Annotated in this window: 48 protein-coding genes (1 of these 48 only partly in view); 33 read left to right on the top strand and 15 right to left on the bottom strand. The window is 66.8% G+C overall.

The genetic code is table 11. The annotated features are described in order from the left end of the window. The 3 genes from ZRA01_RS05450 to ZRA01_RS05440 all read right to left on the bottom strand — a co-directional run. Nucleotides 1-687, bottom strand: the start of a protein-coding gene (locus ZRA01_RS05450; RefSeq protein WP_246093287.1) for a PhoX family protein. 1494 nt of this gene lie to the left of the window's left edge; 687 of the gene's 2181 nt are visible here — the first part of the coding sequence; it begins with the start codon at nt 685-687; the stop codon falls past the left edge of the window. 183 nt (nt 688-870) lie between these two features. After that, nucleotides 871-1374: a phasin family protein gene (locus tag ZRA01_RS05445; RefSeq protein ID WP_141350069.1), complete on the bottom strand. Its 504-nt coding sequence runs from the start codon at nt 1372-1374 to the stop codon at nt 871-873. Between the two features lie 206 nt (nt 1375-1580). Then, the gene (locus ZRA01_RS05440) at nt 1581-3254 is read right to left on the bottom strand and encodes a sigma-54-dependent Fis family transcriptional regulator (RefSeq protein ID WP_141350067.1); all 1674 of its coding nucleotides are present in this window, start codon (nt 3252-3254) and stop codon (nt 1581-1583) included. A 258-nt stretch (nt 3255-3512) separates the two neighbouring features. Between ZRA01_RS05440 and ZRA01_RS05435 the strand changes: the two genes are divergently transcribed. The 8 genes from ZRA01_RS05435 to ZRA01_RS05400 all read left to right on the top strand — a co-directional run bounded on the left by ZRA01_RS05435 (nt 3513) and on the right by ZRA01_RS05400 (nt 10383). Beyond that, nucleotides 3513-3857, top strand: coding sequence for a 2Fe-2S iron-sulfur cluster-binding protein (locus ZRA01_RS05435; protein WP_141350065.1), 345 nt, complete (start codon nt 3513-3515; stop codon nt 3855-3857). Between the two features lie 608 nt (nt 3858-4465). Next, nucleotides 4466-4729, top strand: coding sequence for a phenol hydroxylase subunit (locus tag ZRA01_RS05430; protein ID WP_141350064.1), 264 nt, complete (start codon nt 4466-4468; stop codon nt 4727-4729). A 47-nt stretch (nt 4730-4776) separates the two neighbouring features. Then, nucleotides 4777-5772 (top strand): aromatic/alkene monooxygenase hydroxylase subunit beta, encoded by a 996-nt coding sequence (locus tag ZRA01_RS05425; protein ID WP_141350062.1) that lies wholly within the window; start codon nt 4777-4779, stop codon nt 5770-5772. Between the two features lie 10 nt (nt 5773-5782). Beyond that, nucleotides 5783-6052 carry an MmoB/DmpM family protein gene (locus ZRA01_RS05420; RefSeq protein ID WP_141350060.1) on the top strand — a complete coding sequence of 90 codons (270 nt, stop codon included), beginning with the start codon at nt 5783-5785 and terminating at the stop codon, nt 6050-6052. A gap of 22 nt (nt 6053-6074) precedes the next feature. Then, entirely contained in the window at nt 6075-7628 is a 1554-nt protein-coding gene (locus ZRA01_RS05415; protein WP_141350058.1) for an aromatic/alkene/methane monooxygenase hydroxylase/oxygenase subunit alpha, read from the top strand. 62 nt (nt 7629-7690) lie between these two features. Next, nucleotides 7691-8050 carry a phenol hydroxylase subunit P4 gene (locus tag ZRA01_RS05410; RefSeq protein ID WP_141350056.1) on the top strand — a complete coding sequence of 120 codons (360 nt, stop codon included), beginning with the start codon at nt 7691-7693 and terminating at the stop codon, nt 8048-8050. Nucleotides 8051-8134: 84 nt separating this feature from the next. Further along, nucleotides 8135-9190 carry an NADH:ubiquinone reductase (Na(+)-transporting) subunit F gene (locus ZRA01_RS05405; protein ID WP_141350054.1) on the top strand — a complete coding sequence of 352 codons (1056 nt, stop codon included), beginning with the start codon at nt 8135-8137 and terminating at the stop codon, nt 9188-9190. A 263-nt stretch (nt 9191-9453) separates the two neighbouring features. Continuing rightward, the gene (locus tag ZRA01_RS05400) at nt 9454-10383 is read left to right on the top strand and encodes a catechol 2,3-dioxygenase (protein WP_141350052.1); all 930 of its coding nucleotides are present in this window, start codon (nt 9454-9456) and stop codon (nt 10381-10383) included. A 107-nt stretch (nt 10384-10490) separates the two neighbouring features. On the opposite strand, the gene ZRA01_RS05395 is transcribed toward ZRA01_RS05400, so the two are convergent. After that, entirely contained in the window at nt 10491-11204 is a 714-nt protein-coding gene (locus ZRA01_RS05395; RefSeq protein WP_141350050.1) for an FCD domain-containing protein, read from the bottom strand. A 179-nt stretch (nt 11205-11383) separates the two neighbouring features. On the opposite strand from ZRA01_RS05395, the gene ZRA01_RS05390 reads away from it, so the two are divergent. The 7 genes from ZRA01_RS05390 (at nt 11384) to ZRA01_RS05355 (ending at nt 17470) form a co-directional block, all read left to right on the top strand. Continuing rightward, on the top strand, nt 11384-11827 hold the full coding sequence (locus tag ZRA01_RS05390; RefSeq protein ID WP_141350048.1) for a GlcG/HbpS family heme-binding protein: 444 nt from the start codon (nt 11384-11386) through the stop codon (nt 11825-11827). A 29-nt stretch (nt 11828-11856) separates the two neighbouring features. Further along, nucleotides 11857-12651 (top strand): SDR family NAD(P)-dependent oxidoreductase, encoded by a 795-nt coding sequence (locus tag ZRA01_RS05385; protein WP_141350046.1) that lies wholly within the window; start codon nt 11857-11859, stop codon nt 12649-12651. A gap of 32 nt (nt 12652-12683) precedes the next feature. Further along, on the top strand, nt 12684-13598 hold the full coding sequence (locus ZRA01_RS05380; RefSeq protein ID WP_141350044.1) for an acetaldehyde dehydrogenase (acetylating): 915 nt from the start codon (nt 12684-12686) through the stop codon (nt 13596-13598). A 10-nt stretch (nt 13599-13608) separates the two neighbouring features. Next, nucleotides 13609-14640 (top strand): 4-hydroxy-2-oxovalerate aldolase, encoded by a 1032-nt coding sequence (gene dmpG, locus ZRA01_RS05375; protein WP_141350042.1) that lies wholly within the window; start codon nt 13609-13611, stop codon nt 14638-14640. A gap of 44 nt (nt 14641-14684) precedes the next feature. Beyond that, a complete protein-coding gene (thmT, locus tag ZRA01_RS20945; protein ID WP_307724338.1) occupies nt 14685-15104 on the top strand; it encodes a 2-hydroxymuconate tautomerase in 420 nt (139 codons plus the stop codon). A 100-nt stretch (nt 15105-15204) separates the two neighbouring features. Next, on the top strand, nt 15205-16107 hold the full coding sequence (locus ZRA01_RS05360; RefSeq protein WP_141350040.1) for a SphA family protein: 903 nt from the start codon (nt 15205-15207) through the stop codon (nt 16105-16107). Nucleotides 16108-16219: 112 nt separating this feature from the next. Beyond that, nucleotides 16220-17470: an MFS transporter gene (locus ZRA01_RS05355; RefSeq protein WP_141350039.1), complete on the top strand. Its 1251-nt coding sequence runs from the start codon at nt 16220-16222 to the stop codon at nt 17468-17470. 250 nt (nt 17471-17720) lie between these two features. Here the strand turns inward: ZRA01_RS05355 and ZRA01_RS05350 are convergent, their stop codons facing one another. Further along, nucleotides 17721-18425, bottom strand: a complete 705-nt coding sequence (locus tag ZRA01_RS05350) for a fumarylacetoacetate hydrolase family protein (protein ID WP_141350037.1) — start codon at nt 18423-18425, stop codon at nt 17721-17723. A gap of 188 nt (nt 18426-18613) precedes the next feature. Between ZRA01_RS05350 and ZRA01_RS05345 the strand changes: the two genes are divergently transcribed. Both ZRA01_RS05345 and ZRA01_RS05340 read left to right on the top strand, forming a co-directional pair. Beyond that, nucleotides 18614-19795, top strand: a complete 1182-nt coding sequence (locus ZRA01_RS05345) for an acetylornithine transaminase (RefSeq protein WP_141350035.1) — start codon at nt 18614-18616, stop codon at nt 19793-19795. Nucleotides 19796-19957: 162 nt separating this feature from the next. Next, a complete protein-coding gene (locus tag ZRA01_RS05340; RefSeq protein WP_141350033.1) occupies nt 19958-21679 on the top strand; it encodes a sensor histidine kinase in 1722 nt (573 codons plus the stop codon). 21 nt (nt 21680-21700) lie between these two features. On the opposite strand, the gene ZRA01_RS05335 is transcribed toward ZRA01_RS05340, so the two are convergent. The 3 genes from ZRA01_RS05335 to ZRA01_RS05325 form a co-directional block, all read right to left on the bottom strand. Next, entirely contained in the window at nt 21701-24571 is a 2871-nt protein-coding gene (locus ZRA01_RS05335; RefSeq protein ID WP_141350031.1) for a bifunctional diguanylate cyclase/phosphodiesterase, read from the bottom strand. A gap of 383 nt (nt 24572-24954) precedes the next feature. Continuing rightward, nucleotides 24955-27315: a DNA topoisomerase IV subunit A gene (parC, locus tag ZRA01_RS05330; protein WP_141350029.1), complete on the bottom strand. Its 2361-nt coding sequence runs from the start codon at nt 27313-27315 to the stop codon at nt 24955-24957. A 233-nt stretch (nt 27316-27548) separates the two neighbouring features. Next, complete coding sequence (locus ZRA01_RS05325; RefSeq protein ID WP_170182909.1) at nt 27549-28448, bottom strand: LysR family transcriptional regulator; 900 nt, start codon at nt 28446-28448, stop codon at nt 27549-27551. Between the two features lie 77 nt (nt 28449-28525). Here ZRA01_RS05325 and ZRA01_RS05320 point away from each other — a divergent pair, with 77 nt between their 5' ends. After that, nucleotides 28526-29128, top strand: a complete 603-nt coding sequence (locus ZRA01_RS05320; protein WP_141350025.1) for a cysteine hydrolase family protein — start codon at nt 28526-28528, stop codon at nt 29126-29128. A gap of 136 nt (nt 29129-29264) precedes the next feature. Here ZRA01_RS05320 and ZRA01_RS05315 read toward each other — a convergent pair whose 3' ends face one another. The 7 genes from ZRA01_RS05315 to ZRA01_RS05285 form a co-directional block, all read right to left on the bottom strand. Beyond that, nucleotides 29265-30308, bottom strand: a complete 1044-nt coding sequence (locus ZRA01_RS05315) for a CobW family GTP-binding protein (RefSeq protein WP_141350023.1) — start codon at nt 30306-30308, stop codon at nt 29265-29267. Between the two features lie 132 nt (nt 30309-30440). Further along, nucleotides 30441-31166, bottom strand: a complete 726-nt coding sequence (locus ZRA01_RS05310; protein WP_246093285.1) for an SDR family NAD(P)-dependent oxidoreductase — start codon at nt 31164-31166, stop codon at nt 30441-30443. Nucleotides 31167-31258: 92 nt separating this feature from the next. After that, entirely contained in the window at nt 31259-31462 is a 204-nt protein-coding gene (locus ZRA01_RS05305) for a YbdD/YjiX family protein (protein WP_141350021.1), read from the bottom strand. 10 nt (nt 31463-31472) lie between these two features. Then, the gene (locus ZRA01_RS05300) at nt 31473-33533 is read right to left on the bottom strand and encodes a carbon starvation CstA family protein (protein WP_141350019.1); all 2061 of its coding nucleotides are present in this window, start codon (nt 33531-33533) and stop codon (nt 31473-31475) included. Between the two features lie 250 nt (nt 33534-33783). After that, nucleotides 33784-35742, bottom strand: a complete 1959-nt coding sequence (gene parE / locus ZRA01_RS05295; RefSeq protein WP_141350018.1) for a DNA topoisomerase IV subunit B — start codon at nt 35740-35742, stop codon at nt 33784-33786. Between the two features lie 570 nt (nt 35743-36312). Continuing rightward, a complete protein-coding gene (locus tag ZRA01_RS05290; RefSeq protein ID WP_141350016.1) occupies nt 36313-37032 on the bottom strand; it encodes a response regulator transcription factor in 720 nt (239 codons plus the stop codon). Nucleotides 37033-37061: 29 nt separating this feature from the next. Further along, a complete protein-coding gene (locus ZRA01_RS05285; RefSeq protein WP_141350014.1) occupies nt 37062-39131 on the bottom strand; it encodes a PAS-domain containing protein in 2070 nt (689 codons plus the stop codon). A 56-nt stretch (nt 39132-39187) separates the two neighbouring features. Between ZRA01_RS05285 and ZRA01_RS05280 the strand changes: the two genes are divergently transcribed. The 15 genes from ZRA01_RS05280 to ZRA01_RS05210 all read left to right on the top strand — a co-directional run bounded on the left by ZRA01_RS05280 (nt 39188) and on the right by ZRA01_RS05210 (nt 56994). Next, nucleotides 39188-39601 carry a hypothetical protein gene (locus ZRA01_RS05280; protein ID WP_141350012.1) on the top strand — a complete coding sequence of 138 codons (414 nt, stop codon included), beginning with the start codon at nt 39188-39190 and terminating at the stop codon, nt 39599-39601. Between the two features lie 21 nt (nt 39602-39622). Then, nucleotides 39623-40372, top strand: a complete 750-nt coding sequence (locus tag ZRA01_RS05275) for an electron transfer flavoprotein subunit beta/FixA family protein (RefSeq protein ID WP_141350011.1) — start codon at nt 39623-39625, stop codon at nt 40370-40372. 84 nt (nt 40373-40456) lie between these two features. Further along, nucleotides 40457-41392 carry an electron transfer flavoprotein subunit alpha/FixB family protein gene (locus tag ZRA01_RS05270; RefSeq protein WP_141350009.1) on the top strand — a complete coding sequence of 312 codons (936 nt, stop codon included), beginning with the start codon at nt 40457-40459 and terminating at the stop codon, nt 41390-41392. A 96-nt stretch (nt 41393-41488) separates the two neighbouring features. Beyond that, entirely contained in the window at nt 41489-43279 is a 1791-nt protein-coding gene (locus ZRA01_RS05265) for an acyl-CoA dehydrogenase C-terminal domain-containing protein (protein WP_141350007.1), read from the top strand. A 174-nt stretch (nt 43280-43453) separates the two neighbouring features. Beyond that, the gene (locus tag ZRA01_RS05260) at nt 43454-45097 is read left to right on the top strand and encodes an electron transfer flavoprotein-ubiquinone oxidoreductase (protein ID WP_141350005.1); all 1644 of its coding nucleotides are present in this window, start codon (nt 43454-43456) and stop codon (nt 45095-45097) included. A 120-nt stretch (nt 45098-45217) separates the two neighbouring features. Continuing rightward, nucleotides 45218-45532 (top strand): DUF485 domain-containing protein, encoded by a 315-nt coding sequence (locus tag ZRA01_RS05255; RefSeq protein ID WP_141350003.1) that lies wholly within the window; start codon nt 45218-45220, stop codon nt 45530-45532. Next, the gene (locus ZRA01_RS05250; protein WP_141350001.1) at nt 45529-47202 is read left to right on the top strand and encodes a cation acetate symporter; all 1674 of its coding nucleotides are present in this window, start codon (nt 45529-45531) and stop codon (nt 47200-47202) included. Before ZRA01_RS05255 ends, ZRA01_RS05250 begins: the two co-directional genes overlap by 4 nt. Nucleotides 47203-47318: 116 nt before the next feature. Next, the gene (locus tag ZRA01_RS05245; protein ID WP_141349999.1) at nt 47319-48356 is read left to right on the top strand and encodes a PAS domain-containing sensor histidine kinase; all 1038 of its coding nucleotides are present in this window, start codon (nt 47319-47321) and stop codon (nt 48354-48356) included. Then, nucleotides 48353-48985 (top strand): response regulator, encoded by a 633-nt coding sequence (locus ZRA01_RS05240; RefSeq protein WP_141349997.1) that lies wholly within the window; start codon nt 48353-48355, stop codon nt 48983-48985. Before ZRA01_RS05245 ends, ZRA01_RS05240 begins: the two co-directional genes overlap by 4 nt. A gap of 107 nt (nt 48986-49092) precedes the next feature. Beyond that, nucleotides 49093-50733 carry a fatty acid--CoA ligase gene (locus ZRA01_RS05235; RefSeq protein ID WP_141349996.1) on the top strand — a complete coding sequence of 547 codons (1641 nt, stop codon included), beginning with the start codon at nt 49093-49095 and terminating at the stop codon, nt 50731-50733. 23 nt (nt 50734-50756) lie between these two features. Next, complete coding sequence (locus ZRA01_RS05230) at nt 50757-53153, top strand: 3-hydroxyacyl-CoA dehydrogenase/enoyl-CoA hydratase family protein (protein ID WP_141349994.1); 2397 nt, start codon at nt 50757-50759, stop codon at nt 53151-53153. A gap of 16 nt (nt 53154-53169) precedes the next feature. Next, nucleotides 53170-54369 (top strand): acetyl-CoA C-acyltransferase, encoded by a 1200-nt coding sequence (locus ZRA01_RS05225; protein ID WP_141349992.1) that lies wholly within the window; start codon nt 53170-53172, stop codon nt 54367-54369. Nucleotides 54370-54540: 171 nt separating this feature from the next. Beyond that, the gene (pyrF, locus tag ZRA01_RS05220; protein ID WP_141349990.1) at nt 54541-55359 is read left to right on the top strand and encodes an orotidine-5'-phosphate decarboxylase; all 819 of its coding nucleotides are present in this window, start codon (nt 54541-54543) and stop codon (nt 55357-55359) included. A 163-nt stretch (nt 55360-55522) separates the two neighbouring features. After that, a complete protein-coding gene (locus ZRA01_RS05215; protein WP_141349988.1) occupies nt 55523-56428 on the top strand; it encodes a transglutaminase-like domain-containing protein in 906 nt (301 codons plus the stop codon). Between the two features lie 41 nt (nt 56429-56469). Next, nucleotides 56470-56994 (top strand): hypothetical protein, encoded by a 525-nt coding sequence (locus tag ZRA01_RS05210; RefSeq protein ID WP_141349986.1) that lies wholly within the window; start codon nt 56470-56472, stop codon nt 56992-56994. The last annotated feature ends 69 nt before the right edge of the window (nt 56995-57063 follow it).

Genomic DNA, 57063 nt, shown 5'->3' with positions numbered 1-57063 from the left:
GAAGGCCATCGGGGTGGCGGAGGTGATGCGGCGGTTGTAGGTGGAGCCGCGCACCATGCTCATCGCGGTGCCGCTGGCGCCGCGGCGGATCTCGGCGACGCTGACGCCGTGGGCGTTGATTTCCTTGTCGACCTCGGCGGCCACGGTGCGGACGTTGTTCACCACGGTGCGGCCGGCGGGGTGCAGCGCGAAGGGGCCGACGACGTATTCGTGGTTCACGCAGATCAGGCCGCGGTCGGAGCGGTTGGCCTGGAAGGCGCCGGCATCGGACATGCCGAAGAAGTGCATGCCGTCGTGGCCATCGCCGATGCGGTTGTTGTAGGAGTCGGCGGATTCGCTGCCGTTATCGGCCCAGACGGCGTCGGTGCTGGTGAGCGGGTCACCGAGGGCGTGGAGGATGCTGACCTCGTAGCCGGCCGGCACGGTGACGATGTCGTTCTTGTTCTTGGCGACGGCGTCGAAGTTGAGGGCGAGGGCGCTGTCCTTGGTGCTGGAGCTGCCGCCACAGGCGCTGAGGCTGCCGCCGAGGAGGGTGGTGGCGGTGACGGCGATGCCGCCCTTCAGCACGCCACGGCGGCTCATGCGCACGGCGATGATGTCGTCGATGTGGGGGTTGGCGGACGGGTTGGTGCTGTCGCCGTCGTTCATGGGCGAGGTGTTCTCGACGGCATTGGACGTCATGGTCATGCTGCAGATCTCCGGTGGGCTTCGAATGGGGCGCGATGATGGGGGCTGCAGGTGACGGTTTGATTAAGGCTGGCGCTCGGTGGACGCCCGTCGAGATCGATTTACCGAGCTGGCATGGCGCACGGCACGGACCAAAAAAAACGGCGCCCGAAGGCGCCGTCTTGAAGCAGCGGTGAAACCCGATTACTTCTTGCCACCCATCTTGGTGAAGGCCTGGAAGGCTTCGGTGGAGGCCTTGGTCATCTGCTCGTAGGCAGCGCGGGCGGTGTCCATGGCGCCCTGGATGGTGCCGAGGGCGTTGTGGTCGCCGACGGGCATGCCCTTGAACATCTTCTGGATCGATTCGAACATGTCGGCGCCGCCGCCGGTGAGCTGCTCGCTGACCATCTTGCCGACTTCGGCCTGGGTCTTGGCGGTGATCTCGGCGATCTCGCGGGCACAGGACAGCATCTTCTCGGTGGTGCTCTGGGCGTAGGCGGTGCGCAGGTTCATGGCTTCGGCCGGGTCCTTGACGGAGGAGAGGGCCTTGGCGTTGGCGACGCCCTCTTCAAACAGGGACTTGGCGGTGCCAACCTGCAGTTCCATGATGCGCTGGGAGTTCTCGATGGAGAGCTGGGCCAGACGCATGGCGGCTTCGAGGTTCTTCTTCTGGATTTCGTTGAGTTGCTGTTCGTTCTTGGTTGCCATATATCCGTTCCTCCGCACTTGGGTCTTAGAAGTTTGTTTAGAGATGACGTCGATCAGCGACTCATCGATATCTCACCTCAAAAAGATAGCACACCGCTTTGGTGCATGAAGCATTGCAGATCAAAAATTTGACGTGTGCAATACGAATTGTTGCGCTGCAGCAACAGTCGCCCGGGCCCGCAATCAGCCCTTGCCGCCGAGTGGATTCATTGGCCGCTGCTTTGCTTCTTGAGACGGTAGTTGAGCTGGGGTCGGGTGATGCGCAGGAGGCGCGCCGCGCGCGACAGGTTGCCACCGGATTCGCGCACCGCATGCTGGATCAGGGCTTCCTCGAGGGCGTCGAGACCGACCCCGGACTCGATCACCCGGGAGCACAGATTGCCGAGCACGACCTCGGCGTCGGCCAGGCTGCCGGCGGCATCGACGAAGTGCTCGGCGTCGTCGTTGTCATAGCTCTCGGCGAAGAGGTGTTCGATTTCTATCCAGTCGTTCTGGGGGGTGAGGATGATCCCCCGTTCGATGATGTTCTCGAGTTCGCGGATGTTGCCCGGCCAGGCGTAAGACTTGAGGGCGCGCATGGCCTTGTCGGTGACGCCGGCGACATGTTTGTCGTGGAGTGCGCTGAAGCGGTGCAGCATCGCCTCGACCATCGGCGGGATGTCGGTGAGGCGCTCGCGCAGGGGCGGGATGGTGACCGGGTAAACGTTGAGCCGGTAGAACAGGTCGCTGCGGAAACGCCCGGCCTTGACGGCGGCCTGCAGGTCGACGTTGGTGGCAGCGACGAGGCGCACATTGATCTTGCGGACCCGTTCGTCACCGAGGCGCTCGATCTCGCCCTCCTGCAAAACGCGCAGCAGCTTGGCCTGGGCGGAGAGGGGGAGCTCGCCGACTTCGTCGAGGAAGAGGGTGCCGCCCTCGGCCCGCTCGAACTTGCCCATCCGCGACGCGTGGGCGCCAGTGAAGGCGCCTTTCTCGACGCCGAAGAGCTCGGATTCGATCAGCTCGTGGGGCAGGGCGGCGCAGTTGACGGCGACGAAGGGGTTTGCCGAGCGTCGGCTCATGTCGTGGAGGGCGCGCGCGAAACGCTCCTTGCCGACGCCGGTCTCTCCCAGCAGCAGGACGGTGACCTGGGTTACCGCGGCCTTGTCGATCAGCGAATAGGCGCGGCGAAAGCCCGGCGATGAGCCGATGAGGTTCTGGGGTTGCCGGCTACCTTCGATGGAGGCGCGCAAGGCGTCCACCTGGCCGCGCAATTCGAGCATGTGGTTGAGGATGGAGTCGGCTTCGTAGTAGGGGGTTAGTTCGTGGGCGTCGGGCCACTCTTCGACCGGCTTGCCGACGATGCGGCACTGGTTGCGCCCGGTGGCGGCGCACTCGACTTCCTTGAACAGGATGAAGCGCCCCATGAAGGCCGAGGTGTAACCCGAGGCGTAGCCGATCTGCATCCAGCAGACGGAGTCGTGGGTCTGGCCGTATTCGCGGACGTGGACTTCGGCTTCGTAGGAGTTGTCCCACAGGAATTCGCCACTGAAATGCCCGCTCGGCACATCCATCTCGATCTTGACCGGGGTGACGATCACGCTGCCTTCGAGCATGTGCAGCTGGGGGCCGGCGACGAAGGCATCCTGCTCGCTGCGCCCGAACCTCACCTTTTTGGCGAGTTCCGCGTCACGGGTGCCCGAGGCGTAGCCCATCCGGGTGAGTATGCGGCGGGCCTGATCGATGCCTACCGAGTCGATGAGCTCCTTGCGCAGGGCCGACAGGGCGGCGGTGTGCATCAGGAGCATGCGGTTTTCGTCGAGCCAGATCAGCCCCTTGTCGGCGCAAAAGCGAACGAGATTGCGCAGGTCGCTATCCGGCGGGTATCGGGTGGTGCTCACGTTCTCTCCTCCGGTCTTCTCCGCTGCTCGGTAGAAGTTGTGATGACCGGCAAGATCGGCCGGGGCAGCGGTTGTGTGCTTTTATACCACGCGCACCGACCCGCTTCGAAGGGCTCAGTGCATAGCCTCGGCTTATGAATAAATAAGCTTGTGTTATTGCTTAACTACGATAATAATACAAAATCTCGAGAAAACGGTGAAGAAATCTCGACCTTGCAGGTTCACCGACAAGAGTGTCCGCATGGGGGGAGGGGAGAAATGGCAGAAAAATTTTTGGTTCATATCGAAAACAGCGCTGAAACCTACCTCTGCGCCTCCGATCAGGATTTGTTGCGGGGCATGGAGGCCCTGGGCCGGCGGGGCATTCCGGTCGGCTGCCGTGGTGGTGGCTGCGGGGTGTGCAAGGTGCAGATCATTTCCGGCGAGTACGAGGCGCGCAAGATGAGCCGCTCCTATGTGAGCGCCGAAGAGATCGCCCAGGGCATCGTGCTGGCCTGCCGGGTCTATCCGCGCAGCGAGATCCGGCTGGAAGTCCAGGGCAAGATGATCAAGGCCTTCGGAGGTGTGACCGGGCCGTGTCCGGAGAAGTTGCCCAAGCCGTGAGTGGTTTTTTGTAGCGCAGTTCGGGTTTTTAGTTTTTGCGACCGGGAGCATCAAGCTGGCAGATCCCTCCCTCCTGTCAGGCTCCCCGGTTTTTTTGGCCGCCACGTTTTCGTGGCGGCCTTTTTTTGTGCGCCCGGCTTGGGCGCCCGTCTCCCGGAGCCAATATCTGGCGGGGAAAGCCCCGTCTCTCCCGCCGCTCCAGGGATGTCGGGGTGACTTGTGGCAACGGCGGGGCGTCGGTGCCCGTCGGCCAGGCCGGTGGTCGCGCAGGCGGCAGGTATGAAATATGCGTAGTACGAGCGGTGGGGCGATGGAGCAGGTGACGGGGTGTGCATCGATGCGGAGCGCGAACCGCTGCGCAGGCCTTGTCTCTGGCGGTCCGTGCTGTTCAAGGGCGGATTCGGTGGGGCTAAATTCTACTTATGAGCCTATTAACCAGAACATCAAGTTGCATTGCAGCAATTCATCAATTGGTTGAGCCCGCATCAGGGTTTTTCTCGAAAATTTTTATCGGAAAATAAATTTTTGTTCTAAATCAATTTCTTGTCGAACCTGGCACGTCGCTTGATATAGGAAAGGTGCAGTTCCCCGACCAGACAGAGGAAGTAATGAGCGAGCCGACAGAGAAACCGGTAGACATGAATCGCAAGTATGTCCGACTCGTTGAAAGGCGACCGGACGGGTTGGTGGAGTTCGAGTTTTCCATTTCCGATCCGACGATCTTCGTTGAGATGCTGCTGCCCGAGGCCGCCTACGAAGACTTTTGCCGGATGAACCGGGTGGTCCTTCTGGAAGGCACGCGCCCGGATGAAGAGGGGGATGGAGACTTCAACTGGACGCTGCACGAGGCGACCCACCAGCGCTTTCGCTGACAACTCCGGCGCAAGCCCGGATTCGACACAACAAGGAGGAGAAATAGATGCAAATCGACCTGCAAACCATCGCCATCAAGCCGCTGCGGCACACCTTCGACAACATCGCCCGCCGTATCGGCGCGGACAAGCCTGCCACGCGTTACCAGGAAGGCACCCTGGACATGCAGCAGGAAGCCAACTACCACTATCGGCCGACCTGGGATCCTGATCACCTGATCTACGACCGTGCACGCACGGTCATCAAGATGGCCGACTGGTATTCCTTCAAGGATCCGCGCCAGTTCTACTACGGCGCCTACACGATGGCCCGGGCCAAGCAGCAGGACACCGCCGAGGCCAACTTCGACTTCGTCGAGAGCCGCGGCCTCGCTGCCAACCTGCCCGAAGAGGTGCGTGACACCGTGCTGAAGCTGCTGGTGCCGCTGCGTCACGTGGCCTGGGGCTCCAACATGAACAACGCGGCAGTCTGCGCGTACGGCTACGGCACGGGTTTCTCGCAGCCGCACATCTACCACTCGATGGACCAGCTGGGCATCGCCCAGTACCTCACCCGCGTCGGCCTGCTGCTGGGTGGTGTCGATGTGCTCGACGAGGCCAAGACGGCCTGGATGGAAGACGACACCTGGCAGGGCCTGCGCCGTTTCGTCGAAGACAGCATGGTGCTCAAGGACCCGTTCGAGCTGTTCGTCGTCCAGAACGTCGTGCTTGACGGCCTGCTCTACCCGCTGGTGTACGAAACCATCATCGACGATGTGCTCTCGGCCAAGGGCGGCACCTCGGTGGCCATGCTCACCCAGTTCATGACCGACTGGTTCGCCGAAACCAAGAAGTGGGCCGACGCGACCGTCAAGACGGCCGCCGCCGAGTCCGACGAAAACAAGGCCATCCTGACCAAGTGGATCACCGAGTGGCGTGACCGCGCCGCTGCCGCGCTGGTGCCGGTGGCCCGCATCGCCCTGGGCGATCGTACCGATGAGCTGGTGGGTGAAGTCGTCCAGCAATTTAACGCCCGCATGGCCAAGGCCGGCGTGGCTCTGTAAGGGAATCCTGATGTCCACCGTATTCATCGCACTGCAGACCAACGAAGATACCCGTCAGATCGTCGACGCCATCCTCCAGGACAACCCCCATGCCGTCGCCAACGAGCAGCCGGCCATGGTCAAGATCGACGCCGAAGGCAAGCTGGTCGTGCGTCGCGAAACCATCGAAGAGCTGATCGGCCGCCCCTACGATCTGCAGGAAATGCAGATCCACATGATCACCATGTCTGGCAACCTCGACCAGACCGATGACGAAATGACCCTTTTCTGGAACGCCTGAGAGCCCCAAAGGAGACAAAAAAATGGACATGCAAGTCGCCAAGAAAAAACTCGGCCTGAAAGAGCGCTACGCGGTGATGACGCGCGGCCTCGACTGGAAGCCGTCTTACCAGAAGATGGAAGACATCTACCCGTACATCGCCTACGAGGGGATCAAGATCCACGACTGGGACAAGTGGGAAGACCCGTTCCGCCTGACCATGGACGCCTACTGGAAGTACCAGTCCGAGAAGGAGCGCAAGCTCTACTCGGTGCTCGACGCCTACGTCCAGAGCAACGGCCACCTCAACGTCACCGACGCCCGCTACCTGAACACCGTCAAGCTGTTCATCAGCGGCATCAGCCCGCTCGAATATGTGGCGCACCGCGGCTTCGCCCACGCCGGCCGCCAGTTCCCCGGCCCCGGCCCGCGCGTCGCCTGCCTGATGCAGTCCCTCGACGAGATCCGTCACGCCCAGACCCAGGTCCACGCCGTCTCGAACTACAACAAGTACTACAACGGCATGCATGACTTCCATCATGCCCACGACCGCGTGTGGTTCCTGTCGGTGCCGAAGAGCTTCTTCGACGACGCCATCACCGCCGGCCCGTTCGAGTTCATGGTGTCGATCGGCTTCTCGTTCGAGTACGTGCTGACCAACCTGCTGTTCGTGCCCTTCGTTTCCGGCGCGGCCTACAACGGCGACATGGGCACCATGACCTTCGGTTTCTCGGCCCAGTCCGACGAAGCCCGCCACATGACCCTGGGCCTCGAAGTCATCAAGTTCATCCTGCAGCAAGACCCGGCCAACGTGCCCATCGTGCAGCGCTGGATCGACAAGTGGACCTGGCGCGGCTACCGCGTGCTGACCCTCGTCGCGATGATGATGGACTACATGCTGCCCAAGCGCACGATGAGCTGGAAGGAGGCCTGGGAGGTTTACTTCGAGCAGAACGGTGGCGCGCTGTTCAAGGATCTGGCCCGCTACGGCATCAAGATGCCCGACTGTGCCGCCCAGATCGCCCTCGAAAAAGACCACCTGTCGCACCAGGCCTGGAGCACCTTCTACAACTACGGTGCCGCCACCAACTTCCACAGCTGGATGCCGGACGAGGACGAAATGGCCTGGCTGTCGGCGAAGTACCCGAACAGCTTCGACAAGCACTACCGCCCGCGCTACGAGTTCTGGCGCGAGCAAGCCGCCAAGGGCAACCGCTTCTATAACAAGACGCTGCCCATGCTGTGCCAGACCTGCCAGATCCCGCTGGTGTTCACCGAGCCGGGTGACCCCACCAAGATCTGCTACCGCGAAGTCGACTACAAGGAAGACAAGTACCACTTCTGTTCGGATCACTGCAAAAAGATCTTCGAAGACGAGCCCGAGAAGTACGTCCAGGCCTGGCTGCCGGTGCACCAGATCTACCAGGGCAACTGCTTCCCCGAGGGCACCGATCCGACGGTCGAGGGCTTCGACCCGCTGGCTGCGGTGCTGAAGTACTACCACCTCGAGCACGGCCGCGACAACCTCGATTTCGAAGGTTCGGAAGACCAGAAGAACTTCGAAGCCTGGCACGGTCAGGCCACCAAGAACATCTGATGCCCTCGGCCGCGGGCCCATCACCGGCCCGCGGTTCGTGCGCCAATAACTGGAGACAAGACATGGCTGTAGCTGCCGTCAAGGAATACCAATTTGCCCCCGCAGACTCCGTGGACAAGTTCCACGGCAACCAACTGCTCTACATCGGCTGGGAAGACCATCTGCTGTTCTGCGCCCCCTTCGCCTTCCCGTTCCCGCCGGCGATGCGCTTCGGCGACATCATCGCCGGCGTGCTGCCGGGCGTCTTCGGCTACCACCCGGATTTCGCCCAGATCGACTGGTCGAAGGTCGAGTGGCTGAAGTCGGGCCAGCCCTGGCAGCCGGACGTGGAGAAGTCCCTGGCCGAGAACGGTCTGAAGCACAAGGACGTGATCCGCTTACGCACGCCGGGCCTGACCGGCATCAAGGGTTCCTTCAGCTGAACCCGTTGTAAACGGGCGGCCCGCCGTGGCGGGCCGCCCTGCGCCGAGCCAGTAGTTCGCCAGACCGAGAACGGATAACAAAGCATGACCTACGAACTGACCATTGAACCGATCGGCCAGACGATCGAAGTCGAGGACGACCAGACGATTCTCGACGCCGCCCTGCGCGCCGGCATCTGGCTGCCCCACGCGTGCTGCCACGGCCTGTGCGCCACCTGCAAGGTGGTCGTGACCGACGGCGAGGTGGATCACGGTGAGGCCTCCAGCTTCGCGCTGATGGACTTCGAGCGGGACGAGGGCAAGACCCTGGCCTGCTGTGCCCGCCTGCAGAGCGACGTGACCATCGAGGCCGAAATCGACGAAGAGCCGGATGCCGAATCCATCCCGGTGCGGGATTTCCCCGGCACGGTGTCGCGCATCGAAACGCTGACGCCGACCATCAAGGCGATCTTCATCGAGCTCGACGAGGCGATTCATTTTCAGGCTGGCCAGTACGTCAACGTTCACCTTCCCAGCCTCAACATCAGCCGTGCCTTCTCGCTCGCCAACGTGCCGTCCACCGGCCGCGAGGTTGAGCTCAACATTCGCATCGTCCCGGGCGGCGTGGGCACCACCTACCTCCACGAACAGCTCAAGGCGGGCGACCGCATCAAGATCTCCGGCCCCTATGGCCGCTTCTTCGTGCGCAAGTCGGCCAACTCGGCGTCCATCTTCATGGCAGGCGGCTCGGGCCTGTCGAGCCCACGTTCGATGATCCTCGATCTGCTCGAAGAGGGCAGCACGCTGCCGATCACCCTGGTCTATGGTCAGCGCACCCGCAACGAGCTCTACTACCACGAAGAATTCGTGGCGCTCGCCGAGAAGCACCCCAACTTCACTTACGTCCCGGCGCTGTCCGACGAGCCGGCCGATTCCGACTGGACGGGCTTCCGCGGCTACGTGCATGACGCAGCGAAGGCGCACTTCGACAACGACTTCCGCAACAACAAGGCCTACCTGTGCGGGCCCCCGGTGATGATCGACGCTTGCATCACCACGCTCATGCAGGGCCGGCTGTTCGAGAACGACATCTACACCGAGAAATTCTTCTCGGCAGCCGATGCGCAGCAGGTCCGCAGCCCCCTGTTCAAGCGGGTTTGAGCGATGACGCCCGCCTGCTGAGCGCCCCCAGGGCCGGGCTCCGCCCAGCCCTCTCCCGTGGGGGTCAAGGAAACGTGGGGCGGCCCTGCGTTTCCTTGAGAGGGTGGGCGCATCCGCGCGCTTGATTATTGTCAAGAAATATCGAGATTATTAAGTTTTGTCGGGAATAAATCGATATTCTTTGCGCCGCAGTTTTTAGTTTTGCGACCAAAAACCAGCCTCATCCGGGCCTAACCGGGGAGGCACACTTGGAGGAGATTCTTATGGCAATGACTGGTGTTCTGCGTCCCGGCCACATTTCGCTGCGCGTCCTGGATCTGGAAGAAGGCATCAACTTTTACAAGAACACCCTGGGTCTGGTCGAAACCGGCCGTGACGACCAGGGCCGCGTGTATTTCAAGGCCTGGGACGAGCGCGATCACAACAGCGTCCTGATCCGTGAGGCCGAGCAGGCCGGCATCGATTTCTTCGCCTTCAAGGTTGCCGACAAGGCCACCCTCGAGAAGCTCGACGGCGACCTCCAGGCCTTCGGCCTCACCACCGAGCGCATTCCCGCCGGTGAGATGCTCGAAACCGGCGAGCGCGTGCGCTTCAAGATCCCGTCCGGCCACTTCATCGAGCTCTACGCCGAGAAGACCGACGTGGGCAACGGCCAGCCCTACGTCAACCCGAACCCCTGGATTCCCGCTGCCGAGCACGGCATCGCCCCGAGCCGCATGGACCACTGCCTGCTGTACGGCCCGGACATCGAGAAGGTTCAGGAGATCTTCGAGAAGGTGCTGGGCTTCTTCCTGGTTGAACACGTGCTGCTGGAAGATGGCAAGACCGACCTGGCCATCTGGCTGTCGTGCTCCACCAAGGCCCACGACATCGCCTTCGTGCGCCATGGCGAGCCGGGCAAGCTGCACCACGTCGCCTTCAAGCTCGATAGCTGGGAGCGTGTGCTGCGCGCCGCCGACCTCATGTCGATGAACAAGATCTCCATCGACATCGGCCCCACGCGTCACGGCATCACCCGCGGCACCACGATCTACGCCTTCGACCCGTCCGGCAACCGCTTCGAAACCTTCTGCGGCGGCTACGACACCTACCCCGACTACAAGGCCATCACCTGGACCTGGGACGAGGTCGGCCCCGGCATCTTCTACCACGACCGCAAGCTGAACGAGCGCTTCCTGACCGTCGTGTCCTGAGGTTGCTGGTAGTGGCATGAGCGACAACGGAACGGCTTGCCGTTCCGTTGTCGTGTTTGTTCTTGTCAGTTTGAGCAGCCGGGCAGAACCGCCGGCGCTGCGGGTGTTCAGGAGAGCACGTCGGACGGAATCTGCCGCACGGCTTCGAGGGTGCGCAGGATGTGTTCGGTCAGGATGCTCGTCGCCGCTTCCACGTCACGGGCCAGCACGGCGTCGAGGATGGCCTGGTGTTCGGAGTGCACGTCGCGGCTGATGGGCTGGCGGAACAGCGACAGGCGACGGTAGCGCTCCGACTGGAGGTAGAGGATGTTCTGGAAGTGCCGGCACCAGCGGGACGGCGAGGCCGAGATGAGCACCTCATGGAAGGTCTGGTTGCGCAGCTCCCATTCTTCCCGGTTGCCCTCGTTGCCTTCCTCGAGCTTGGTTTCGGCCCGGGAGAGCATGTGGAACGCCGCCACCACGTTGGCCTCCCAGGCATCTTCGCCGCATTCGATGGATTGTTTCAGGGCTTCGGTTTCGAGCAGCACGCGGGTGCGGGTGATGTCCTCGAAGTCGTCCAGCGAGATCGGCGCCACCCGAAAGCCGCGCTGCCCCTGGGCCACCACGAGGGCGTCGGTGACGAGCAGTTGCAGGGCTTCGCGCAGGGTGCCTGCGCCCACGGCGTAGTGGTCTTTCAGATGTTCGACACGGAGTTTTTCGCCCGGCGGGTGAATGCCCTCGATAATGTCGCGGCGCAGCCGCCGGTAGGCCGCTTCGGCGAGGGTCTTGGGTTCATCCGGCTGGCTGCCGGCAATATCAGGAAGGGCTGCTATATCGTTCATCGTGATGTTTCTCGTGACCACGTCCGCCGGTCGGGCACGAACGCAGGTCCTGATTTTAGCCGAAGTGCGATATTGACGGTGCTAAATTAAAATCTCGAGAAAATATATTGACGTCGATAAAAGAAGACAATATTGTTAGCCAACTTTAAAGTCTTATATAACTCTTGCGGGAACCCAACATGAGCCAGAAGCCTGTTTCGACTGTCGCAGTGCCCCAATCCGTGGTCTCCGCCGAGGCTGTCAGCGTGGCCCTTGAGGCTGCCGTTGCGAAAGCGGCCGAGCTGGGGGTGAAGATCAACGTGGCCGTGGCCGACAGCGGCGGCAACCTGTCCGGCTTCCTGCGCATGCCCGGCGCCTTCGTGCAGTCCATCGATATTGCCATCGACAAGGCCTACACCGCGGCTGGCTTCGGCTTCTCCACCAAAGACTGGATGAAGCTCATCGGTCACGATGACGGCATGAAGTTCGGCTTCTCGGCCCGCCCGCGCCTGGTGGTGTTCGGCGGTGGCCTGCCGCTGCGCGTGAATGGCGAGCTGATCGGCGGCATCGGCGTGTCGGGCGCCTCCGAAGAGCAGGACGAGATCTGCGCCCGCGCCGCGCTCGACGCGATCGGCGCCGAATAAGCAGACCCCGCACCCACACAAGGACGGCCATGGATCTTCAACTTAGCGGCAAGCGTGCCCTCGTCACCGGTTCCACCTCGGGCATTGGCTTTGCCATCGCGCAGAGCCTCGCCGCCGAGGGCGCCGAAGTGATCATCAACGGGCGAGGCCGTGCCGGCGTCGCCGCCGCCCTTGAGCGCCTCGAGCAAGCCGTTCCCGGCGCCAAGCTGCGTGGCGTGGCGGCCGACCTCGGCGCCGCCACCGGCTGTGAGCAGTTCGTGAAGGCCTGCCCGGATGCGGACATCCTCGTGAACAACATGGGCATCTTCGACCCGAAGCCCTTCGAGGAGATCCCCGACGAGGAGTGGTTCCACTTCTTCGAAACCAACGTGATGAGCGGCGTCCGCCTGACCCGCCACTACCTGCCGGCCATGAAGCAGCGCAACTGGGGCCGCGTGGTGTTCATCTCCAGCGAGTCGGGCATCTGCCCGCCGGCCGAGATGGTGCACTACGGCATGAGCAAGTCTGCCCAGTTGTCCGTGGCCCGCGGCATCGCCGAGACCTGCGTGGGCTCCGGCGTCACCGTAAATTCCGTATTGCCCGGCCCGACCCGTACCGAAGGTGTCGCGACGTTCTTCGCCCGACTGGCCGAAGAACAGGGCGTGTCCGTGGAGGAGGCCGAACGGGCCTTCTTTGCGAATGCCCGGCCGACCTCGATCATCAAGCGCCTCATCGACCCCGCCGAGGTCGCTGCCATGGTCACCTATGTCTGCAGTCCGCTATCCTCAGCCACCCATGGCGCAGCCCTCCGGGTTGAAGGCGGCGTTGTCCGCAGCATGGTCTAACCCCAGCGATTCACAAGGAAGAACCCCAAGACATGAGCAAAAAAATCAAATGCGCTCTGATCGGTCCCGGCAACATCGGCACCGACCTGCTGGCCAAGCTCCAGCGCAGCCCGGTCCTCGAGCCGGTGTGGATGGTCGGCATCGACCCTGAATCCGACGGCCTCAAGCGCGCCCGCGAGATGGGCCTGAAGACCACCGCCGAAGGCGTCGATGGCCTGTTGCCCCACGTGCTGGCCGACGGCGTCCAGATCGCCTTCGATGCAACCTCCGCCTACGTGCACGCCGAGAACAGCCGCAAGCTCAACGAGCTGGGCGTGCTGATGATCGACCTCACCCCGGCCGCCATCGGCCCCTTCTGCGTGCCGCCGGTCAACCTGCTCCAGCACGTGGGCAAGGGCGAGATGAACGTCAACATGGTCACCTGCGGTGGCCAGGCCACCATCCCGATGGTCGCCGCCGTGTCCCGCGTGCAGAAGGTCGTGTACGGCGAGATCGTCGCCACCGTGTCGTCCAAGTCTGCCGGCCCCGGCACGCGCAAGAACATCGACGAATTCACCCGCACCACCGCCAGCGCGGTCGAGAAGGTCGGCGGCGCTGAAAAGGGCAAGGCCATCATCATCATCAACCCGGCCGAACCCCCGCTGATCATGCGCGACACCGTGCACTGCCTCGTCGAGGGCGAGCCCGACCAGGCCAAGATCACCGAGTCCATCCACGCGATGATCAAGGAGGTCCAGAAGTACGTGCCGGGCTACCGCCTGGTTAACGGCCCCGTGTTCGACGGCAACCGCGTCTCGGTCTTCCTGGAAGTCGAAGGCCTGGGCGACTACCTGCCCAAGTACGCCGGCAACCTGGACATCATGACCGCCGCCGGCGCCCGCACCGCCGAAATGTTTGCCGAAGAGATGATCGCCGGCCGCCTGACCCTGAAACCCACTGCTGCTTAAGGAACCGGACATGGAACTCAAAGGCAAGAAAATCACTGTCCACGACATGACCCTGCGCGACGGGATGCACCCCAAGCGCCACCTCATGTCCCTCGAGCAGATGAAGCAGATCGCCACCGGCCTCGACGAAGCCGGCGTGCCCCTGATCGAAGTCACCCACGGTGACGGCCTGGGCGGCTCCTCGGTGAACTACGGCTTCCCGGCCCACACCGACGAGGAATACCTCTCCACCGTCATCCCGCTGATGAAGCAGGCCAAGGTCTCTGCGCTGCTGCTGCCCGGTATCGGCACCGTCGACCACCTCAAGATGGCTCGCGAGCTGGGCGTCAACACCATCCGCGTGGCCACCCACTGCACCGAGGCCGATGTGTCCGAACAGCACATCACGATGGCCCGCAAGATGGACATGGACACCGTCGGCTTCCTGATGATGAGCCACATGAACAGCCCCGAAGGGCTGGTCAAGCAGGCCAAGCTGATGGAAGGCTACGGCGCCAACTGCATCTACGTCACCGACTCCGCCGGCCACCTGCTGCCCGACGGCGTCAAGGCCCGCCTGGGCGCCGTGCGTGAAGCCCTCAAGCCCGAGACCGAGCTCGGCTTCCACGGCCACCACAACCTGGCCATGGGCGTCGCCAACAGCATCGCCGCCATCGAAGTGGGCGCCACCCGCATCGACGCCGCCGCCGCTGGCCTGGGCGCCGGTGCCGGCAACACCCCGATGGAAGTGCTGATCGCGGTGTGCACCCTGATGGGCATCGAGACCGGCGTGGACGTGGCCAAGATCACCGACGTGGCCGAAGACCTGGTCGTCCCGATGATGGACTTCCCGATCCGCATCGACCGCGACGCGCTCACCCTCGGCTACGCCGGCGTTTATGGCTCCTTCCTGCTGTTCGCCAAGCGTGCCTCCGCCAAGTACGGCGTGCCGGCCCGTGACATCCTCGTCGAGCTCGGCCGTCGCGGCATGGTCGGCGGCCAGGAAGACATGATCGAAGACACGGCCATCACCATGGCCAAGGCTCGCGGCCTGATGGCCTGAGTGGCCTAAGGCATCGGGCGGGGCGCTGCGGTGCCCCGCCTTTTTTGATCACAAGCTTGACGACAAGGGAGAGCGACATGCCGTTTGCACAGGTTCACATCACCGAAGGCCACAGCCCCGAGCAGAAGCGGGTGCTCATCGAGAAGATCACCCAGGCCGTGCACGACTCCATCGGCGCGCCGAAGCCCAACATCCGCGTGTGGCTGCGCGAGCTGCCGAAGACCGACTACGGCATTGGCGGCGAGCTGGTGGAAGCCCTCGACGACGCCAACGCGCCCTTCGCCCAGATGTTCATGATGGAAGGCCGCACCGAAGAGCAGAAGGCCGCCGTCATCGAGCTGGTCAGCCAGGCCTTCGTCACCGCCCTCGGCACTGCCCTTGAGAAGACCCGGGTGTGGATCACCGAGGTGCCCAAGACCAACTGGGGCATCGGCGGCAAGACGGCCAAGAACATCGGCCGCTGAACACGGTTTTGCGCGGCTCGCCAACTTGCAGGTGGGCTGTGCCGGTTGTACCGCAGTAAAACAAGAGCAAGTTTGTCTTTATCCGTTGGAGGGGAAATACATGAAAAAATCAGCCATTGCACTCATCGTCGGCGGCCTGTTCCTGGCTGCCGGTGCCGCCCAGGCCAAGGAAGGCGGTGACCAGTCCGCGCCGGGCGCCGAGAACTGGATGGCGGGCGCGCTGCCGCCGGCCGGCTTCTACTTCAAGAACTATCTGGGCCACTACGGCGGCAAGCTGCAGGACGACAAGGGCCACGACGCCAAGCCCGGTGGTGTCGGCGCGCGTGCCGACGTGAACTTCGACGTGCTGCGCTTCATCTACGTCACCAACATCAAGATCCTCGGCGGCGACTACGCCGTGCAGGCCTTCCTGCCGGTGGTCAACCAGAGCCTGAGCATCGCCCCGCTGGGCGGCCGCGCCAGCAAGAGCGGCATCGGCGACATGTTCTTCACCCCGGTGGCGATCGGCTGGCACCACAGCCCCGAGCTGCACACCATCGCCGCCCTCGACGTCTTCCTGCCGACCGGCGCCTACGACAAGAACGACCCGCGCACCAGCATCGGCTCCAACTACGTCTCCTACGAGGCCGTGTATGCCGTCACCTGGCTGCCCAAGGGCAACTGGGAAGTCACCGGCAAGTTCATGTACAACATGAAGCAGAAGAACGGCGACACCAACGTCAAGTCGGGCGACGAGTTCCACATGGACTACCTGGTCGGCAAGAAGTTTGGTGACTGGGGCGTCGGCCTCGCCGGCTACTACCTCAAGCAGATGACCAACGACCGCCTCAACGGTGCCAACTTCCAGGGTGGCAACAAGGGTCAGGTCTTCGCCATCGGCCCGAGCGTCAAGTACTCCACCAAGACCGGCACCACCTTCATGGCCCAGTGGCAGCGCGAGATGGCGGTGGAAAACCGCTTCCAGGGCGACAAGCTGTGGCTCAACGTGGTGATGCCCCTGTAATTCTCCTCAGCCGGCTCCGCCATGGCGGGGCCTGACGACGTGAGTCAAGCCAGTCAGCCCAACGCTGACTGGCTTTTTGCATTTATCCCTTCAACGAAAGAAGACGCCCCCGATGACCCGCCCGAGCTCCCGCCTGCCCGCCTCCCTGCGGGCGCTCGCCCACCGCAACTTCCGCTTCTATTTTGCCGGGCAGGCGGTGTCCATCCTGGGCTCGTGGATCCAGCAGGTGTCCCTGTCGTGGCTGGTCTATCGGCTCACCGGCTCGTCGGCGCTGTTGGGCGTGACGGCCTTCTGCGCGCTCATCCCGCAGCTCGTGGTGGGGCCGCTGGCGGGGGCCTGGATCGACCGTCAGGACAAGAAGAAGTGGCTTATCGGCGTGCAGGCGCTCCTCGCGCTGCAGGCCTTCGCGCTGGCCATCCTCACCTGGACGGAGCTCATCGGCACCGGGCTGATCATCGGCATGTCCCTCGCCCTGGGGGTGCTCAACAGCTTTGACACGCCGTTGCGCCAGTCGCTCATCAACAGCTTTGTCGGGCGCAGCGAGGATCTCCCAAACGCCCTGGCCCTCAACGCCATGCTCTTCAACGCCAGCCGCTTCATCGGGCCGCCGCTGGCGGGCCTGCTGCTGGGGCTCACCTCCGAGGCCCTGTGCTTCGCGATCAATGGTTTGTCCTTCGTGGCCCTGGTGATCGGCCTGCTGCGCATTGAGAGCCGCCCGCCCGCGCGCGCCACCGGCTCGATGGGCGAGGTGTTCAAGGAGGGCGTGGCCTATGTGCGCCACACCTGGCCGGTGCGCACCCTGATCCTCACCCTCGCGATGGTGAACCTCACTGCGTCGGCCTACGCGGTGCTGCTGCCGGTGTTTGCGCGGGACATCTTCGGCGGCGACGCCGGCACCCTCGGGGTGATCTGGGGCGCGGCGGGCTGCGGCGCCTTCCTGGGCACGGTGTTCCTGGCCCACCAGCGCGGCCACGGCGCGCTGGCCGGCACCGTGGTGGTGGGCAGCGCCATCAGCGCGGTGTCGGTGGCGGCTTTCGCGCTGGCCGGCTGGATGCCCCTGGCGCTGGTGGCGATGGCGGGGTTGGGCTTCGGCATCTCCACCGTCAACGTGGCGATCAACATGCTGCTGCAGAGCATGGCGCCGGAGGCCCTGCGCGGGCGCGTGGTGTCCTTCTTCTCATCCACCCGCTTCGGCTTCGACGCCCTCGGCGGGCTCGTCGCCGGCCTCGCCGCGGCCTGGCTGGGGGCACGCTACACCCTGCTGCTGGAGGGCGTGGTGCTGGCGGGCTTCGTCGGCTTGCTGATCACGTGGCGGCACAGGCTGCGGGCCGAGGTGGTGGCAGGGCATGGGGCAGGCAGGTAATCGGCGGAAAGCCGATGCCTGGTGGGCCGGATCAGCGCGGCGTAATTCGACATCCCATGCTCGCTGCGATGGCCTCCATCCCGAACGGGCTGGATCGGCAAACATGCGTGTGCAGGACGATTGCACGGCGGTGTAGAAGGAATGCACTCGGGTGAAGAAGGAGTTCACCCCGGTGAAGAAGGAATTCACCCGGGTGAAGAAGAAGTTCACCCGAGTGAAGAAGGAATCCACTGCCGTGTGGAGGGGGTGCCTATTCGCCTTCGCCGATCGTGAGGGTGAGCTCGCCCACGCCCTCGATGCTGCCGCTGAGCCGGTCGCCCGGCACGACGGCGCTGACGCCCTCCGGGGTGCCGGTGAAGATCAGGTCGCCCGGCTGCAGGTGGTAGAAGCGCGAGAGGTCGGCGATGAGTTCCGGGATGCTCCAGATCAGCTGCGCCAGATTGCCGCTCTGACGGGTCAGGCCATTGACCTGCAGCGTGATGGCACCTGCCTGCAGCACGTCGGGCCCGGCCTTGGGCGTGATCTCCGACAGCACCGCGGCGTGTTCGAAGTTCTTGGCCAGGTCCCACGGGCGGCCGGCCTGGCGGGCAACGAGCTGCAGGTCGCGGCGGGTCATGTCGAGGCCGCAGGCGTAGCCCCACACGAGGTGCTCGGCCTCGGCCTCCGAGACGCGGAAGCCCGCGGCGCCGATCGCCACCACCAGCTCCATCTCGTGCTGCAGGTCGCAGGTGCCGGGCGGGTAGGGGAGGGTGGCGCCGGATTCCAGGAGGGAGGCGGCGTCCTTGATGAAATAGAAGGGCTGCATGGTGGCCTTGTCCACCGGCGCGCCCATCTCGATGGCGTGGGCGTGGTAGTTGCGGCCAACACAGAAGATGCGCCCCACCGGAAAGCGGGCGTCGCTGCCGCGGACGGGCAGCGAGGCGGGGGCGGGCGGGGTGAACAGGTAGCGGGTCATGGTCGTGTTCTTGGTTTTGTAGGCAGGAGCGCGAGGATACAACGCTGCGGCGCGCAGCGCTGTCATGCGAGGGGTACATCATCGGCCCTGGCCGATGGCGACGCCGGGGGGGATCGAGGCCGATCTTCCCTGTCGTCAAGCTGCCCTGAGGCCGTATACTCTTGTATTCGTGAATTCTGGAGCCCCCCATGCGTTACGGCGATTTTGATACCGATTCCCTGATGTACATCACCAACCGCCCGGACCTCGTCTTCGAGCGCGGCGAGGGGGCGTGGCTGTACGACCACCAGGGCAAGCGCTACCTCGACTTCATCCAGGGCTGGGCTGTCAATTGCCTCGGCCACTGCCCGCCGGAGATCCGCGACGCGCTGGTGAAGCAGGCCGGCACGCTGCTCAACCCCAGCCCGGCTTTCTACAACGGCCCGATGGTCGAGCTGGCCGGCCTGCTCACCGCCAACTCGGTGTTCGACCGGGTGTTCTTCGCCAACACCGGCGCTGAGGCCAACGAGGGTGCCATCAAGCTGGCCCGCAAGTGGGGCAAGGTGAACAAGGGCGGCGCCTTCGAGATCATCACCTTCGACCACTCCTTCCACGGCCGCACCCTGGCCACCATGTCGGCCTCCGGCAAGCCGGGCTGGGACACCCTGTATGCGCCCCAGGTGCCGGGTTTCCCCAAGGCGCACCTCAACGACATCGCCTCGGTCGAGGCGCTGATCACCGACAATACCGTCGGTGTGATGCTGGAGCCGGTGCAGGGCGAGGGCGGCGTGATCCCGGCTGATCCGGGCTTCATGCAGGCGCTGCGCAAGCTCACCCGTGAGCACAACGTGCTGCTGATCGTCGATGAAGTGCAGGCCGGCATGGGCCGCACCGGCACTTTGTTTGCCTACGAACACTCCGGGGTCGAGCCCGACATCATGACCCTCGGCAAGGGCATCGGCGGCGGCGTGCCGCTGGCGGCGCTGCTGGCCCGCGAGGCGGTGTGCTGCTTCCAGGCCGGCGACCAGGGCGGCACCTACAACGGCAACCCGCTGATGACGGCGGTTGGCGTGGCGGTAATGAAGACCCTCACTGCGCCGGGTTTCCTCGAAGGCGTGTGCGCCCGTGGCGAATACCTCAAGCAGCGCCTGCTCGAGCTGAGCGCCCGCCACGGCCTGCGCGGCGAGCGCGGCTCGGGCCTGCTGCGCGCGCTGATCCTCGACGACGAGCGCGGCCCGGCCATCGTGCAGGCGGCGCTCACGATGAACCCCCACGGCCTGCTGCTCAACGCGCCGCGGCCCAACCTGCTGCGCTTCATGCCGGCGCTCAACGTGAGCGAGGCCGAAATCGACCTGATGATCGAGGCCCTCGACACACTGCTCAAGAAGTAATCCGCCAGCAGCGCCGGGACAGGGCGGGGGCTCGCGTGCGGGCTGCCCGCCCTTTTTACGTGATGGGCCCGCCAGCGCCGACAAACGGGCGCTGCCCAGGCAAAAGTCTGCGTGGCGGGTGACGTTAATGGGGCGAGCATTTTGAAAGCGTCAATCACATCGATGAGCACATTCTCCGCCTCCGCCGACACCCCCGCCAGCGCCGACCCGCGGTCGCAGCCCGGGCGCCGGCGCCTGTTCCTGCCCATCCTCACCCTCACCCTGCTGGTGCTGGGCCTCCTGTGGGCCGCGGTGCTGCTCAAGGCGCAGGCCGAGGAGGAGGTGGTGATCCGCTCGATCAACACCGAGAACCTCAACCTCGCCCGGGCCTTCGAGGAGCATAGCGTCCGCACCATCAAGAGCGTCGACCAGACCGTGCTGTTCCTCAAGCACCAGTACGAAAAGTACGGTGACAAGGTGGATATCGCCGAGTACGTGCGCGAGGGCATGATCATCAGCGGCCTCTTCAACCAGCTCGGGGTGATCGACGAGAACGGCATCTACATCAAGAGCAACCTGCCCAACCACAAGCGGGTGGATCTCTCCGACCGGGAGCATTTCCGGGTCCATCGGGAGACGGACAGCGGGCAGCTCTTCGTGAGCAAGCCGGTGCTCGGGCGGGCCTCGGGCAAGTGGTCGATCCAGATGACCCGGCGCATCAACAAGCCCGACGGGAGCTTTGGCGGTGTCGTGGTGATCTCGGTGGACCCGTTCTATTTTTCGGATTTTTACCGTGGTGTCGATCTCGGCCGCGGTGGCGTGGTGTCGCTGGTCGGCGCCGATGGCATCGTGCGCGCCCGCCGTGCCGGCGACGACGCCTCGGTGGGGCAGAACCTGTCGTCGAGCCCGCTGATGAAGCGGATGGCGCAGACGCCCAGCGGGAGCTACCGCGTGGCGAGCGCTGCCGACGGCGTGACGCGTTTCTATAGCTACCGGACCCTCAAGGAGTACCCGCTCACCGTCGTCGTGGGGGTCGAGGAGACGGAGGCGCTGGCGCCCTTCGTGGCCCGGCGCCGGGGTTACCTGATCTACGTGCTGGGGGTCAGCCTGGTGGTGGTGTTCTTCGGGGCCTACTCGGTCTACCTGCTGGACCGTCAGTACCGCATCTCCCAGGATCTGCGCGAAAGCCAGTGGCGGGCCGAAGCGGCCAACCGCATGAAGTCGGATTTCCTGGCGTCGATGTCCCACGAACTGCGCACGCCCCTCAATGGCATCATGGGCTACGCCGAGCTGTTGCGGGAGACCAGCGAGGGCGAGAACCAGGAGTTTGCCGGAATCATCCACGAGAGCAGCCAGCACCTCCTCGAGCTGGTCAACTCCATCCTCGATCTGGCGCGCATCGAGTCCGGCAAGATGGCGCTGCAGGCGGCCCGCGAAGAGCTGCGCCCGCTCTTCGAGCGCATCGTGCGCACCTACTACCCGCCAGCCGCCGGCAAGGGCGTGGGCCTGGCGCTGACGTTCGACGACGGCCTGCCCGACACCCTGGTCTGCGATGCGACCCGGGTGGCGCAGGTGTTCAACAATCTGCTGAGCAATGCGCTCAAGTTCACCGACGCGGGCGAGATCGTGCTCCACGTCGCCCGTCGCGGCGCGCAGCTCGAGGTGGCGGTGCGCGACAGCGGCTGCGGCATCCCGGCTGACATGCTGCCCCACGTCTTCGAGCGCTTCCGCCAGGTGGACAACTTCCTGACCCGCCGCGAGCAGGGCACCGGGCTGGGGCTGGCTCTGGTGAAGGAGCTGGTCGGGCTGATGGGCGGTGAGGTCCGGGTGCGCTCGGAAGAGGGCCAGGGCAGCGAGTTCGTCGTGACCCTGCCCATCGACGGCGCCCCGGCGACGCCCGGCTGAGGCTGCGTGGGCGGGGCCGGCCTAGGCCTCCCGCTCCCCGCGCATGAGTTCGCCCAGCTGGTCGGCGGGCACGGGGCGCGAGAAGTGGTAACCCTGGCCGAGGTTGCAGCCCAGCTCCTGCAGGATTTCCAGCTGCGCTTCCGATTCAACGCCTTCGGCCACCGTCTGCAGCGACAGGTCGCGGGCGATGCTGATGATGGCCCGGATCAGCTTGATGTCGGCCTCGTTGCGGTGCAGCTCGGAGACGAAGGAGCGGTCGATCTTGAGCACATCGAAGCGGAAGTTGCGCAGATAGGACAGGCTCGCGTAGCCGGTGCCGAAGTCGTCCAGCGACAGCTTGGTGCCCAGCGCGAGGAGGCCCTCGAGGGTCCGGCTGATGCGCTCGTCCTTGTCGAGGAGCACGCTCTCGGTCACCTCGATCTCGAGCCGGCCGGGGGCCAGGCCGGCCTGCTGCAGGGCCTGGCGGACGCTGTCCACAAAATCGGGCTGGCGCAGCTGCGGCACCGCCACATTCACCGCCATGCGGATCGGCGCGCCGCCCTCGGCGTCCCAGCGGGCGAGCTGCCTGCAGGCCTGCTCCAGCACCCAGTGGCCGATAGGCACGATCAAGCCGGTTTCCTCGGCCACCGGGATGAAGCGGTCGGGCATCACGAGCTCTCCCTCTGTCGGCTGCCAGCGCAGCAGCGCCTCGCAGCCCACGATACGCCGGGTGGCGAGGCTGACCTGGGGCTGGAAGTGGAGCCGCATCTCGTTGCGTGCCAGCGCGTGGCGCAGGCCGTTCTCGATGCGCAGCCGCTCGGTGACCCAGTGGTTGAACTCGGGGGTGAAGAACTGGAAGGTGTTGCGGCCCTGGTTCTTGGCGTGATACATGGCCGCCTCGGCGTGCTTCAGCAGGGTCTCCGGGTCGCCGGCGTTGTCGGGGTAGAGGGCGATGCCGATGCTCGGTGTGATCAGCAGTTCGTGCTCGCCCAGCTGGAAAGGCGCGGCCAGGGCTTCGAGGATCTTGCGGGCGGAGGGCAGGGCCTGGGCCGGGTGTTCGAGCCCGGTGAGTGCAACGACGAACTCGTCGCCCCCCATCCGGCTCACCGTATCGCTGTGGCGCACCAGCTGGCGGAGGCGGGCGGCCACGCCCTGCAGCAGCTGGTCGCCGATGGCGTGGCCGAGGGAGTCGTTGATGGTCTTGAAGCGGTCGAGGTCGAGGACCAGGGCCGCCACACGGCGGTTCTCGCGTTCGGCGCGGGCCATCGCCTGGGCCATCCGGTCGCGCAGCAGGCTGCGGTTGGGCAGCCCGGTGAGGGGGTCGAACTCGGCCAGCTGACGGATGCGGTCTTCGGCCTCCTTGCGCTCGGTGAGGTCGAGGAAGGTGCCCACATAGTGGAGCACCTCGCCGCCGGCGGAGCGCACGGTGGTGATCTGCAGCAGCTCGGGGAACACGCTGCCGTCGCGCCGCTGGTTCCAGATCTCGCCGCTCCAGCTGCCGGTCTCACGGATCGTCTGCCACATGCTGCGGTAGAAGTCGGGCTCGTGCTTGCCGGAGGCGAGCAGGTCGGGCTGCTTGCCGACGACCTCCTCGGCCCGGTAGCCGCTGATCGCCGTGAAGGCCGGGTTGACCGCCAGGATGCGGCGCTCGGCGTCGGTGATGAGGATGCCCTCATTGCTGCTCTCGAAGACGTGGCCAGCGAGGTGCAGCTCGCCGGCCTTTTGTTCGAGGGCCAGCGCGTGGGCGTCGAGGTCGCGCTTGTAGCCCTGCAGCAGGCCGATCATCCAGCGCGAGAACAGCGCCGAGGCCAGGATCGCCCCGAGGATCGCCAGCACCGCGACGAGCCCCGCGTAGGGCAGACGCGACGACAGGGAGGCCCAGGCGCTGGCTTTCTCGGCGTCGATCGTGGCCTGGATCTCCCGGCTCGAGAGGGTCGCGACGAGCACGATGTTCCACGACGCGAAGCGCTGCACGAGGGCGCTGCGGGTGTCGACGATGTCGCTGCCCTGCCGGCGCCAGGCGTACTCCATGAGGCCGCCCCCCTCGTTGGCCAGCGCCAGCATGCGCCGCTGGATGTCCTGCTCCTCGGGCGAGGCGAGCTGCCGGTAGTTCTTGCCCTCATCGCCGGGGGAGGGCGGCTGCAGCAGGATCTGGCCGTCCAGCCCGAGCACCTCGAAGCGGCCGGTGTCGCCGAACTTCCACGCGCGCAGGCGCTCGATGCCCTCCTTCAGCCGGGCGGCGTGCCACAGGTCGAGATAGTCGCCGGTGCCCATCGCCCAGCCGTAGGGCGCGAAGAGCCGCACGTAGGCGAGCTTGTCGGACATCTCCAGCCGGTTGTCGGGCGGGTACCAGCGGTAGCTTGAAAAACCGCCGGCCTCACTGCTGCGCGCGGCAGCGATCAGGCCCCGGGTGATGAAGTGCCCCTTGTCGTCGTGGTTGTCCCACAGGGAGGTGTTCTCGAGCTCCGGGTTCAGCGGTTGCAGCAGGCCGTTGCCCTGCAGGTCACGGACAAAAAAGTAACCGCGGTCGTCGAAGAAGCGTTGCGGGCGCAGCGCCTCGAGGATCAGGCGCTTGACCTCGGCCTCGGGGTGGCGGCCGTGCTCGTGCTGGTGGATGGCCGTGGCGATCTGGAAGGCCATCGCGGTCTTCTCCTGGAGGGCCTTGCGCAGCACCATCCCGGTACGCGCCTGCAGGAAATCCAGGTAGCCGACGGCGGCGTCCATCTCGGACTGCAGGCGGTCGTGGAGGCGCTTCTGCTGGGCCTGCTCGAAGCGTTGGGTGATCTGGCGATATTCGGTGAGGCCGATCCACAGCAGGCTCCCCGCCAGCGCCAGGGCGAGTACGACCACCACGACCAGTGTTCCGGTGAGATGGTAGCGCTGCAGGTTGCGGTCGGTGAGCTCGAGTTTCATCGGGTGGCTTAGGTTCAAGGATGCCGGAACATCCGTGGGCACGCGCCGGGCGGCCCTTTTTTGGACAGCCTTTTAACGGCAGCCAGGGCCGTAGATGAAGTTGAAACCTTCGCTCGATGCGGAGAAATGTGGGGTCGATCACGAATGCGAGCGGCCGGCGCGGGAAAAACCGGCTCGGCTGGGGGTATTCGGCGGGCCATTCCCTGCGTCATTCGCGGTGCGCGCAGCGGCCACCGGCTGCCTCGGCAGGCGCCGGAGTGCGCCAGGCCGTGGCGACGACGGGGGCGGGTGCGCCCCTCGTCGCCGCGGCGACAGCCACAAACCGGGCTGGCGCTGGCTGCGCTGTGCGCCCGGGGGCGCGGGTCTGCCTCTCGGGCCGGCCCTTAGCTGCCGCGCAGGCCGTTGGCCTGGGAGCGGCCGGGGGCGGGCTTGCCCTTGCGGGCGCGCTTGCCGAGCCACGGTTCCCAGTCGCGGGGCGCGACCGAGGTTTCGACGGGCTTGCCGCCGCGGGTGTTGCACAGCAGGGTCAGGCTGCTCTGGGCCACGCAGGCGGCGGCCAGGGTCTCGCCCTCGTCGAGGCCCATGATGACGGTGCCGCGGCCACCGCCCGATAGCGCCTTCATTTGGTCGAGGGTGAAGATCAGCAGCTTGCCGCCCGACGACAGGGCTGCCAGGTGCTGGCCTTCGGCGGCCTCGAAGAGCACCGGCGCCAGGATGCGGGCGCCCGCATCGACGCTCATGAACTGCTTGCCGGCGCGCTTGGTGGCGGTCATGTCGCCCAGGTTGCACAGGAAGCCGTAGCCGTCGCTGGTGGCCAGCAGCACGCGGCGATCGGCTTTGCCGGCGAGCACGTGGGCGATCTTGGCGCCGCTCGGCAGCTCGACCAGCGAGGCCAGCGGCGAGCCGTTGCCGCGGCCATCGGGCAGCGTCGACACCGCCACCGTGAGGGCGCGGCCGCCGTCGGTGAGGGCCACCAGCGCGTCCACGCTGCGGCACTCGAAGGCTGCGGCGAGGCGGTCGCCGTCCTTGAAGGCGAGGTTGGCGAGGTCGACGCCATGGCCGCTGCGGCAGCGCACCCAGCCCTTTTCGGAGACGATCACGGTGACCGCCTCGTCGAGCACGGTCTGGGTGATGCCGGCGCGGGCGGCCTCTTCGACCAGGGTGCGGCGCGCGTCGCCATATTTGGTGGCGTCGGCGCGGATCTCCTTGATCACCAGTCTCTTCAGCTTGCCCTCGTCGCCGAGCAGGGCTTCGAGCTCGGACTTCTCGGTGCGCAGCTCGGAGAGTTCGCGCTCGATCTTGATGCCTTCGAGGCGGGCCAGCTGGCGCAGGCGGATCTCGAGGATGTCCTCGGCCTGGCGGTCACTCAGCTCGAAGCGGGCGATCAGCGCCGATTTGGGCTCGTCCGACTCGCGGATGATGCGGATCACCTCGTCGATGTTGAGGAAGACGATGTGCCGGCCTTCGAGGATGTGGATGCGGTCGTTCACCTGCCCTAGCCGGTGGTCGGTGCGGCGGCGCACGGTGCCGATGCGGAAGCGGCCCCACTCGTGGAGGATGTCGGCCAGGTTCTTCTGCCCGGGGCGGCCGTCGAGGCCGATCATCACCAGGTTGATCGAGGCCGAGGTCTCGAGGCTGGTGTGGGACAGCAGCAGGTTGGCGAACTCGGCGATGTCCTGGTTGCGGCTCTTGGGCTCGAACACCAGGCGCACCGGCGCATCCTTGCCCGACTCGTCGCGCACCCGGTCGAGAGCGGCGAGCATCAGGGCCTTGAGCTGGGCCTGGTCGGCGTCGATGGATTTCTTGCCGGTCTTGGGCTGGGGGTTGGTGAGGGTCTCGATCTCGAACAGCACCTTCTGGGCCGAGACGCCCGGCGGCAGCTCGTTGACCACCAGCTGCCACTGGCCGCGGGCGAGGTCTTCGATCACCCAGCGGGCTCGCAGCTTGAGGCTGCCGCGGCCGGTTTCGTAGGCCTGGCGGATGTCGGCGGCGGGCGAGATGAGCTGGCCGCCGCCCGGGTAGTCGGGGCCCTTGATGTGGCCGAGCAGCTCGGCCACGCCGGCGGTCGGGTTCTCGATGGCGTGGATGGCCGCGGCGGCCACCTCGCGCAGGTTGTGGGACGGGATCTCGGTGGCCATGCCCACCGCGATGCCCGAGGCGCCGTTGAGCAGTACGAAGGGCAGGCGGGCCGGCAGCAGCTGGGGCTCTTCGAAGGCGCCGTCGTAGTTGGGGCGGAAATCCACGGTGCCCCGGTCGATCTCGGAGAGCAGCAGCTCGGCGATCGGGGTGAGGCGGCATTCGGTGTAACGCATCGCGGCGGCCGAGTCGCCGTCCCGCGAGCCGAAGTTGCCCTGGCCGTCCACCAGCGGGTAGCGCAGCGAGAAATCCTGGGCCACCCGCACCATCGCGTCGTACACGCTGCTGTCGCCGTGGGGGTGGTATTTGCCGATCACGTCGCCGACCACCCGGGCCGACTTGACGTGCTTGCTGCCCGGGGCGAGGCGCATCTCGTTCATTGCGAAGAGGATGCGCCGCTGCACCGGCTTCATGCCGTCCTCGACCTGGGGCAGGGCGCGGGCCTTGACCACGCTCATCGCGTAGGCCAGGTAGGCCCGCTCGGCGTACTGGTCGAGGGGCAGGGCGTCGTCGCTGGCGACGAGCTGGGCCGGTGGCGGCGCGGGCGGCTCGCCGGCGCCGGCGGGCTCCGGCGGGAGGGAGTCGAAGAGATCCGGGGTGTCGTTCATGGCTGCGGGCGGCGCGGGGCCGCCGGGGTTGCGGGCGCGCTCTGGGGCGCGCCGGGGGTGTGCGGAAAAACAGGGCGCAAAAATACCACAAGCGCGGGGTGCGCGCGGGGCGGCGGGGCGCGGGGAGAGTGCCGGGAGGGGGTAAGCCAGCCCCGGAGGGCGGCTATCTGGCCGCGGAGGCTGACAGCTCAGGTCAGGGGGGTGATGTGGGCGATGGGCGGCTTAGGCCCGCGTCAGGCGGTTCGAGAGAAGCGCGTCTCGTCGCGGCGGAAGCGTTCGATCAGCCAGTCGCCGACGACGCGGACGCGGGGCACGTCACGCAGCTCCCGGGGCAGCACCAGCCAGATCTCGCGGCTGAGCACGGCCTGATCGCCGGACAGGCAGCGCAGCCCCGGGTGCTGGCTGCCGACCAGGCACGGCAGGATGCCCAGCCCGAGGCCGTCCGCCACCGCGTTGGCCAGCGCGTCGATGTTGTTGCAGCGAAACGTCACGTTGTGCTGGCCGACCTGCTCCGACAGCCAGCACATCTCGGGCAGCTGGTCGAGGGCGCGCTCGTAGCCCACCCACGGTGCGGTCTGCCAGGATGAACACAGCAGCGGCTTCTCGGGGCCATACACGCCGTAGGCGAGGCGGCCCAGGCAACGCACCACCAGGTCGCCGTCGGCCGGGCGGGCCAGGCGCACGGCGATGTCGGCTTCCCGCCGCACGAGGTCGAGGGACTTGCTGCTGGCGATGATCTCGATGACCAGCTCGGGGTAACGGCTCCGCAGATCGGCCAGCTGGCGGGCGAGGTAGTGGGCGGCCAGGGCGTCCACCGCGGTGATCCGCACCACGCCCTTCAGCTGGGCCTGGCGATCGGTGACGAGATGGCACAGGGCGGCGACTTCGGCCTCCATGCGCTGGCCGCGGGCCAGCAGCTCCTCACCCATCGGTGTGGGTGTGAGCTGGCCCCGGAGCCGCTCGAACAGCGGCGTACCCAGGCAGGCTTCGAGGGCCCGCAGGCGGCGGGCCACGGTCGTCTGATCGACGCCGAGCTGGCGTGACGCGGCAGCCAGCGAGCCGCAGCGGGCGATCACGACGGCGTAGCGCACGTCGTTCCAGTCGGGCGTGCTTGCAGAATTGCAGGGGAGCATTGCAGGAATATCCATATCGCCGAGGCTGCGCCGCGTCTATGCTGAGCGTCTTTTCCAAGCCCACAGGACGCCGCATCATGCCCAACCCCATCACCCTGCGCAACCTCAGCGGCCTGCCCGCCACGCCTGCCCCGCTGGCCGAGTCCGTGCTGGTCCTGATCGACTGCCAGAACACCTACCGGGAGGGCGTCATGGCCCTCAGCGGGGTCGAGGCCGCCCTCGACGAAGCCGCCGCCGTGCTCGCCCGCGCCCGCCGGCTCGGTGTCCCGGTCATCCACATCCAGCACGACGCCGGCCCGGGTACCCCGTACGACGTGCGTGCCCCGATCGGCGCCATCGCCGACAAGGTCGCCCCGGCCGCCGACGAGCCGGTGATCGTCAAGCACTATCCCAACTCCTTCGTCGGCACCGACCTCGAGGCGCAGCTGAAGGCCACCGGGCGCCAGAACGTTGTTTTCGTCGGCTTCATGACCCACATGTGCGTCAATTCGACCACCCGCGGCGCCTTCAACCTCGGCTTCGCGCCCACCGTCGTGGCCAGCGCGACCGCCACCCGCGACCTGGCCGATCCGCAGGGCAACATCGTCCCGGCGGCAACGCTGCAGGCCGCCAGCCTGGCGGCCCTGGGCGATCTGTTTGCCGTCGTCGTCCCCGACGCGGCGGCGCTGCCCGACGCCTGATGCGGCTGGCGGCGGAGTCGGATTGACGGCTCCACCTCGGCGGGTGACCGAAGTCGCCCCCACATATCGCCCCCATCTATCGCCCCCACCTCGCGCTTCATCGCCCCACAGCCAGGACAGGGGCGCGGTGCGGGCCTCAGCGGCAGGCCAGCTGGAAGCCGGCGCGGATGGCGGCCTCGTCGAGGCGCCGGCCGATGATGACGATGGTGGTCTCGCGAGCCTCGCCGTCTGCCCAGTCGCGGCCGTAGTCGAAGCCGGTGATGCGGTGCACGCCCTGGAACACCAGCCGCCGGGCCTCGCCGCGCACGGCGAGGATGCCCTTGTAGCGCAGCATGTCGTTGCCGTTCTTCAGCAGCAGCTCCTCGACGAAGCTGCCCATCAGCCCCACATCCACCTCGCCCGGGTGGTGCAGCACCAGCGAGGCGATGTCGTCGTCGTGGCGGACGAAGCTGCGGAAATCGCCGCCGCCCCGGGAGAGGCCGCTGGGGCTCTCCTTGGTCAGGAAGCCGGGGCTCTGCTCGACCACATCCGAGAGCACGAAGGCGTCCAGCGCAAACAGCGCGGCCAGCTCGGCCGGCTTGCTCGGCACCAGGGCGACGGGCACGCGCAGGTTGATGCGGGCGAGGCGGGCCTCGAGGGCCGCCAGGGTGTCGGCGCCGAGTCCCTCGGTCTTGGTCAGCAGCACCCGGTCGGCGAAGCCGATCTGGGCGGCGGCGACGCGGTTTTCATTCAGCTGGCGCTCGGCGTGGACGGCATCGACGACGACCAGGATGCCATCCAGCTCGTAGCGCTCGCGCACGCCCTCGTCCACGAAGAAGGCCTGGGCCACCGGGGCCGGGTCGGCGAGGCCGGTGGTCTCGATGACGAGCTGGTCGAAGTCGAGCGCGCCCCGGTCGCGCCGGTCGGCGAGGTCGGTGAGGGCGGCGGAGAGCTCACCCCGCACGCTGCAGCAGATGCAGCCGTTGGCCAGCTCGACCACCTCGACGGCGGGGGAGCCGGCGATCAGGCCGCCGTCGATGCCCACCGCGCCGAACTCGTTCTCGAGCACCGCGACCCGCCGGGCCGGCTGGGTGGCGAGGTAGCGGTTGAGGAGGGTGGTCTTGCCTGCACCCAGGAAGCCGGTGAGGATGGTGGCGCGGATCGGCGGGCGGGGGATGGCGAGGGGGTTGGCGCTGGGCATGGTGCGGTCGGGAAGGGGAAGTCGGTAGTTGGAGAGCGGAGAGCGGAGCGCGGCCCGCAGTGTGGCATGTAAACCGGTCACGGCTCGGCGCTGATGGCCGCCAGCCAGCGGAGTTGTCGGGCGAGCCCGGGCTCACCAGGGGATGTGCTTGCCCAGATGATCGACGAAGTGCGCGCGGCCATCCGCGGGCAGGCCGTCGATGACGCCGAGCAGGCGCCGGGCGGACTTATCGGGCAGTAGCCCGTCGTCACCGACGAAGGGCTGGCTCAGCCGGGAGCGCACGGTGCCGGGCTGCAGGGCGGCTATCACCGCCAGCGGGCGCTGCCGCGCAGTCTCGATGGCGGCCGTCTGCAGCAGCATGTTGAGGGCGGCCTTGGACGCCCGATAGGCATACCAGCCACCCTTGTGGTTGTCCTCGATGCTGCCGACGCGGGCCGACAGCTTGGCCCAGATCACACGCTCTTGCCTGGCGAGCAGCGGCAGCAGGTGCTTCATGGCCAGCATGGGGCCCGTCGCGTTGATCTGCATGGCGCGCAGCAGCGTGTCGCCGTCCAGGTCGGCGAGGCGCTTTTCGGGCCCCCGGCCATCGATGCTGAGCGCACCGGTGGCATCCACGACGAGATGCACGGGCGCATGTTCGCGCAGGTATGCCGCACAGCGCGCCATGCTGGTTTCGTCTTCGAGCACCAGGGCGGGGGTGCTGCGCCTCGACAGGCCGACCACCCTGGCGCAGCGCGGGTCGGCTTCGAGGTGGTGCAGGCAGGCCGCGCCGAGAGCACCACTGGCGCCGAGCACGACAGCGGTGTAGCCGTCGCGCAGGCTGTGCATGGAGGGTGGGGTGTCGGTCAGGTTTTGCATTCAGGCTCGTGCTGATGGGGGGAGCAGAGGGAAAAAGCCCGCAGGCGCGTTGGCGCACATGCGGGCTTTGTGGGGGTGGTGAACAACCGGCTTCAGCAGCAGCGCCCGGGGCGGCCGTCGCCGCCGCCGTAGCGGGCCTCCTGGCGCTCCCGGAAGAAGGCTTCGTAGCTCATGACTTCCTTGTCCGGGTGGGTGAGGCGCATGTGCTGCACGTAGGCGTCGTAGTCGGGCATGCCCACCATCAGGCGGGCGGCCTGGCCGAGGTACTTGCCTACGCGGGCGAGGTCGGAGAACACCTGGGTGGCCTCAGCGGCTGGCCGGCATCGGCTCGAAGGGGGTCTCGAGCGTGGTCGGCTTGTTGTTGGAGAGCGCGCGCCGGCAGGCCGGGATGGCGTAGGCCAGGATGCTCAGCACCAGCAGGATGAAGAGCGCCGAGAGGGCCGCGTCCACGTAGTTGTTGGTGATGATCTGGTGCATTTGCTCCATGGATTTGGCCGGGGCCAGCAGCTCGCCCTTGTCGACGGCGGCCTGGTACTTGTTGGCGTTGGCCAGGAAGCCGATCTTCGGGTTGTCGTGGAAGACCTTCTGCCAGCCGGCGGTGAGGGTGCACAGCAGCAGCCAGATGGTAGGCACCACGGTGACCCAGGCGAAGCGCTGGCGCTTCATCTTGAACAGCACCACGGTGGCGAGGGTCAGCGCCACGCCGGCCAGCATCTGGTTGGCGATGCCGAACAGCGGCCACAGGGTGTTGATGCCGCCCAGCGGGTCGACCACGCCCTGGTACAGGAAGTAGCCCCAGGCCGCCACGCACAGGCCGGTGGCCACCAGGCTGGCGAAGATGGAGTCCATCTTGCGCATCGAGGGCACGAAGGTGCCGAGCAGGTCCTGCAGCATGAAGCGCCCGGCGCGGGTGCCGGCGTCCACCGCAGTCAGGATGAACAGCGCCTCGAAGAGGATCGCGAAGTGGTACCAGAAGGCCATCATCGCCTTGCCGCCGAGGGCGCTGGAGAGGATGTGGGCCATGCCGACGGCCAGGGTCGGGGCGCCGCCGGCGCGGGAGATGATGGTCTTCTCGCCCACGTCCTGGGCGGTCTGCAGCAGCATCTCGGGGGTGACCACGAAGCCCCACTGGGAGATCGCCAGGGCGGCGCTTTCGGCGGTCTTGCCGATCACCGCGGCCGGGCTGTTCATCGCGAAGTACACGCCCGGCTCGATCACCGAGGCGGCCACCAGGGCCATCATCGCCACGAAGGACTCCATCAGCATCCCGCCGTAGCCGATCATGCGGGCGTGCTTCTCGTTGTCGAGGAGCTTGGGCGTGGTGCCGGAGGAGATCAGCGCATGGAAGCCGGACACGGCGCCGCAGGCGATGGTGATGAACAGGAAGGGGAACAGGCTGCCGGACCACACCGGGCCGGTGCCGTCGATGAACTTGGTGAAGGCCGGCATCTGCAGGGTGGGTGCGACGATGGCGATGCCGATCGCGAGGCCCACGATGGTGCCGATCTTGAGGAAGGTGGACAGGTAGTCGCGCGGCGCCAGCAGCAGCCACACCGGCAGCACCGAGGCGATGAAGCCGTAGCCGATCAGGAGCCAGGTGAGCTGCTTGCCGTCGAAGGTGAACAGCGGGCCCCAGGTCTCGCTGGCGGCGATGTCGCCGCCGTAGATGATCGAGGCCATCAGCAGCACGAAGCCGATCAGCGACATCTCGCCGATGCGGCCCGGGCGGATGTAGCGGCTGTAAACACCCATCAGCAGCGCGATGGGGATGGTGGCGGCCACCGTGAACATGCCCCACGGCGATTCGGCCAGGGCCTTCACGACGATCAGCGCCAGCACCGCGAGGATGATGACCATGATCATGAAGGTGCCGAACAGGGCGATCACGCCGGGGATGGGGCCGAGCTCGGACTTGATCAGGTCGCCCAGGGAGCGCCCGTCGCGGCGGGTGGAGATGAAGAGGATCATGAAATCCTGCACCGCGCCGGCAAACACCACGCCGGCGAGGATCCACAGCATGCCCGGCAGGTAGCCCATCTGGGCCGCGAGCACCGGGCCGACCAGCGGGCCGGCGCCGGCGATGGCGGCGAAGTGGTGGCCGAACAGCACGTACTTGTTGGTGGGGACGTAGTCGAGCCCGTCGTTGTGGCGATGGGCCGGGGTCATCCGGGTGGGGTCGAGCTCCATCACCTTGTCGGCGATGAAGAGGCTGTAGTAGCGGTAGGCGATGAGATAGACGCAGACGGCCGCGACGACCAGCCACAGGGCGTTGATGCTTTCACCACGGTTGAGGGCGACGACGCCGAGGGCGCCGGCCCCCAGGATGGCGACTGCCGCCCATCCCAGATGCCGCTGTATGGAGTTCATGATTACCTCGCTTTTTGTTGGGGATGCGCAGGTGCGGGCCCGGCCGGCGAGGTGGATGAGGCAGTGCTACGGGGCGATGGATATCGCTTCGGCTGCTGCACGGGATCTACCCCACGGTCGGACGTCGACCTGCTTCGCGGCCCGGGAATCGGCTTGAGCTGCCTCCCCCGGGGCCGCGAACCCATTCTTGCAAACGGGCAAAGCGGGGCTATCAGGGTTTTACACAGATCTGGCCTCAGTTTGAGCTGGATCAAACGTCGGCTTCGACGGAATCGCCCTTTTCTTCCATCCAGGCCCGGCGGCCGGAGGCTTCGCCCTTGCCCATCAGCAGCGTGAACATCTTGAGGGTGTCCTCGAAGGCCTCGGGGCGCACGTGCACCGGCAGCACCCGGCGGGTGGCCGGGTCCATGGTGGTTTCGCGCAGCTGCTCGGGGTTCATCTCGCCGAGGCCCTTGAATCGGCCCACCTCGATGTGCTCGGGCTTGACGCCTTCGTGGCCGAGGCGGTCGCGCAGGTTGGCGAGCTCCTGGTCGTCCAGCGCATACAGGCGCCGCGGCGGGCGCTTCTTGCCGGAGGCGGGCACGTCGAGCCGGTACAGCGGCGGCTGGGCGACGTAGATGTGGCCGTTCTCGATGAGCTTGGGGAAGTGGCGAAAGAACAGGGTGAGCAGCAGGGTCTGGATGTGGGAGCCGTCCACGTCGGCGTCGGACATGATGATGACCTTGCCGTAGCGCAGCTGGGAGAGGTCGGCATCGCTGCCGGCCGGGTGCGGGTCGACGCCCAGCGCGACCGCGATGTCGTGGATCTCGGCGTTGGCAAAGAGGCGCTCGCGGTCGACTTCCCAGGCGTTCTGCACCTTGCCGCGGAGCGGCAGGATGGCCTGGGTGTCCTTGTCGCGGGCCATCTTGGCGCTGCCGCCGGCGGAGTCGCCCTCGACCAGGAAGAGCTCGTTGAGCGCGATGTCTTCGGATTCACAATCCGAGAGCTTGCCCGGCAGCACCGCCACGCCCGACGACTTGCGCTTCTCGACCTTTTGGGCGGCGCGGGCGCGGGCCTGGGCGGCCTTGATGGCCAGCTCGGCGAGCTTCTTGCCGTAATCCACGTGTTCGTTGAGCCACAGCTCGAAGGGGTCGCGCACCATCCGCGACACCAGCTGCACCGCGTCGCGGCTGTTGAGGCGCTCCTTGGTCTGGCCCTGGAAGCTGGGGTCGAGCACCCGCGCCGAGAGCAGGAAGGAGGCGCGCCCGAAGGCGTCGTCGGCGGTGAGCTTGACGCCCTTGGGGAGCAGCGCGTGGTGGTCGATGAAGTTTTTGAGGGCGGTGAAGATGCCGTCGCGCAGGCCGGCCTCGTGGGTGCCGCCGGCCGGGGTGGGGATGAGGTTGACGTAGGACTCGCGCACCGGCGAGCCCTCGAGCGTCCACGCCACCGCCCACGATGCGCCTTCGCCGGCAGCGAAGTTGTCGTCGCCCTTGGCGGCGTACTTTTCGCCCGCGAAGAGCGGGATCAGCGGCTCGTCGTGCAGCGCCTCGGACAGATAGCCGCGCATCCCGTGCTCGAAGTGCCACACGCGGGTGTCGCCGCCCTCGATGGCGAGGCTGACCTCGAGGCCGGGCATCAGCACGGCCTTGGAGCGCAGGAGGCGCTCAAGCTCGGCCCGGGGCAGCTCGGCGGCGTCGAAGTATTTGGCGTCGGGCCAGGCACGCACGGTGGTGCCGCTGGCTTTCTTGGGTGCGTCGCCGATGCGGGCGAGGGGCTCGATCACGTCGCCGCCCGAGAACACCAGCCGGTGGCGCCCGCCGTCGCGCACCACCTCGACCTCGAGGCGGTGCGACAGCGCGTTGGTCACCGACACGCCGACGCCGTGCAGGCCGCCGGAGAAGCGGTAGGCCGAGTCTTCATCGGTCTTGTTGAACTTGCCGCCGGCGTGGAGGCGGGTGAATACCACCTCGACGGTGGACACGCCCTCGACCGGGTGGATCTCGACCGGGATGCCGCGGCCGTCGTCGCCCACGCTCACCGAGCCGTCGGCGTGCAGGGTGACGGCGATCTTGCGGCAGAAGCCAGCCATCGCCTCGTCGGCGGCGTTGTCGATGACTTCCTGGATGACGTGCAGCGGGTGCTCGGTGCGGGTGTACATGCCCGGCCGCTGCTTGACGGGCTCGAGGCCCTTCAGGACGGTGATGGAATCGGCGGTATAACTCTTCTGCATCTTTGTCGAGGGGGCGTGCAGGAAGCTACTGCGCGGCCCGATCTCGCGATTCCGGTGCTCGCTGTACTTTATGTACAGCTCCGCTCCTCGTCGCGACCTCGGGTCGCTCGCTACGCTTCCTGCACACCCCGAACCTTTGGTGGGGGCGAAGGGATTTTGGGGGCGGACTATACAGGCTGCGGGCGGTGGCGGGGAGGGTGGGGGCGGATCTGGCCTGGGTCTGGTCGGTGCTGACTCGGGTCTGGTCAGGGCTGACTCGACTTCGCTCCAACCCGACTCGTGTCGGGTCGGAGCCGACTCGTCTTCGGTTGGGCCTGACCGGAGTCGGCTTGAACCCGACTCGAGTTCGCCCGGAGCTGACCCCGGTCGGGTTGAATCTGACTCATGTCTACCTGGACCCGACTGGAGTCGGGTTGGACCTGACCCGTGTCTGCGTCGACCTGACTCGCTCTCACTCCGACCCGACCCGTCTCCCCTTCGAGCGAGGCCGGCTGGGTGTGATGGGCGGCCGTGGGGTAGGTCGGGTTAGCGCAGCGTAACCCGACATTACTCGCAAGCCCGTGCCTGGGCTCAGGACCAGCTGACGGTGGCGGCCAGCAGGTAGCCGGCGCCGTACACCGTCTTGATGAGCTTGGCGTGCTGGGGGTCTTCCTCGAGGCGGCGGCGCAGGCGGGAGACGCGCAGGTCGATGCTGCGGTCCAGCGCGGAGACGTCGCGCCCGCCGAGGAGCTGTTCGCGGGTGAGGATGTGGTTGGGGTGGGCCAGCAGCACCGACAGCAGCTGGGCTTCGGCGGTGCTGAGGGTGTCCTGCTGGCCGGAGGGGCTGGTGAGGGTATTGCTGCCGGGCGCAAATCGCCAGCCGGCGAATTCGGCCACCCGCTGGGCCGGGTCGGCAGGCAGCACCACCTGGCCCGGGTAGCGGCGCAGGATGCTGCGCACCCGGGCGATGAGCTCGCGCGGCTCGAAGGGCTTGACTACGTAGTCGTCGGCGCCCAGCTCTAGGCCCATCACCCGGTCGTGGGTGTCGCTGCGCCCGGTGACGATGAGCAGCCCGCAGCTGTGCTTGCCGCGCATCTGCTGGAGCACGGTCATGCCGTCCATGTCGGGCAGCCCGAGGTCGAGGATCACCAGGTCGGGCGCCCGGTGGCGCAGGCCGTGGAAGAGGGCCTCGGCGGTGCGGAAGACTTCGTGCCGGTAGCCGAATTTCTCGAGGGTGTCGCCGATGATCCGGGCGATCGCCATCTCGTCTTCGACGACGTAGATGAGTTCGGGGAGGCGGGTGGGCGGCATGGGGCGGGTGTGTGGGTGCGGCGCAAGGGTCAGTTACGCAAGGGGCTGAGGGCGGCCAGCAGCTTGTCCCGCGAGAAGGGCTTGGCCAGCAGGGGCAGGTCGTGGTCCGGGTCGAGGCTGCTGGTGTGGAACTCGGATTCGGCAAAGCCGCTCATCAGCACCATCGGCAGGTCGGGGCGGAAGCGCCGCACGAAGCGGGCGAGGGCCCGGCCGTCCATGGCGCCGGGCATCACCACGTCGGAGATGACGAGGGCGATGGCCGGGATGTTCTCGACCATGTCGGCGGCCTCGGAGCCGTTCTCGGCCTCGACCACCGCGCAGCCCAGCTCGGAGAGCTGCATGCGCACCACGCTGCGCACGTCGGCGTCGTCCTCAGCCAGCAGCACCAGCTTGCCGGCCAGGTCGGCGGCGGCCACGTGGCGGCCGGCGGGCAGGCTGGCCTGGGTTTCGGCTTCCTCGATGCGCGGCAGCAGCAGGGCCACCGTGGTGCCGCGGGCCTGGCGACTGCGGATGCGCACGCCGCCGCCCGACTGCTTGGTGAAGCCATACACCATCGACATTCCCAGGCCGCTGCCCATGCCGAACTGCTTGGTGGTGAAGAAGGGCTCGAAGACCCGCGCCAGGGTGCTGCCGTCCATGCCCATGCCGTTGTCGGTGACGGCGATCTGCACGTAGTCGCCGGGGGGGACTTCGAGGTCGGCGGCGGCGTGCACATTGAGGTGCTCGAGGGACGATTCGATGCGCAGCTCGCCGCCGTTGGGCATCGCGTCGCGGGCGTTGAGGGCCAGGTTGAGGAGGGCGTTCTCGAGCTGGTGGGCGTCCACCATGGCCACCAGGCAGGGCTCGCGGCTGGCGGTGGACACCGCGATGGTGCTGGGCAGCGAGCGACGGATCAGCTTGGACATGCCGAGGATCAGCTCATTGACCTCGACGGGTTCGGGTTCGAGGGGCTGGCGGCGGGCAAAGCCGAGCAGGCGGCGGATGAGCTCGGCGCCCCGGTTGGCGGCGTGCATGGCCGGCTCGACGAAGTTTTCGGTGAGGGGGTCGTCGGGGTGGTTCTCTTTGAGTGCCACCAGGTTGCCGATGACCACCGTGAGCATGTTGTTGAAGTCGTGGGCGAGGCCGCCGGTGAGCTGGCCGATGGCTTCCATCTTCTGGGCCTGGGCGAGGGCGGCCTGGGTGCGCCGCTGCTCGGTGACGTCCATGGAGTGCACATAGCAGCCCAGCACGCTGCCGTCGGGGGCGAGGTCGGGCACCAGGGTGCTGCGTGCATAGGCGGGCTCGCCGTCACGGCCGGTGAGGCGGTATTCGTAGCTGATCCGCTCGCCGGCCATGGCCCGGTCCACGTCGGCCGAGATGGTGTCGAAGAGCTCCTGCCCGATGACCTCCGGCACCCGGTGGCCGGGCACCTGCTCGGAGGTCCACCCGAACCATCCGGCGTAGCCCTTGTTGGCGTAGCGGTAGATGCGGTCTTTGTCGACGTAGGCGATGGCGGCCGGGATGGCGTCGGTGATCTCGCGCAGGCGCTGCTCGCTGCGGCGCAGGGCCTGGGTGATGGCGCGGTTGCTGTCGACGGCGGCGGTGAGCTCGCGGTTGGCCCGGGTCAGGGCTTCGGTGCGGGACGCGATGTGTTCTTCGAGCTCGGCCTGGTGGCGGCTGATCTGCTCGGCGGCCCGGCGCTGCTCGGTGACGTCGGTGTACACAGTGATGAAACCCTGGTGAGGCAGCGGAAAGCCGCGGATCGACAGGATGCGCCCGTTGGGGCGGATGCGCTCGGTGGTGTGGGGCTGGAAGCTCCGCGCCCGGGCGACCCGCTCGGCCACCTGCTGCGCCGGATCGCCGGGGCCGTAGTCACCGCGCTCGGCATTGAAGCAGATGAAGTCTTCGAAGGATACACCCGGCCGCGCGAGGGATTCGGGGAAATCCAGGAGGCGCAGGAAGGCCGCGTTCCAGGCGACCATCCGCAACTCGGCGTCGAACACCGTGAGGCCCTGGTCGAGCAGATCCAGCCCGGCGCCGAGCATTTCCCGGTAACGCCGTTCATCGGGCAGGGGAAGGCCATCATCCGGCTGGCCTGGCGTTTCGTGGTGCCGGTTCATAGACGCTCCGCAAACACATGTTTTCCGGTCGATTCTAGACCCTGGCCGGCGAGCCGATGGGGGCTGACAAGATTGAGTACATTTTCACGAAACTTCCGACAAGTTTATTTGCGAATCTTCTGCCCGAACCCCGGCAGTCCGTCACGGACGCCAAAAAAAGGGAAGGCCCCAGAGCCACCGCCTCGACAAAGTGGCGTCCAGATCCAGGAGGAGACAAGGTGTCGAAAGAGATGCTCAACTGCCACCCGGCCGCGCTCAGCGCCGCGGTGCTCGCCAGGCCCGACGCAAAATCGGGCGACGTGCTGGCCACTTACATTGAAACAAGGGAAGACGCGAAGGTGGCGGCCGCAGGCATCGCCCCTCGCTGCCGTGCGCGCCTGGTTTTCGCCAGGGCGTCCAGGTCTTCCGCCGGAATCATCCAGAAGTTCGCCCTGCGCCACCCGGCCAAGTCCAGCTCGGCCATCGAATAAATCCAACGGAGACAAGCAGCCATGAAGATTCTCGTTCCCATCAAACGCGTCGTCGATTACAACGTCAAGATCCGCGTCAAGGCCGACCAAAGCGGTGTCGAGCTGGCCAACGTCAAGATGGCCATGAACCCCTTCGACGAGATCGCCGTTGAAGAAGCCGTGCGCCTGAAGGAAGCCGGCAAGGCCACCGAGATCGTGGCCGTCTCGGCCGGTGTCGCCCAGTGCCAGGAAACCCTGCGCACCGCGATGGCGATCGGCGCCGACCGGGGCATCCTGGTCGAATCCGACGTCGAGCTGCAGCCGCTGGCCGTCGCCAAGCTGCTCAAGGCCCTGGTCGACAAGGAGCAGCCCCAGCTCGTCATCCTCGGCAAGCAGGCCATCGACGACGACTCCAACCAGACCGGCCAGATGCTCGCCGCGCTGCTCGGCTGGCCCCAGGCCACCTTCGCCTCCAAGGTCGAAGTCGGCGGCGACGGCGTGCAGGTCACCCGCGAGATCGACGGCGGCCTCGAGACCCTGGCCCTGCCGCTGCCGGCGGTGATCACCACCGACCTGCGCCTCAACGAGCCGCGCTACGCCACGCTGCCCAACATCATGAAGGCCAAGAAGAAGCCCCTCGAGACCGTCAAGCCGGCCGAGCTGGGCGTCGACGTCGCCCCGCGCCTGACCACCCTCAAGGTGGTCGAACCCGCCGCGCGCAGCGCCGGCATCCGCGTGGGCGACGTGGCCCAGCTGATCGACAAGCTCAAGAACGAAGCCAAGGTGCTGTGACAACCCTGTAGGGAGCGACTTGTTCAATCCCTACATCGCCCCGACACCCTTGCAGTGCGCCCAAGAAATACGGAGACAAAAGACATGCCCATCCTCGTCATTGCCGAACACGACAACGCCGGCCTCAAGGCCGCCACCCTCAACACCGTCAGCGCCGCCGCCAGGCTCGGCGCCGACATTGAAGTGCTGGTTGCCGGCAGCAGCTGCGCCGCCGCCGCCCAGGCCGCCGCCCAGCTCGCCGGCGTCGCCAAGGTGAAGGTGGCCGACGCCGCCGCCTACGCCGAGCAAGGCGCCGAGAACCTCGCCGCGCTGCTGGTCGGCCTCGTCCAGGCCGGCGGCTACAGCCACGTGCTGGCGCCCGCCACCACCTACGGCAAGAACGTGCTGCCCCGCGTCGCTGCGCTGCTAGACGTGGCCCAGATCTCCGACATCGTCGCCATCGAATCCGCCGACACCTTCGTGCGCCCGATCTACGCCGGCAACGCGCTGGCCACGGTCAAGTCGTCCGACGCGGTCAAGGTGATCACTGTGCGCACCACCGCCTTCGACGCTGTCGGTACCGGTGGCAGCGCCACGGTCGAAGCCGTCGCCGCCGGCCCCGACCTTGCCCAGAGCAAGCTCGTCGGCCGCGAACTCACCAAGTCGGCCCGCCCTGAGCTGGGCGCAGCCAAGATCATCGTCTCGGGCGGCCGTGGCCTGGGCAGCGGCGACGCCTACCGCAGCGTGCTCGAGCCGCTGGCCGACAAGCTCGGCGCCGCGATGGGCGCCAGCCGCGCGGCAGTCGATGCCGGCTTCGTGCCCAACGACTACCAGGTCGGCCAGACCGGCAAGATCGTCGCCCCGCAGCTCTACCTGGCCGTCGGCATTTCCGGCGCCATCCAGCACCTGGCCGGCATGAAGGATTCCAAGGTGATCGTGGCGATCAACAAGGACCCCGAGGCCCCGATCTTCCAGGTGGCCGACTACGGCCTGGTGGCCGACCTGTTCGAAGCCGTGCCGCAGCTGGTCGCCGCGCTCTGACGCCCTAGGTCGGGCTTCGGCCCGACACCGTTTCCGATCACGTACCGCCCGTCGGGCCAGCGCCCGGCCTACTACCCCACTTTGCAAGGAACCACCATGAGCACTTACGTCGCCCCCGTGAAGGACATGCTGTTCGCCATGAACGAGCTGGCCGGCCTGCAGGAGATCGTCGGCCTGCCCGGCAACGAGGATGTCTCCTCCGATCTGGTCGAGGCCATCCTCGACGAAGCCGGCAAGTTCGCCTCCGAAGTCGTCGATCCGCTCAACAAGGTGGGCGACAAGCAGGGCAACAAGTGGAACAACGGCGTGGTCACCACCGCCGACGGCTTCAAGGAAGCCTACGCCACCTTCTGCGAGACCGGCTGGAACGGCATGCCCGCTTCCACCGAGTTCGGCGGCCAGGGCCTGCCGGTCACCGTGTCCACCGCCGTGCTCGAAATGTGGAAGTCGGCCAGCATCTCCTTCTCGCTGTGCCAGATGCTCACCCTGGGCGCCGTCGAGGCCATCGCCCACCACGGCTCGGACGAGCTGAAGGCGACCTTCCTGCCCAACATGGTGTCCGGCAAGTGGACCGGCACGATGAACCTCACCGAGCCGCAGGCCGGCTCCGACCTGGCCGCCATCCGCAGCAAGGCCGAGCCCCGCGGCGACGGCAGCTACGCCATCTCCGGCACCAAGATCTTCATCACCTGGGGTGAGCACGACATGGCGGAGAACATCATCCACCTCGTGCTGGCCCGCCTGCCGGACGCGCCCCCGGGCGTGAAGGGCATCTCGCTGTTCATCGCGCCGAAGTTCCTGGTCAATGCCGACGGCAGCCTGGGCGAGCGCAACGACCTCATCTGCGCCTCCATCGAGCACAAGATGGGCATCCATGGCAGCGCCACCGCCGTCATGTCCTTCGGCGACAACGGCGGCGCCATCGGCTACCTGGTCGGCGAGCCGAACCGCGGCCTCGAGTACATGTTCACGATGATGAACCACGCCCGCCTCAACGTCGGCCTCGAAGGCGTCGGCGTCTCCGAGCGCAGCTACCAGCACGCGCTGGCCTACGCCCGTGAGCGCATCCAGGGCAAGATCATCGGCGACAAGAGCGGCGAGAAGAAGCCGATCCTGCACCACCCGGACGTGCGCCGCATGCTGATGGACATGAAGTCCCGCACCGAGGCCGGCCGCGCCATCGCCTACTACGTGGCCGGCTGCATGGACCGCGCCCACAGCCACCCGGACGCCGACGTGCGCGCCGCCAACCAGCGCCGCCTCGAGCTGCTGACCCCGGTGGTCAAGGGCTGGTGCACCGAGAACGCCCAGGGCATCACCTGGAACGGCGTGCAGGTGCACGGCGGCATGGGCTTCATCGAGGAAACCGGCGCCGCCCAGTACATGCGCGACGCCCGCATCATCACCATCTACGAAGGCACCACCGCGATCCAGGCCAACGACCTGATCGGCCGCAAGACCGCCAAGGAAGGTGGCAAGAGCATGCAGCAGCTGCTCGCCGACATCGCCGAGACGGGCTCCGCGCTGCGTGCCTCGGGCAACGCCCAGCTCAAGGCGATCGCCGAGGCCCTGGGCGACGGCATCGCCGCCCTCGACGAAGCCACCAACTGGCTGATCGCCAACTACGACGCCAACCCGCAGGCCGCCGCGGCCGGCTCGGTGCCCTTCCTCAAGCTCACCGGCATCGTGGTCGGCGGCTGGCTGATGGCCCGCTCCGCCGCCGTTGCTGCCGAGCGCCTGGATGCCGCCGACGGTGACTTCTACAAGGCCAAGATCGCGACCGCCTCCTACTTCGCCCAGCACGTCATCCCCGAAGCCAACAGCTACCGGGATGCCATCGTCGGTGGCGCCGAGTCGGTGCTGGCCCTCGAAGAAGCACTTTTTTAAGCGTTCAGCCAAACCCGAGGGCGGCTGTAGGGGCGACTTCAGTCGCCCTCGGGCTTCGATCACAGGCATGTCGATGCTCAAGGCGCGGGCGGGCGACTGAAGTCGCCCCACGTCTCCCTTGGCACAGCCCCCCAACATCTAGCTGCAGCAACCCAGTTTCCGGAGAAAGCAAGAATGACGCGTGAAGCGATGGAATACGACGTGGTGATCGTCGGCGCCGGCCCCTCGGGCCTCAGCGCCGCGATCCGCCTCAAGCAGCTCGCCGAGAAAGCCGGCGCCGAGCTGTCGGTGTGCGTCGTCGAAAAGGGCTCCGAAGTCGGCGCCCACATCCTCTCCGGTGCCGTCATCGAGCCCCGCGCGCTGGAAGAACTCTTTCCCGACTGGAAGGAACGCGGCGCCCCGCTGAACACCCCGGTGAAGGAAGACCGCTTCCTGTTCCTCACCACCGAAAAGGCCTACAAGCTGCCCACGCCGCCCCAGATGCACAACGATGGCAACTACATCGTCAGCCTGGGCAACGTGGTGCGCTGGCTGGGCGAGCAGGCCGAGGCGCTGGGCGTCGAGATCTACCCGGGCTTCGCCGCCTCCGAGGTGCTGTACCACGAAGAGGGTGAACTGCGTGGCTCGGTGAAGGGCATCGCCACCGGCGACATGGGCGTCGAGAAGAACGGCGAACCCGGCCCCAATTACCAGCCGGGCATCGAGCTGCACGCCCGCCAGACGGTCTTCTCCGAAGGCTGCCGCGGCTCCCTCACCAAGGGCCTGTTCAGCAAGTTCAATCTGCGCGAGGGCGTCGACCCGCAGACCTACGGCATCGGCATCAAGGAGCTGTGGGAGGTGCGCCCCGAGGTGCATCAGCAGGGCCTCACGATGCACACCGTGGGCTGGCCGGTGTCCACCGACGTGTATGGCGGCTCCTTCCTGTACCACCTCGAGAACAACCAGGTGGCGGTGGGCTTCGTGGTCGGGCTGGATTACAGCAACCCGCACCTGTCGCCCTACGAGGAGTTCCAGCGTTTCAAGACCCACCCGGAGATCCGCAATGTCTTCGAGGGCGGCCGGCGCATCGCCTACGGCGCGCGGGCGCTCAACGAGGGTGGCTTCCAGTCGGTGCCCAAGCTTAGCTTCCCGGGCGGCGTGCTGATCGGCGACACCGCGGGCTTCCTCAACGTGCCCAAGGTCAAGGGCACCCACATGGCGATGAAGTCGGGCATCGAGGCCGCCGAGGCGCTGTTCGCCCACCTCACCGTCGAAGGCCAGACCGGCCACGAAGTACTCGGCTACGCCGAACGTCTCAAGCAGAGCTGGCTGTGGGACGAGCTCTACCAGGTGCGCAACATCCGCCCGAGCTTCCGCTGGGGCCTCCTGGGCGGCATCGCCTACAGCGCCATCGACACCTACCTGCTCAAGGGCCGGGCGCCGTGGACCTTGCATCACCACGCCGACCACACCCAGCTCAGGAAGGCGTCGGAGTGCGCGCCGATCGTCTATCCCAAGCCGGACGGCAAGATCAGCTTCGACCGCCTGTCGTCGGTGTTCATTTCGGCCACCAACCACGCCGAAGAGCAGCCCTGTCACCTGCGCCTGAAGGACGCGTCGGTGCCCATCAGCACCAACCTGGCCCTCTACAACGCCCCGGAAACCCGCTACTGCCCGGCCGGCGTGTATGAAATCGTCGAGGACCCGAGCGGCCCGCGGATGCAGATCAACGCCCAGAACTGCCTGCACTGCAAGACCTGCGACATCAAGGATCCAACCCAGAACATCGACTGGGCCGTGCCCGAAGGGGGAGGCGGGCCGAACTATCCGAACATGTGATGCAGGGCCGACGGCCCGGCGGCCACCGCTCCAGTGGTGAATCCGGGCACACAAGAAATATCGAAAACCGAGAACAGCAATAACACCGTCTTTCAACCAATCGGGTACAGAGGAGGCTATATGTCCCAATCCAATATCCAGGCAAAAATCCGGAGCAATCCGAAATTTGCCGAGCTGGTCGGCAAGCGCACCCGCTTCGCCGTCATCCTGTCGCTAGTCGTGCTGGTGCCTTACTACACCTACATGCTGCTGGTGTCCCTGCAGCCGCAGCTCTTCGCCGGCAAGATCAGCGACGGCAGCGTGATCACCATCGGCTGGCCGATCGCCGCGCTGATCGTGGTCGGCGGCTGGCTGCTCACCGGCGTGTATGTGAGCCGTGCCAACGGCGAATTCGACCGCCTCACCGAAGAAGTGCTGAAGGAGGCCCGCAAATGAAGCGCTCCATCACCGCATTGATCGCCGGCAGCCTGCTGGCCGCGTCCTTCGCCGCCTTTGCGGGCCCGGGCGCCATCGAAGGCGTCGAGAAACAGCCGGTCAACGTCAGCGCCATCGCGATGTTCCTGGTCTTCGTGGTCGCCACGCTGGGCATCACCAAGTGGGCCGCCGGCAAGACCAAATCCACCGCCGACTTCTACACCGCCGGCGGTGGCATCACCGGCTTTCAGAACGGCCTCGCGATTGCCGGTGACTACATGTCCGCGGCAACCCTGCTCGGCCTCACCTCGATGGTGTATTTCAAGGGCTACGACGGCTTCATCTACGCCGTGTGCTTTTTCATCGGCTGGCCGATCATCCTGTTCCTGATCGCGGAGCGGCTGCGCAACCTCGGCAAGTTCACCTTTGCCGACATCGCCTCCTACCGCCTCGACCAGAACCGCATCCGCACCTTCGCGGCCATCGGTTCGCTCACCGTGGTGTGCTTCTACCTGATCGTCCAGATGGTCGGTGCAGGCCAGCTGATCCAGCTGCTGTTCGGCCTGGAATACAACACCGCGGTGACCGTGGTGGGCATCCTGATGATGGTGTATGTCACCTTCGGCGGCATGACCGCCACCACCTGGGTGCAGATCATCAAGGCCTGCCTGCTGCTGGGCGGCGGCATTTCGCTGATGCTGCTGACGCTGGCCCAGTTCGGCTGGTCCTTCGAGAACCTGTTCACCAAGGCGATCGAGTCCCACAAGGCGGGCGAGAAGCTGATGATCCCGGGTTCGCTGATGGCCGACCCGATCTCCGCGCTGTCCCTGTCCCTCGGCCTGCTCTTCGGTACCGCCGGCCTGCCGCACATCATGATGCGCTTCTTCACCGTGCCGAACGCCAAGGAGGCCCGCAAGTCGGTGTTCTACGCGACCGGCTTCATCGGCCTGTTCTTCCTGGTGACCATGGTCCTGGGCGCCGCGGCGATCTCCATCGTCGGCACCAACCCGGCCTTCTTCGAAGGCGGCCAGGTGGGCGGCAAGCTGATCGGCGGCGGCAACATGCCGGTGATGCACCTGACCAAGGCGGTCGGCGGCGACATCTTCCTCGGCTTCCTGTCGGCGGTGGCTTTCGCCACCATCCTGGCGGTGGTGTCGGGCCTGGCCCTGGCCGGCGCTTCGGCGATCTCCCATGACCTCTACGCCCGCGTCATCAAGAAGGGCACCGCGACCAGCGAGCAGGAACTGAAGGTGACCCGCATGGCCTCCGTCGGCCTCGGCATCACGGCGATCGTGCTCGGCATTGCCTTCAAGGACCAGAACGTGCTGTTCCTGGTGGCGCTGGCCTTCGGTGTGGCCTCGTCGGTCAACTTCCCGGTGCTCATCCTGTCGATGTACTGGAAGGGCCTGACCACCCGCGGCGCGCTGTGGGGCGGCATTGCCGGCCTGGTGTCGTCGGTGGGCCTGGTGATCCTGTCGCCGACCGTGTGGGTCAAGATCCTGGGCAACAAGGCCGCGATCTTCCCGTACGACCACCCGGCCATCGTGTCGATGTCGCTGGCCTTCTTCGTCACCTGGCTGCTGTCGGTCACCGACAAGAGCGAGCGTGCGGCGCGTGAAGCTGCGGCCTTCGAAGAGCAGTACATCCGGGCGCAGACCGGCCTGGGTGCGGAGGGTGCCCACGCTCACTGATCTTCGGATCGGTCCGGCGGTCGCCGTTTCACAAAGGGCGACGACCGCCGCCGCGTAGCGACCAGGGGCCTTCGGGCCCCTTTTTTCATTTGCGTCCTGCGGGAAAGGTATCGAACGTGAACCCCAATCTGGACATTCCGTTTCGTGGCATCGTCGAGCAGTCGCTGGCGGGCATGTATGTGATCCAGGACGAAGTCTTCCAGTATGTGAACGCCACCTTCGCCGCGATGCTGGGTTACACGCCTGAAGAGATGACCGGCATGCACCTGCGCCACGCGGTGTACCCGGAGATGCAGGCCGAGACCATCGCCAACTTCCACCGTCGGGTTAGCGGCGAGGTGCCGAGCATCCGCTACACCACCATCGGCTGGCACCGCAACCGCGAGCCGGTTTACCTGGAGGTGCATGGCTCCAGCGTGATCTACCGCGGCCGGCCGGCGGTGGTCGGGGTCGGGGTCAACATCACCGAGCAGCGGCGGCAGCAGAACGAGCTCGCGCAATCGCGCGAACGCCTGCGCGAGCTGGCGGCCTACATCAACACTGCCCGCGAAGAGCAGCGCGCCCGCATCGCCCGCGAACTGCACGACGTGCTCGGGGGCATGCTCACCTCGATCAAGCTCGACATCCAGCGCATCAGCCGGCGCAGCGACGATGCGGGGATCAAGGCCATCGTTGGCGACCTGCTGCAATTGACGCAGGAGAGCATCGACACCGTGCGCAGCATTTCGGAAGACCTGCGCCCGGGCGGGCTGGACCACCTCGGCCTGCGTTCGGCGCTGGAGGCCGAGCTTCAGCGCTTCTCGGCGCGCACCGAGATCGCCTGCGAGCTGGTCGCCGAGGGCTTCGAGGCGCAGCTGTCGCCGGCGCGCGCCACCGCGGTGTACCGCATCTGCCAGGAGGCGCTGACCAACATCGCCCGCCACGCCGACGCCAGCCGGGTGGTGCTGCGCCTCGGCAGCGGCGGCGGCCGGCTGGCGGTGGACATCGAGGACAACGGCCGCGGCCTCGCCAGCCTCACGCCCACCGGCAAGAGCATCGGCCTAGTGAGCATGGCCGAGCGGGCGCGGGAGTTCGGCGGCAGCCTGTCGGTGCAGCCCGGCGCGGCCGGCGGCGCCTGCCTGTGCCTCGACCTTCCGCTGGAGGATGCCCCGTGATCGAGATCCTGATGGTGGACGACCACGCGATCTTCCGCAGCGGCATGCGCCGCCTGCTCTCGGACGAGCCCGACATGCGCATCGTCGCCGAGGCGGCCAACGGCCAGGAGGCGATCGAGTGCCTGCGCCGGCGCAGCTACGGGCTGGTGCTGCTGGACATCAACATGAGTGGCCGCAGCGGCCTCGACACGCTGCGCCGCATCCGGCTCGAGTGGCCGACCCAGGCGGTCATCCTGCTGTCGATGTACCCGGAGGCACAGTACGCGCCGATCGCCCTGCAGCTCGGCGCGCGGGGCTACCTGTCGAAGGACCGCGAGGCCACCGAGCTGCTCGCGGCGATCCGCATCGCGGCGGGCGGCGGTTATTACCTTCCGCCGGGCATGGCCCAGGGCAGCCTGCTGCAGGCCGCCGCCGGCGAGGCCCCGCCGGCCTGGAAGCGGCTCACCGAGCGGGAATGGCATGTGCTGCGGCTGATCGTGAAGGGCGTTTCGCTGACCGACATCGGCGATGAGCTCTGCCTCAGCGTGAAGACGGTGAGCACCTACCGCGGCCGCGTGCTGGCCAAGCTCGGCCTGCACAGCAACGCCGACCTGGTGCGCTACTGCCTGGAGCACGGGCTGGCGGAGTAGGGCGCGTTATCAGAAATATCTGACAGCGCCGATGGAAATATCCGGCAGGAATCGATCGGCCGCAGGCATACGCTCTTTGCTTCAAAAACGATAAGCAGGAGACACGCATGCCGCTCGAACCCGCCGGGGCGACGCCCTCAGCCTACGCCTATCCGATGCTCGTCAAGCAGCTGCTGCATTCCGCCCGGGCCACCGCCGGCGGGCAGGAGATCGTCTACCGCGACCGGCAGCGCCACAGCTATCGCCAGTTCTTCGAGCGCCTGAACCGGCTGGCCAACGCGCTGGCCGGGCTCGGCGTCGGGCCGGGCAGCACGGTGGCGGTGATGGACTGGGACAGCCACCGCTACCTGGAGGCCTTCTTTGCCGTGCCGATGATGGGCGCCGTGCTGCAGACCGTTAACGTGCGCCTGTCGCCGGAGCAGATTTTGTACACGCTCAACCACGCCCGGGCCGACGTGCTGCTCGTCAACGCCGAGTTCGTGCCGATGCTGGCGATCATCAAGGACCAGCTCGAGACGGTGAAGCGCTTCATCCTGATCAGCGACGACGGCGCCACCCTGGGCAGCTTCGGCATCCCCTACGCCGGCGAATACGAAGCCCTGCTGGCCGCGGCATCGCCGGACTACGACTTCCCTGATTTCGACGAGAACACCCGCGCCACCACCTTCTACACCACCGGCACCACCGGGCTGCCGAAGGGCGTGTATTTCAGCCACCGGCAGCTGGTGCTGCACACCCTGGCGGTGGCGACGGCCCTCGGCAGCGCGGCCGGGCAGGGGCGGGTGCACCGCGACGACGTGTACATGCCGATCACCCCGATGTTCCACGTGCACGCCTGGGGCATGCCTTACCTGGCGACCATGCTCGGCATGAAGCAGGTTTACCCCGGCCGCTACAGCCCGGACATGCTGCTCAAGCTGATCGCCAGCGAGGGCGTGAGCTTCTCCCACTGCGTGCCGACCATCCTGCACATGCTGCTCGCCGACAAGGCCGGCGCCGACGTGGACCTTTCGGGCTGCAAGATGATCATCGGCGGGGCGGCCTTCCCCAAGGGCCTCGCCGCTGCGGCGCTGGCGCGGGGGATGGACGTCTTCTCGGGCTACGGCATGTCGGAGACCTGCCCGATCCTGACCATCGCCCACGTCCGCAGTGCGCTGCCGGATGTCGACGCCGAAGCGGCCGAGCGCATCCGCACCGGCTACCCGATCCCGCTGGTGGATCTGCGCACCGTGGACGGCGACATGCTTGACGTGAGCCGCGACGGCAAGGCCACCGGCGAGATCGTGGTGCGCACCCCGTGGCTGACCCAGGGCTATCTGCACAACCCGGCCGCATCCCAAGACCTGTGGGCCGGCGGCTACCTGCACACCGGCGACATCGGCGCCATCGACCCCCGCGGCATGTTGACGGTCACCGACCGCCTGAAGGATGTCATCAAGACCGGCGGCGAGTGGGTGTCGTCGCTGGAGCTGGAAAGCATCGTCTCCCAGCATCCGGCCGTCACTGAAGTGGCGGTGGTCGGCGTCAAGGACGACAAATGGGGCGAGCGCCCGTTGGCGATGGTCGTCGTCAAGGCCGGCCAGGCAGCCACCGCCGATGACATCAAGGCCCACGTCCAGCGCTTTGCCGACGAGGGCCACATCTCGAAGTTCGCGGTGCCCGACCGGGTGCTTTTCGTCGACAGCCTGGCTCGCACCAGCGTCGGCAAGCTCAACAAGAAGGCCATGCGCGAGCAGCTGGCCGGATGAAGCAGATTCAGGAGATTCCAAGCATGAAATGGGTAGTCAAGAAAGCGGCGGTCCTCGGCGCAGGGGTGATGGGCGCGCAGATCGCCGCCCACCTCGCCAATGCCAGGGTGCCGGTGGTGCTGTTCGACCTGCCGGCGAAGGAGGGTGACAAGAACGGCGTGGTGAAGAGGGCGCTCGATGGCCTCAAGCGCCTGCAGCCCTCGCCGCTGGTGAGCCGCGACACGCTGCAGTACATCGACGCGGCCAACTACGACGAGCACCTGGAATTGTTGTCCGGTTGCGACCTGATCATCGAGGCCATCGCCGAGCGGATGGACTGGAAGAACGACCTGTACACCCGCATCGCACCCTTCGTTACGCCGGGCACCGTGCTGGCGTCGAATACCTCGGGTCTGTCGATCAACGGGCTGGCCGAGGCGCTGCCGGCGGCGCTGCGGCCCAATTTTTGCGGCATCCATTTCTTCAACCCGCCGCGCTACATGCCCCTCGTCGAGATCATCGCCACCCGCGACTCGGCCCCGGCGATGCTGGACGGGCTCGAAACCTGGCTCACCACGCGGCTGGGCAAGGGCGTCGTGCGGGCGCTCGACACGCCCAATTTCGTCGCCAACCGCATCGGCGTGTTCTCCATTTTGGCTGTGATGCACCACACCGCGGCCTTCGGCCTGGGCTTCGACACCGCAGACGCCCTGACCGGGCCAAAGATCGGCCGCCCTCGCAGCGCCACCTTCCGGACCGGCGACGTGGTCGGCCTGGACACCCTGGCCCACGTCGTGAACACCATGCGCGACACCCTGCCGAGCGACCCGTGGCATGCCTTCTTCAAGGCGCCGGCGTGGCTCGATGGGCTGATCGCCCGCGGCGCGCTGGGCCAGAAGACCAAGGCCGGCATATACCGCAAGCAGGGCAAGACGATCGAGGTGTTCGACCCGGCCTCCGGCGACTACAGGGCCAGCGACGACGCCCTCTCCGCCGAAGTCGCCGCCATCCTCCAGCTCGCCGACCCGGCCGCCCGCCTCAAGGCTTTGCGCCAATCGGGCGACGTGCAGGCGCAGTTTTTGTGGGCGATCTTCCGCGACCTCTTCCACTATTGCGCGGTGCAACTGGAGAACGTGGCCGACAACGCCCGCGACGTGGATTTTGCGCTGCGCTGGGGCTTCGGCTGGGCGCAGGGGCCCTTCGAGCTGTGGCAGGCGGCGGGCTGGGCCGACACGGCTCAGGCGATCGCCGCCGACATCGAGGCCGGCCGGGCGATGAGCCGGGCGCCGCTGCCGGCTTGGGTGACGGCGCCCGGGCGCAGCGGCGTGCATGGCGCGGCGGGCTCGTGGTCGGCGTGCCGGCAGATGGACGTCCCGCGCTCCACGTTGCCGGTCTACACGCGCCAGCTCTTCCCGGAGCTGCTCCTCGGCGAGGCCGGCGCACGGCCGGAGGATAGCGGCGAAACCCTGTTCGAGAACGGCGGCGTGCGCCTGTGGCGCCTGCCGACCGTGGATGCCGGCATCGGCATCGTCTCCTTCAAGTCGAAGATGCACGCCATCGGCGACGACGTGGTGGACGGACTGCTGGAGGCCTTGTCCCGCGCCGAACGTGAGCTGGACGGCCTGGTGATCTGGCACGAGGCGCCGTTTGCGGTGGGGGCCGACCTCAAGCAGATCCACGACGCGTGCGTGGCCGGCGATTTTGAGCGCCTCGAGCGCACGGTGAGCCGCTTTCAGCAGACGGCGATGGCGATCAAGTTTTCGCCTGTGCCGGTGGTGGCGGCCGTGCAGGGCATGGCGCTGGGCGGCGGCTGCGAGTTTGCGATGCACGCCCGCAAGCGCGTGCTGGCGCTGGAGAGCCAGCTCGGCCTGGTGGAGGTGGGCGTCGGCCTGATCCCGTCGGGGGGCGGCTGCAAGGAGCTGGCGCTCGGCGCGGCGCGCTGGGCAGCCCAGTCGGGTACCGCCGGCGAGGTGCTCGGCAGGCTGACGCCGGCCTTCATGGCCGTCGCCACCGGCAAGACCGGCAAGAGTGCCCACGAGGCCGTTGCGCTGGGCTACGCCTCGGCGGACGACACGATCCTGTTCCACCCCCGCGAGCTGCTGTGGGTCGCCCTCAAGGAGGCCCGCCTGCTGGCCGACGCCGGTTACGTGCCGCCGGTGCCGGCGCGCGGGGTGCCGGTGGCTGGCCGCGCCGGCATCGCCGCCATGGAGATGACCCTGGTCAACATGCGCGAGGGCGGCATGATCTCGGCCCACGATTACCGCGTCTCCCGCGCGGTGGCGGTGGCCCTGTGCGGCGGCGAGGTGGAGTACGGCAGCCTGGTGGACGAAGCGTGGCTGCTGGCAGTGGAGCGCCGGGAATTCATTGAACTCCTGAAGACCCCGGAGACCCGGGCGCGCATCCAGCACATGCTCGAAACCGGCAAACCCCTGCGTAACTGAGACGGTGGACAACAAAATGGAAAGACAGATTCAGGACGCCTACATCGTCGCCGCGACCCGCACGCCGGTCGCCCGGCGCAAGGGCATGTTCCGCAACGTGCGGCCGGATGACCTGCTGGCTCATGTGCTGAAGAGCGTGATGGCCCAGGCGCCGGGGCTGGACCCGGCCCTGATCGGCGACGTGATCGTCGGCTGTGCGATGCCCGAGGCCGAGCAGGGCATGAACGTGGCGCGCATCGGCGTGCTTCTGGCCGGCCTGCCCAACACGGTGCCGGGCATCACGATCAACCGCTTCTGCTCGTCGGGGCTGCAGGCGGTAGCCGACGCCGCCAGCCAGATCCAGCTCGGCAACGCCGACGTGATGATCGCCGCCGGCACCGAGTCGATGACCGTGATGACCAACATGATGGGCAACAAGGTCGTGGTCAACCCGGCAGTGTTCGCCGCCGACGAGCAGCGCGGCATCGCCTTCGGCATGGGCCTGACCGCCGAGAAGGTCGCCCAGCAATGGCAGATCGGCCGCGACGCGCAGGACGCCTTCGCGGTCGAATCCCACCGCAAGGCCTGCGCGGCGATTGCCGCCGGGCATTTCAAGGCGGAGATCTCGCCCCTGGCCTTCAGCGAGCATCTGCCCGATCTGAAGACCGGTGAGCTGCGTATTCGCCAGCGCCTTGCCGAAGACGACGAAGGCGCCCGTGCCGATGTCAGCGTCGACAGCCTTGGGCGGCTGAAGCCGGTCTTCCACGCCCGCGGCACAGTGACGGCGGGCAACGCGTCCCAGATGTCGGATGGTGCTGCGGCGGTGTTGCTGGTGTCCGAGAAGATCCTCAAGCAGTTCAACCTGACGCCGCTGGCGCGCTTCTGCACCTATGCGGTGGCCGGCGTGCCGCCGGAGATCATGGGCATCGGCCCGGTGGCGGCGATCCCGAAGGCGCTGGCGCAGGTGGGCATCAGCCAGCAGCAGCTCGACTGGATCGAGCTCAACGAGGCCTTCGCGGCCCAGGCGCTGGCGGTGATGCACGACCTCGAGCTCAACCCGGCGCGGGTCAACCCGCTCGGCGGCGCCATCGCCCTCGGCCATCCCCTCGGGGCGACCGGGGCGATCCGCACCGCCACGCTGGTGCATGGCCTGCAGCGCAGCGGTGGCCGCTACGGCATGATCAGCATGTGCATCGGCACCGGCATGGGGGCGGCGGGGGTGTTCGAGCGGCTGTAAGAGCCCTCAGGGCACCGCAACGCAAATTTGGGGCGGCCCTGCGTTTCCTCGAGAGGCGTGGCGGCGGGCGGCGGGGAAGTCCGGTGCCCGCCGCTGCCCCGGGCCCGCAGCGGGCTAGGCTGGTAGAATTGGCAGCCTGATTTCACTCTGCGGGCTGCGGGCCCTTCGATCATGGATTTCCGTTCCAAGCTGGCTGCCGCCTGGCAGAACAATGACTCCCTGTTGTGCGTCGGGCTGGACCCGGACATCAAGCGTTTTCCGGCCCACCTCAAGGGCCGGCCGGATGCGGTGCTGGCTTTCTGCAAGGGCATCGTCGATGCCACCGCCGACCTGGCCTGCGCCTTCAAGCCGCAGATCGCCTATTTCGCCGCCGAGCGCGCTGAAGACCAGCTGCAGGACCTGATCGCCTACATCCAACAGAACCACCCGACGGTGCCGGTGGTGCTCGACGCCAAGCGCGGCGACATCGGCGCCACCGCCCAGCAGTACGCCCGCGAGGCCTTCGAGCGCTACGGCGCCGACGCGCTGACGGTGAACCCTTACATGGGCTTCGATTCGGTCGAGCCTTACCTCGAATTTTCCGACCGGGGCCTGATCGTGCTGTGCCGCACCTCCAACCCGGGCGGCTCCGACCTGCAGAACCTCACCGTCGAGGGCGGGCGCAAGCTCTACCAGCACGTGGCCGAGCTCGTTGCCGGCAAGTGGAACACCCACGGCCAGAACGCGCTGGTGGTCGGCGCGACCTTCCCGCAAGAGCTCGCCGATGTGCGCTCCATCGTGGGCGATCTGCCGCTGCTGGTGCCCGGCATCGGTGCCCAGGGCGGCGACGTGGAGGCCACCGTCAGGGCCGGCCGTACGGCTGCGGGCACGGGCCTGATGATCTCGTCGTCGCGGGCGATCCTTTATGCCGGGTCGGGCGAGGACTTTGCCGACGCGGCCCGCAAGGTTGCGCTGGCAACCCGCGACGATGTGAACCTGTACCGAGCCTGAAAACGCGTAATACCGTTATCGCAGCGCACAAAATTCCGCATGTTGCGCCGCCGCAGAGTAGGATTGAGGCCTGTTGCCGGTTGGCGTTCAGCCATGCCGGCCCACACGATCAATCCTGGCGGGCGACCCGCAACGCGCGTCGAAGCCACTTTCTGGGACACCCATGGTCAGACTGGTATTCTCGGTCGAGCTCAAATATGAAGTCGCGCCGCCGGGCTGCGACTTCGTCTTCAACATCCATGCCGCCCACACCCGCCAGCAGCGGGTCGTGACGGAGATGATGGAACTCGGGCAATTTCTGCTGCCCCAGGTCCATACCGATTCGTCCACCGGCAACCGCTACATGCGCCTCCGCGCCGAGCCCGGCCCGCTGCGCCTGCGCTACAGCGCCACGGTCGAGCTGAACCACCACGTGGCCGCGCCGGCGCTGGTCCCGGAGGTGCCGGTGGCCCGCCTGCCGGCCGACGTGCTGACCTATCTGTATCCGAGCCGTTATTGCCAGTCCGATCGCCTCTACGATGTGGCGATGCGCGAGTTCGGCCACCTGCCGCAGGGCTATGGCCGGGTGCACGCCATCTGCGAGTGGGTCGGCAAACACGTCGAGTTCAAGTCGGCCACCACCAACGCGAGCACCTCGGCGGTCGATACGCTCACCGAGCGGGTTGGCGTGTGCCGGGATTTCGCCCATCTGATGATCGCCCTGTGCCGGGCCCTCAACATTCCGGCCCGTTTCGCCACCGGCATCGATTTCGGCGCCGACCCGGCCCTCGGCCCGAGTGATTTTCACGCCTATGTCGAGGTCTTCCTCGGCGACCGCTGGTATCTCTTCGACCCCTCCGCCACCGCGATCCCGATGGGGCTGATGCGCTTCGGGGTCGGGCGCGATGCGGCCGATGTCTCGTTCGCGACGATCTTCGGCAGTGTTCGTGCCGAGCCGCCGGTGATCGTCATCAAGGCCGTCGAAGATGCGTTCAATTCAGTCGAGCTACCCCGCCGTCGGCCGGAAGCCCTGTCGACCGACGACGGCCTGCCGCCGCTGGCGGGCACGCGCCCGGCGGGGCAGATCTAGCCGCTTGCCCAGACATTTTTTACCTTTCGACAGGAAATCCCATGAGCATAGAAGAGATCGCAGCCCGTCATGGGTTCAGTGGTGACGCAGGGCGCGCTGCTTACGCGGCATTGCAGGCCGGTGGTTTCAGCCAGGCACAGTTCAGCCACCCGGAGCTCGGCGGCATGGGCCAGTGGATGAGCGGCGGCATGATGATGATCGGTGACATGTTCAACGACAACCTCAAGTGGCGCGTCGGCAGCCTGCTGAGCGAACTGTCCCAGCACCGTGAACCCCAGCCGGCGATGGCACCGCCCCAGGGCAACTGGGGGTTTGCGCAGTCGGGCAACTGGTGGCCGTCCGAGCTCGGTTCGCCGGCCAGTTCGGGCAGCCAGAACGACATGGCCTACGCCTGGTTTCCGGCTTCCCGCCGGCTCCTGCTCAAGCTTTCGGGCGATGTGTTTGCCTTCGACACCGGCGATCTGTCGATCTACGGCGTCCAGCAGCAGCAGGGCAGCGGCATGAGCTCGATCGTGCTGAACACCTCCAACGGGCCGATGAACCTGCTCGGCCTCAATCACGCCTGAAAACGTCAGCTGAAAGCCTGTCAAGGAAATGCAGGGCCGCCCCAGGTTTCCTAGAACCCCCTTGGGGGG

Origin of the sequence: Zoogloea ramigera, assembly GCF_006539865.1 — a bacterium.
Taxonomy (GTDB): Bacteria; Pseudomonadota; Gammaproteobacteria; order Burkholderiales; family Rhodocyclaceae; genus Zoogloea; species Zoogloea ramigera.
Note: the sequence above shows the minus strand (reverse complement) of the source record. Positions and strands in the feature narration are given on the sequence as shown.

Excerpts from the sequence above, each read along its gene's own strand:
- ZRA01_RS05445 (WP_141350069.1), bottom strand. The coding sequence starts at position 1,374 with ATGGCAACCAAGAACGAACAGCAACTCAACGAAATCCAGAAGAAGAAC.
- ZRA01_RS05435 (WP_141350065.1), top strand. The coding sequence starts at position 3,513 with ATGGCAGAAAAATTTTTGGTTCATATCGAAAACAGCGCTGAAACCTAC.
- ZRA01_RS05430 (WP_141350064.1), top strand. The coding sequence starts at position 4,466 with ATGAGCGAGCCGACAGAGAAACCGGTAGACATGAATCGCAAGTATGTC.
- ZRA01_RS05425 (WP_141350062.1), top strand. The coding sequence starts at position 4,777 with ATGCAAATCGACCTGCAAACCATCGCCATCAAGCCGCTGCGGCACACC.
- ZRA01_RS05420 (WP_141350060.1), top strand. The coding sequence starts at position 5,783 with ATGTCCACCGTATTCATCGCACTGCAGACCAACGAAGATACCCGTCAG.
- ZRA01_RS05415 (WP_141350058.1), top strand. The coding sequence starts at position 6,075 with ATGGACATGCAAGTCGCCAAGAAAAAACTCGGCCTGAAAGAGCGCTAC.
- ZRA01_RS05410 (WP_141350056.1), top strand. The coding sequence starts at position 7,691 with ATGGCTGTAGCTGCCGTCAAGGAATACCAATTTGCCCCCGCAGACTCC.
- ZRA01_RS05405 (WP_141350054.1), top strand. The coding sequence starts at position 8,135 with ATGACCTACGAACTGACCATTGAACCGATCGGCCAGACGATCGAAGTC.
- ZRA01_RS05400 (WP_141350052.1), top strand. The coding sequence starts at position 9,454 with ATGGCAATGACTGGTGTTCTGCGTCCCGGCCACATTTCGCTGCGCGTC.
- ZRA01_RS05395 (WP_141350050.1), bottom strand. The coding sequence starts at position 11,204 with ATGAACGATATAGCAGCCCTTCCTGATATTGCCGGCAGCCAGCCGGAT.
- ZRA01_RS05390 (WP_141350048.1), top strand. The coding sequence starts at position 11,384 with ATGAGCCAGAAGCCTGTTTCGACTGTCGCAGTGCCCCAATCCGTGGTC.
- ZRA01_RS05385 (WP_141350046.1), top strand. The coding sequence starts at position 11,857 with ATGGATCTTCAACTTAGCGGCAAGCGTGCCCTCGTCACCGGTTCCACC.
- ZRA01_RS05380 (WP_141350044.1), top strand. The coding sequence starts at position 12,684 with ATGAGCAAAAAAATCAAATGCGCTCTGATCGGTCCCGGCAACATCGGC.
- dmpG (WP_141350042.1), top strand. The coding sequence starts at position 13,609 with ATGGAACTCAAAGGCAAGAAAATCACTGTCCACGACATGACCCTGCGC.
- ZRA01_RS05360 (WP_141350040.1), top strand. The coding sequence starts at position 15,205 with ATGAAAAAATCAGCCATTGCACTCATCGTCGGCGGCCTGTTCCTGGCT.
- ZRA01_RS05355 (WP_141350039.1), top strand. The coding sequence starts at position 16,220 with ATGACCCGCCCGAGCTCCCGCCTGCCCGCCTCCCTGCGGGCGCTCGCC.
- ZRA01_RS05350 (WP_141350037.1), bottom strand. The coding sequence starts at position 18,425 with ATGACCCGCTACCTGTTCACCCCGCCCGCCCCCGCCTCGCTGCCCGTC.
- ZRA01_RS05345 (WP_141350035.1), top strand. The coding sequence starts at position 18,614 with ATGCGTTACGGCGATTTTGATACCGATTCCCTGATGTACATCACCAAC.
- ZRA01_RS05340 (WP_141350033.1), top strand. The coding sequence starts at position 19,958 with ATGAGCACATTCTCCGCCTCCGCCGACACCCCCGCCAGCGCCGACCCG.
- ZRA01_RS05335 (WP_141350031.1), bottom strand. The coding sequence starts at position 24,571 with ATGAAACTCGAGCTCACCGACCGCAACCTGCAGCGCTACCATCTCACC.
- parC (WP_141350029.1), bottom strand. The coding sequence starts at position 27,315 with ATGAACGACACCCCGGATCTCTTCGACTCCCTCCCGCCGGAGCCCGCC.
- ZRA01_RS05325 (WP_170182909.1), bottom strand. The coding sequence starts at position 28,448 with ATGCTCCCCTGCAATTCTGCAAGCACGCCCGACTGGAACGACGTGCGC.
- ZRA01_RS05320 (WP_141350025.1), top strand. The coding sequence starts at position 28,526 with ATGCCCAACCCCATCACCCTGCGCAACCTCAGCGGCCTGCCCGCCACG.
- ZRA01_RS05315 (WP_141350023.1), bottom strand. The coding sequence starts at position 30,308 with ATGCCCAGCGCCAACCCCCTCGCCATCCCCCGCCCGCCGATCCGCGCC.
- ZRA01_RS05310 (WP_246093285.1), bottom strand. The coding sequence starts at position 31,166 with ATGCAAAACCTGACCGACACCCCACCCTCCATGCACAGCCTGCGCGAC.
- ZRA01_RS05300 (WP_141350019.1), bottom strand. The coding sequence starts at position 33,533 with ATGAACTCCATACAGCGGCATCTGGGATGGGCGGCAGTCGCCATCCTG.
- parE (WP_141350018.1), bottom strand. The coding sequence starts at position 35,742 with ATGCAGAAGAGTTATACCGCCGATTCCATCACCGTCCTGAAGGGCCTC.
- ZRA01_RS05290 (WP_141350016.1), bottom strand. The coding sequence starts at position 37,032 with ATGCCGCCCACCCGCCTCCCCGAACTCATCTACGTCGTCGAAGACGAG.
- ZRA01_RS05285 (WP_141350014.1), bottom strand. The coding sequence starts at position 39,131 with ATGAACCGGCACCACGAAACGCCAGGCCAGCCGGATGATGGCCTTCCC.
- ZRA01_RS05280 (WP_141350012.1), top strand. The coding sequence starts at position 39,188 with ATGGGGGCTGACAAGATTGAGTACATTTTCACGAAACTTCCGACAAGT.
- ZRA01_RS05275 (WP_141350011.1), top strand. The coding sequence starts at position 39,623 with ATGAAGATTCTCGTTCCCATCAAACGCGTCGTCGATTACAACGTCAAG.
- ZRA01_RS05270 (WP_141350009.1), top strand. The coding sequence starts at position 40,457 with ATGCCCATCCTCGTCATTGCCGAACACGACAACGCCGGCCTCAAGGCC.
- ZRA01_RS05265 (WP_141350007.1), top strand. The coding sequence starts at position 41,489 with ATGAGCACTTACGTCGCCCCCGTGAAGGACATGCTGTTCGCCATGAAC.
- ZRA01_RS05260 (WP_141350005.1), top strand. The coding sequence starts at position 43,454 with ATGACGCGTGAAGCGATGGAATACGACGTGGTGATCGTCGGCGCCGGC.
- ZRA01_RS05255 (WP_141350003.1), top strand. The coding sequence starts at position 45,218 with ATGTCCCAATCCAATATCCAGGCAAAAATCCGGAGCAATCCGAAATTT.
- ZRA01_RS05250 (WP_141350001.1), top strand. The coding sequence starts at position 45,529 with ATGAAGCGCTCCATCACCGCATTGATCGCCGGCAGCCTGCTGGCCGCG.
- ZRA01_RS05235 (WP_141349996.1), top strand. The coding sequence starts at position 49,093 with ATGCCGCTCGAACCCGCCGGGGCGACGCCCTCAGCCTACGCCTATCCG.
- ZRA01_RS05230 (WP_141349994.1), top strand. The coding sequence starts at position 50,757 with ATGAAATGGGTAGTCAAGAAAGCGGCGGTCCTCGGCGCAGGGGTGATG.
- ZRA01_RS05225 (WP_141349992.1), top strand. The coding sequence starts at position 53,170 with ATGGAAAGACAGATTCAGGACGCCTACATCGTCGCCGCGACCCGCACG.
- pyrF (WP_141349990.1), top strand. The coding sequence starts at position 54,541 with ATGGATTTCCGTTCCAAGCTGGCTGCCGCCTGGCAGAACAATGACTCC.
- ZRA01_RS05215 (WP_141349988.1), top strand. The coding sequence starts at position 55,523 with ATGGTCAGACTGGTATTCTCGGTCGAGCTCAAATATGAAGTCGCGCCG.
- ZRA01_RS05210 (WP_141349986.1), top strand. The coding sequence starts at position 56,470 with ATGAGCATAGAAGAGATCGCAGCCCGTCATGGGTTCAGTGGTGACGCA.